The 42,814-nt window shown below is 68.3% G+C and carries 42 protein-coding genes; 28 read left to right on the top strand and 14 right to left on the bottom strand.

Going from position 1 to position 42,814, the window contains the following annotated elements; translation table 11 throughout:
• Positions 1–144: 144 nt before the first annotated feature.
• The 4 genes from IAE56_RS08285 to IAE56_RS08275 all read right to left on the bottom strand — a co-directional run bounded on the left by IAE56_RS08285 (position 145) and on the right by IAE56_RS08275 (position 3,522).
• Complete coding sequence (locus IAE56_RS08285) at positions 145–447, bottom strand: hypothetical protein (RefSeq protein WP_108768092.1); 303 nt, start codon at positions 445–447, stop codon at positions 145–147.
• 362 nt (positions 448–809) lie between these two features.
• Positions 810–944 (bottom strand): hypothetical protein, encoded by a 135-nt coding sequence (locus IAE56_RS21245; RefSeq protein ID WP_267912569.1) that lies wholly within the window; start codon positions 942–944, stop codon positions 810–812.
• A gap of 18 nt (positions 945–962) precedes the next feature.
• Positions 963–1,751, bottom strand: coding sequence for a hypothetical protein (locus IAE56_RS21120; RefSeq protein WP_234455968.1), 789 nt, complete (start codon positions 1,749–1,751; stop codon positions 963–965).
• Between the two features lie 157 nt (positions 1,752–1,908).
• Complete coding sequence (locus IAE56_RS08275) at positions 1,909–3,522, bottom strand: alpha-glucosidase (protein WP_200752191.1); 1,614 nt, start codon at positions 3,520–3,522, stop codon at positions 1,909–1,911.
• 215 nt (positions 3,523–3,737) lie between these two features.
• Between IAE56_RS08275 and IAE56_RS08270 the strand changes: the two genes are divergently transcribed.
• Complete coding sequence (locus IAE56_RS08270) at positions 3,738–4,736, top strand: polyprenyl synthetase family protein (RefSeq protein ID WP_108768090.1); 999 nt, start codon at positions 3,738–3,740, stop codon at positions 4,734–4,736.
• A gap of 80 nt (positions 4,737–4,816) precedes the next feature.
• On the opposite strand, the gene IAE56_RS08265 is transcribed toward IAE56_RS08270, so the two are convergent.
• On the bottom strand, positions 4,817–5,602 hold the full coding sequence (locus tag IAE56_RS08265; RefSeq protein ID WP_200752190.1) for a dienelactone hydrolase family protein: 786 nt from the start codon (positions 5,600–5,602) through the stop codon (positions 4,817–4,819).
• Between the two features lie 128 nt (positions 5,603–5,730).
• Between IAE56_RS08265 and IAE56_RS08260 the strand changes: the two genes are divergently transcribed.
• Positions 5,731–6,315: an SMI1/KNR4 family protein gene (locus tag IAE56_RS08260; RefSeq protein WP_108768088.1), complete on the top strand. Its 585-nt coding sequence runs from the start codon at positions 5,731–5,733 to the stop codon at positions 6,313–6,315.
• 75 nt (positions 6,316–6,390) lie between these two features.
• Here the strand turns inward: IAE56_RS08260 and IAE56_RS08255 are convergent, their stop codons facing one another.
• The 4 genes from IAE56_RS08255 to IAE56_RS08240 all read right to left on the bottom strand — a co-directional run bounded on the left by IAE56_RS08255 (position 6,391) and on the right by IAE56_RS08240 (position 12,460).
• The gene (locus IAE56_RS08255; protein ID WP_200752189.1) at positions 6,391–6,924 is read right to left on the bottom strand and encodes a hypothetical protein; all 534 of its coding nucleotides are present in this window, start codon (positions 6,922–6,924) and stop codon (positions 6,391–6,393) included.
• Between the two features lie 109 nt (positions 6,925–7,033).
• Entirely contained in the window at positions 7,034–8,443 is a 1,410-nt protein-coding gene (gene murD / locus IAE56_RS08250; RefSeq protein ID WP_200752188.1) for a UDP-N-acetylmuramoyl-L-alanine--D-glutamate ligase, read from the bottom strand.
• Entirely contained in the window at positions 8,424–9,776 is a 1,353-nt protein-coding gene (gene murL, locus IAE56_RS08245) for a UDP-N-acetyl-alpha-D-muramoyl-L-alanyl-L-glutamate epimerase (RefSeq protein WP_108768085.1), read from the bottom strand. The genes murD and murL overlap by 20 nt, the downstream gene beginning before the upstream one ends.
• Positions 9,777–9,865: 89 nt before the next feature.
• Positions 9,866–12,460, bottom strand: a complete 2,595-nt coding sequence (locus tag IAE56_RS08240) for a bifunctional aspartate kinase/diaminopimelate decarboxylase (protein WP_200752187.1) — start codon at positions 12,458–12,460, stop codon at positions 9,866–9,868.
• 75 nt (positions 12,461–12,535) lie between these two features.
• Between IAE56_RS08240 and IAE56_RS08235 the strand changes: the two genes are divergently transcribed.
• Entirely contained in the window at positions 12,536–13,411 is an 876-nt protein-coding gene (locus IAE56_RS08235; protein WP_200752186.1) for a PhzF family phenazine biosynthesis protein, read from the top strand.
• 91 nt (positions 13,412–13,502) lie between these two features.
• Positions 13,503–14,381, top strand: a complete 879-nt coding sequence (locus IAE56_RS08230) for a PhzF family phenazine biosynthesis protein (RefSeq protein WP_200752185.1) — start codon at positions 13,503–13,505, stop codon at positions 14,379–14,381.
• A 73-nt stretch (positions 14,382–14,454) separates the two neighbouring features.
• Here the strand turns inward: IAE56_RS08230 and IAE56_RS08225 are convergent, their stop codons facing one another.
• Positions 14,455–14,886: an OsmC family protein gene (locus IAE56_RS08225; protein ID WP_108768081.1), complete on the bottom strand. Its 432-nt coding sequence runs from the start codon at positions 14,884–14,886 to the stop codon at positions 14,455–14,457.
• A 370-nt stretch (positions 14,887–15,256) separates the two neighbouring features.
• On the opposite strand from IAE56_RS08225, the gene IAE56_RS08220 reads away from it, so the two are divergent.
• The 4 genes from IAE56_RS08220 (at position 15,257) to IAE56_RS08205 (ending at position 17,506) form a co-directional block, all read left to right on the top strand.
• Positions 15,257–15,655 carry an HU family DNA-binding protein gene (locus IAE56_RS08220; RefSeq protein ID WP_108768080.1) on the top strand — a complete coding sequence of 133 codons (399 nt, stop codon included), beginning with the start codon at positions 15,257–15,259 and terminating at the stop codon, positions 15,653–15,655.
• 268 nt (positions 15,656–15,923) lie between these two features.
• Positions 15,924–16,232 (top strand): DUF3861 family protein, encoded by a 309-nt coding sequence (locus IAE56_RS08215; protein ID WP_108768079.1) that lies wholly within the window; start codon positions 15,924–15,926, stop codon positions 16,230–16,232.
• A gap of 56 nt (positions 16,233–16,288) precedes the next feature.
• Complete coding sequence (locus IAE56_RS08210; protein ID WP_200752184.1) at positions 16,289–16,831, top strand: hypothetical protein; 543 nt, start codon at positions 16,289–16,291, stop codon at positions 16,829–16,831.
• Positions 16,832–16,909: 78 nt separating this feature from the next.
• A complete protein-coding gene (locus tag IAE56_RS08205; protein WP_200752183.1) occupies positions 16,910–17,506 on the top strand; it encodes a DUF1439 domain-containing protein in 597 nt (198 codons plus the stop codon).
• Between the two features lie 126 nt (positions 17,507–17,632).
• Here IAE56_RS08205 and IAE56_RS08200 read toward each other — a convergent pair whose 3' ends face one another.
• Together IAE56_RS08200 and IAE56_RS08195 are read right to left on the bottom strand one after the other, a co-directional pair.
• The gene (locus IAE56_RS08200; protein ID WP_200752182.1) at positions 17,633–18,175 is read right to left on the bottom strand and encodes a type 1 glutamine amidotransferase domain-containing protein; all 543 of its coding nucleotides are present in this window, start codon (positions 18,173–18,175) and stop codon (positions 17,633–17,635) included.
• A 173-nt stretch (positions 18,176–18,348) separates the two neighbouring features.
• Entirely contained in the window at positions 18,349–18,816 is a 468-nt protein-coding gene (locus IAE56_RS08195) for an SET domain-containing protein-lysine N-methyltransferase (RefSeq protein WP_108770630.1), read from the bottom strand.
• A 219-nt stretch (positions 18,817–19,035) separates the two neighbouring features.
• On the opposite strand from IAE56_RS08195, the gene IAE56_RS08190 reads away from it, so the two are divergent.
• The 6 genes from IAE56_RS08190 (at position 19,036) to IAE56_RS08165 (ending at position 25,162) form a co-directional block, all read left to right on the top strand.
• Complete coding sequence (locus IAE56_RS08190) at positions 19,036–19,491, top strand: SUF system Fe-S cluster assembly regulator (protein WP_164073266.1); 456 nt, start codon at positions 19,036–19,038, stop codon at positions 19,489–19,491.
• Positions 19,492–19,509: 18 nt separating this feature from the next.
• Positions 19,510–20,985: a Fe-S cluster assembly protein SufB gene (sufB, locus tag IAE56_RS08185; protein ID WP_079220956.1), complete on the top strand. Its 1,476-nt coding sequence runs from the start codon at positions 19,510–19,512 to the stop codon at positions 20,983–20,985.
• Between the two features lie 74 nt (positions 20,986–21,059).
• The gene (gene sufC, locus IAE56_RS08180) at positions 21,060–21,824 is read left to right on the top strand and encodes a Fe-S cluster assembly ATPase SufC (protein ID WP_108764333.1); all 765 of its coding nucleotides are present in this window, start codon (positions 21,060–21,062) and stop codon (positions 21,822–21,824) included.
• Positions 21,824–23,086, top strand: coding sequence for a Fe-S cluster assembly protein SufD (sufD, locus tag IAE56_RS08175; protein WP_200752181.1), 1,263 nt, complete (start codon positions 21,824–21,826; stop codon positions 23,084–23,086). Before sufC ends, sufD begins: the two co-directional genes overlap by 1 nt.
• Positions 23,083–24,339 carry a cysteine desulfurase gene (locus tag IAE56_RS08170; protein WP_200752180.1) on the top strand — a complete coding sequence of 419 codons (1,257 nt, stop codon included), beginning with the start codon at positions 23,083–23,085 and terminating at the stop codon, positions 24,337–24,339. The genes sufD and IAE56_RS08170 overlap by 4 nt, the downstream gene beginning before the upstream one ends.
• Positions 24,340–24,511: 172 nt before the next feature.
• On the top strand, positions 24,512–25,162 hold the full coding sequence (locus tag IAE56_RS08165) for a transposase (protein WP_200752179.1): 651 nt from the start codon (positions 24,512–24,514) through the stop codon (positions 25,160–25,162).
• On the opposite strand, the gene IAE56_RS08160 is transcribed toward IAE56_RS08165, so the two are convergent.
• On the bottom strand, positions 25,130–26,137 hold the full coding sequence (locus IAE56_RS08160; protein ID WP_200752178.1) for an AraC family transcriptional regulator: 1,008 nt from the start codon (positions 26,135–26,137) through the stop codon (positions 25,130–25,132). The genes IAE56_RS08165 and IAE56_RS08160 overlap by 33 nt on opposite strands.
• Positions 26,138–26,237: 100 nt before the next feature.
• On the opposite strand from IAE56_RS08160, the gene IAE56_RS08155 reads away from it, so the two are divergent.
• Complete coding sequence (locus IAE56_RS08155; protein ID WP_200752177.1) at positions 26,238–28,334, top strand: TonB-dependent receptor; 2,097 nt, start codon at positions 26,238–26,240, stop codon at positions 28,332–28,334.
• A gap of 2 nt (positions 28,335–28,336) precedes the next feature.
• On the top strand, positions 28,337–29,533 hold the full coding sequence (locus IAE56_RS08150; protein WP_200752176.1) for an FAD-dependent monooxygenase: 1,197 nt from the start codon (positions 28,337–28,339) through the stop codon (positions 29,531–29,533).
• Positions 29,534–29,545: 12 nt separating this feature from the next.
• Here IAE56_RS08150 and IAE56_RS08145 read toward each other — a convergent pair whose 3' ends face one another.
• Entirely contained in the window at positions 29,546–29,872 is a 327-nt protein-coding gene (locus IAE56_RS08145) for a hypothetical protein (protein ID WP_200752175.1), read from the bottom strand.
• Between the two features lie 140 nt (positions 29,873–30,012).
• Here IAE56_RS08145 and IAE56_RS08140 point away from each other — a divergent pair, with 140 nt between their 5' ends.
• From IAE56_RS08140 to IAE56_RS08085, 12 genes are all read left to right on the top strand, one after another.
• Positions 30,013–30,552 (top strand): GNAT family N-acetyltransferase, encoded by a 540-nt coding sequence (locus IAE56_RS08140; protein WP_108768069.1) that lies wholly within the window; start codon positions 30,013–30,015, stop codon positions 30,550–30,552.
• Positions 30,549–30,881 (top strand): non-heme iron oxygenase ferredoxin subunit, encoded by a 333-nt coding sequence (locus tag IAE56_RS08135; protein ID WP_200752174.1) that lies wholly within the window; start codon positions 30,549–30,551, stop codon positions 30,879–30,881. Before IAE56_RS08140 ends, IAE56_RS08135 begins: the two co-directional genes overlap by 4 nt.
• Before the next feature lie 225 nt (positions 30,882–31,106).
• Positions 31,107–31,508 (top strand): hypothetical protein, encoded by a 402-nt coding sequence (locus IAE56_RS08130; protein WP_200752193.1) that lies wholly within the window; start codon positions 31,107–31,109, stop codon positions 31,506–31,508.
• 115 nt (positions 31,509–31,623) lie between these two features.
• Complete coding sequence (locus IAE56_RS08125) at positions 31,624–33,948, top strand: catecholate siderophore receptor Fiu (protein WP_200752173.1); 2,325 nt, start codon at positions 31,624–31,626, stop codon at positions 33,946–33,948.
• Between the two features lie 52 nt (positions 33,949–34,000).
• Entirely contained in the window at positions 34,001–34,678 is a 678-nt protein-coding gene (locus IAE56_RS08120) for a Fe2+-dependent dioxygenase (RefSeq protein WP_200752172.1), read from the top strand.
• A gap of 177 nt (positions 34,679–34,855) precedes the next feature.
• Positions 34,856–35,257, top strand: a complete 402-nt coding sequence (locus tag IAE56_RS08115; protein ID WP_200752171.1) for a hypothetical protein — start codon at positions 34,856–34,858, stop codon at positions 35,255–35,257.
• A gap of 157 nt (positions 35,258–35,414) precedes the next feature.
• Entirely contained in the window at positions 35,415–37,841 is a 2,427-nt protein-coding gene (locus tag IAE56_RS08110) for a TonB-dependent receptor (protein WP_200752170.1), read from the top strand.
• A 121-nt stretch (positions 37,842–37,962) separates the two neighbouring features.
• On the top strand, positions 37,963–38,601 hold the full coding sequence (locus IAE56_RS08105) for a PepSY-associated TM helix domain-containing protein (RefSeq protein ID WP_200752169.1): 639 nt from the start codon (positions 37,963–37,965) through the stop codon (positions 38,599–38,601).
• 29 nt (positions 38,602–38,630) lie between these two features.
• Entirely contained in the window at positions 38,631–39,149 is a 519-nt protein-coding gene (locus tag IAE56_RS08100; protein WP_200752168.1) for a DUF2271 domain-containing protein, read from the top strand.
• 125 nt (positions 39,150–39,274) lie between these two features.
• Positions 39,275–40,078 (top strand): DUF4198 domain-containing protein, encoded by an 804-nt coding sequence (locus IAE56_RS08095; protein ID WP_200752167.1) that lies wholly within the window; start codon positions 39,275–39,277, stop codon positions 40,076–40,078.
• Between the two features lie 52 nt (positions 40,079–40,130).
• On the top strand, positions 40,131–41,102 hold the full coding sequence (locus IAE56_RS08090) for an FAD:protein FMN transferase (RefSeq protein WP_200752166.1): 972 nt from the start codon (positions 40,131–40,133) through the stop codon (positions 41,100–41,102).
• On the top strand, positions 41,099–42,703 hold the full coding sequence (locus tag IAE56_RS08085) for a sulfite reductase subunit alpha (RefSeq protein ID WP_200752165.1): 1,605 nt from the start codon (positions 41,099–41,101) through the stop codon (positions 42,701–42,703). The genes IAE56_RS08090 and IAE56_RS08085 overlap by 4 nt, the downstream gene beginning before the upstream one ends.
• Positions 42,704–42,814: the final 111 nt, after the last annotated feature.

Genomic DNA, 42,814 nt, shown 5'->3' with positions numbered 1-42,814 from the left:
CTTGGGGTGGGCCCGCCGGGGGGCCGCAAACCCACCGGTCGCGCCGGGCCTTGCCCGGCGACACACAAGGGGAGCAGGACCGGAATCCCGCTGCGCAGGCAGCGGGTTTTCTTTTGGCCCGTTCGACATCGCTCGCGCCAGACCTCAGCAGTTGAAGCCCAGGCGACCGTCGCAGTTGCGGAGCGACGGGACGTTCTGCAGCCGTGTCTGCTCTACGTTCCCCTGCCTGCTGCCGTCCGCGCGGACGCAGTCCGCACTGACCTTGCAGAAGTCCGGCGGGAACGAAAACATGTAGTTGAGCGAACAGCTGCGGGAAGCCTCAGACTGATACCACGCGGTCTGACAGGTCTGCTGCTGGCTGTCGGGCGGCGATGTCTGCGCCGTTGCCGTTTCTGCGAAGACGATGCATGCGACGGCTGCTGCTGCAAAAACCGAAGTGAACTTCATCGGGTTCTCCTGTCCATCGATTGAGGAGGCCCGAGTATTTGCTGTCGACCCGCCGCGAGGCCATCGGACTTGTTGCAAATGCGAGGCCGACTGACGAGGACCGCGATGGACTTCACATCGGCAGGATGCACACGGCCGTTCGACGGCATCCAACGCGCCACGCTGCGCCATGCTTGGCGACGTCGATCTTCTGCGCGACATCGCACAGATCAACGGTCCGCCCCCACCACGGCCAACGTCCTCCCGTAGATCCCCGCCATGCGCGGATTCCGTAGATCCACGCCATGCATGGATTCCAGTAGATCCACGCCATGCGTGGATTCCGTGGATCCACGCCATGCATGGATTCACTCAGAAGGAGATCATGAGACCATCAGCGCGCAGCCGATCGCGATGACCAGCATCAGCACCAGCAGGATGCGCCCACTGAATCGACCAAGCGCGTGACCAACATGGTTCAGAGCAAGGGAAGCGATCTCGCCCAGCAGTTCCCACATGGAAGCGGCACCCGTCGCTCAGATCTCGGCAGACGCCAGCTCGATGAAAGGCCGCTGGCGGCTGGCGGTGCCGATGACACAGGTACGATAGACCCGATGCGCCGAGGCCCCCGTAACATAGGCGACGATCTGGACTGACGTCGTTGCGACATACGCCCAGCCGGGCACCCAACCCACCGGCTTTGGCACGAGGCTGAAAGCAGCAGAGCAGTCCATGACGTACTTGGTTGTCTCACCAAGGACGCGGCCCACCTCGGTGTTCATGTTCCAGCCCTGCGCCAGGGTCGGCGACCAGATCGCAGCGGCAACGGCGCGCACGGCCGCCTGGTCTTCTTCGCTGGGAAGATCCACAGCAACTGGCGAATCCCAACCGTCCGGAAAGACCTGCGGCGTATCGCCAACATATTGCCTGGCCCAGGCCCGCAGCGCCCGGTGGTGAGGCTGGGCTGAATTCGAGAAGTAACGCGGAGCACGCTCGCCCGCATTGTAGTAAGCCGCGTCCAGGCTTCCGTCTGGGTGCAGGACCACCACAGCTCCGTAGGAATCGGCGAAGCCCAGCCGCCATCCGGCCAGCAGCAAGTCCCCACTCTTCAGCGACACCGGCACCGCCGACTCATCGAAATTGCGCCGGAACGCCGCGTACTCCGGCCCAAGCAACTGCTTCAGCCCCGGCACCACATCGGAATCCTCGAAGGCGTCCTCCAGCGAAGGACCCACGATCACGATCGGATTCGCGAATACCGGGCAGGCAACGGACAGGACGACCGCCAGCATCAGCAGGCGCATCAGGGAAATGAAAGAACTCATCGGAGGTCCATCATGCAGTGAAGACCATCAGTGTCCACTCCCTGCCCCATCCGGCGCCATTCCAGAAGTCGGAAAGCGATCCCCCCTCGCCAACCCACAAAAAAGGGACGGGGCGCTTCGGCCCCGTCCCCGCAAGTACCGCCACCGGAGAAATCGGTCAGCTGCGTCGTGCGCAATACACCGCGCGCGGCGGCAGCCGCAGTTCATTGCCTTCCACCGTGCCTGCATCCGGGCCCGGCACGTCCAGCTGCTGCCAGGTACCGGCGGGCAGCGGGTGGCTGACCGCCTCGGCCGACAGGTTGAAGGCCAGCAGAAGGGTTTCATCTGCAAGCATACGCTCGAACAGCAGCACTGGCTCGGCACTGTCCAGGAAACGGATGGCGCCGTGCTGCAGAGCCGGCTGGGTCCGCCGCCAGGCCAGGAAGGCCCGGAAGGCCGCCAGGACCGAACCCGGGTCGGCATCCTGCACGGCCACGGCCGCCGCCCGGTGCTCGGCCGGGATCGGCAGCCAGGGCTTGCCGGTGGTGAAGCCGGCCAGCGGGGCGTCGGTCCACGGCAGCGGCGTGCGGCAGCCGTCGCGGCCCTTGAAGTTCGGCCAGAAGGTGATGCCGTAGGGGTCCTGCAGGTCCTCGAAGGCCACCTCGGCCTCGGCCAGGCCCAGTTCCTCGCCCTGGTACAGGCAGACCGAACCGCGCAGGCTGCACAGCATCGCCACCAGCATGCGGGCCAGGCGCGGGTCGGACGGGCGGCCGCCCCAGCGGCTCACGGCCCGCTCCACGTCATGGTTGGACACCGCCCAGCACGGCCAACCCTCGGTCATCACCGCTTCCAGGCGCGAGACCGTATCGCGGATGTAGGCCGCGCTGTAGTCGTCCACCAGCAGCTCGAAGCTGTAGCCCATGTGCAGGCGGCCGTCCTGGGTGTACTCGGCGGTGGTGGCCAGCGAGTCCTCCGAGGAGATCTCGCCCAGGCTAACCGCCCCCGGGTACTCGTCCAGCAGCGCGCGCAGCTGCTCCAGGAACGGCAGGTTTTCCGGCTGGGTGTTGTTGTAGTAGTGGTACTGGTAGGCGTACGGGTTGTCCGGGCTGAAGCCGCGGCCCACGCGCTTGTCCGCCGGCTTGGGCGGGTTGTCGCGCAGCTGCGCGTCGTGGAAGCAGAAGTTGATGGCGTCCAGGCGGAAGCCGTCCACGCCGCGGTCCAGCCAGAACCGCACGTTGTCCAGCGTGGCCTGCTGCACGTCCAGGTTATGGAAGTTCAGGTCCGGCTGGTCGACCAGGAAGTTGTGCAGGTAGTACTGCTCGCGGCGCGGTTCCCACTGCCAGGCGCCGCCACCGAACAGCGACAGCCAGTTGTTGGGCGGGGTGCCGTCCTCGCGCGGGTCGGCCCACACGTACCAGTCGGCCTTGGGGTTGGTGCGGTCCTGGCGGCTCTCGCGGAACCAGGCATGCTCCAGCGAGGTGTGGCTGAGCACCTGGTCGATCATCACCTTCAGGCCCAGGCCATGCGCCTTGGCCAGCAGGCGGTCGAAGTCCTCCAGGCTGCCGAACAGCGGGTCGACATCGCGGTAATCGGCGATGTCATAGCCGAAATCGGCCATCGGCGACTTGAAGAACGGCGAGATCCAGATCGCATCGGCGCCCAGCGCCGCGATGTGGTCCAGGCGCTGGATGATGCCCGGCAGGTCGCCCACCCCGTCGCCGCTGGCGTCGAGGTAGCTGCGCGGGTAGATCTGGTAGATGACGGCTCCGCGCCACCATGGATTGTGCGACATCGACAGCCCCCCTCCGGGCATGCGGGACCCACCGGAAGCGGGCCGAAAACCAACAACCGCAAGCTTAGCGGTGGCTTCCGGAGCATGGCGCTGCCTGCATACGTATTCACGCCGCAAGGCCGGCCAACGGCCTTCGAAATGACCACTCGTGCCGGTTTCCGCCCGATTTCACGGCCAGACCCTATAATTGGCGGTGAGCCTGAAAGCCTGATCGCATGACCATCACCGAAGACACCCGTCCCGCCCTGGGCCTGCCCCAGATCCAGTCGCTTGCTGCGGCCGACATGGCCGCCGTCGATGCCCTGATCCGGGACCGGCTGTCCTCGGACGTCGTACTGATCAACCAGATCGCCGACCACATCATTTCCGCCGGCGGCAAGCGCCTGCGCCCGATGCTGGTCATGCTGGCCGGCCACGCGGTCGGCCAGGCCGGCCCGGAGCACCACCAGCTGGCGGCGATCATCGAGTTCATCCACACCTCGACCCTGCTGCACGACGACGTGGTGGACGAATCCAGCCTGCGGCGCGGCCGCAGCACCGCCAATGCCCTGTGGGGCAACGCGCCGAGCGTGCTGGTGGGTGACTTCCTGTATTCGCGCAGCTTCCAGCTGATGGTGGAACTGGACCGCATGCCGGTCATGCGGATCCTGGCCGACACCACCAACCGCATCGCCGAAGGCGAAGTGCTGCAGCTGCTGCACGTGCACAACCCGGACACCGACGAAGCGGCCTACCTGCGCGTGATCGAGCGCAAGACCGCCGTGCTGTTCGCTGCCGGCACCCGCCTGGGCGCGCTGGCCAGCGGCGTGGACGAAGCGACCCAGCAGGCCCTGTACGACTACGGCATGCACCTGGGCTACGCCTTCCAGATTGCCGATGACGTGCTGGATTACTCGGCCAACGCCGAGGAACTGGGCAAGAACCTGGGCGACGACCTGGCCGAAGGCAAGGCGACCCTGCCGCTGATCCACGCCATGGCCCATTCGGACGATGCCACCCGCGAGCGCCTGCGCAGCATCGTGCAGGACGGCGACGCCTCGGCCATGCCGGAAGTGCTGGCCGCCATCCGCGCCACCGGCGGCCTGGATTACAGCCGCCGCCGTGCCGAGGAATACGCCGAAGCCGCCGAACGCGCGCTCGACGGCCTGGGCGACAACGATGCCGTGGCGGCCCTGCGCGGCCTGGCCCGTTACGCGGTGCAGCGTTCGCATTGACCGGTGAAGGTGTGCCGACCAACGGTCGGCAACCACCCAATGCGATGGTAGGTGCCGACCGTTGGTCGGCACGCCTTTGATTACCGGAACCGCTCCTCGAAGAACTCATCCAGCGCCTTCCACGCGCGCTTGGCCGCCCGTTCGTTGTACTGGCAGCCCGGCGGGCTGTTGGCATCGCGCTCGGCGAAGCAGTGCACCGCGCCGCTGTAGTTGGTGAATTCCCAGTCGACCTTGGCCGCGTCCATTTCCTTCTGGAAGCTGCCGATGTCCTCGGCGGTCACGCTCTTGTCGTCGGCGCCGTTGAGCACCAGCACCGAGGGATGGCTGCCACCGGCCTGCGCCGGCAGCGGCGAGCCCAGCCCGCCGTGCAGGCTGACCACACCGGCCAGCGGCGCACCGGCGCGGGCCAGCTCCAGCACCGTGGTGCCGCCGAAGCAGAAGCCCACCGCGCCGATCCGGCTGGCATCCAGCGGTGCCTTGCCAGCCTGGGCCTTGAGCACGTTCACCGCTTCCAGCGCACGCGCACGCAGCAGCGGCCGGTCGTTGCGCAGCTTGGTCGCCACCGGGCCGGCCTCGGCATCGGTCTTCGGCCGCACGCCCTTGCCGTACACATCGGCCACCAGCACCACGTAGTCATCGCCGGCCAGCTGCTTGGCCTTCTCGATGGCGGACTCGTTCACGCCCTTCCAGTTCGGCACCATCACCAGGCCCGGGCGCTTGTCGTTGTCGCCGTCGTCATAGACCAGCACGCCACTGAAGGTCGTGCCCTCGTGCTTCCATTCCACCGTCTGGGTCTTCATCGCCGCCCAGACCGGCATCGCCGCCAGCCCCAGCACTATCGCCACACCACAACGCCATCGGTTCATGCGCCTGCTCCAATGAAAAGGGGACGGAGGGGATTAAGTCGCAGAACACCCTCCCGGGTCGCATTCTGCATTGGCGACGTGACGCAGGTGTGGTTGGATACGACTTAATCCCCTCCGTCCCCTTCTACATGAACCTTGTTGATCGCTTTCTGTCTGGCCTTGTCCCGCGCCTGCCGGCCGAGGACGCAGCGCAATGGGCACATGTCCAGGGCGCCAGTGCCGAAGATCTGCAGCGCCTACGCGCGCAGTGGCCGCTGGTGCCCGAGAGCCTGCTGGCGTTGCTGTCGCGGGTGGATGGCACGCATTTCCGCGAATATCCCGGTGGCGAGGTCGTGGTCTACATGCTGGGTTCGGATGTCGAGGACGGCGGCTACCCCTACTACCTGCGCTCGGTCGCGCAGATCTTCGAAGACCAGCAGCAGTGGGACGACAGCATCCGGTCCATCTACGAGGAATGGCTGGACGACGAGCCGGAGATCCTTGGCGACGGCATCGACGCCGATCTGCCGATGGACCGCCGCCTGTGCTTCTCGCACTGCATGAACAACGGCGGCACCTCGATGCTCTACCTGGATTTCGACCCGGCACCGGGCGGCACCGTCGGCCAGGTGGTGCGCTACCTGCATGATCCGGACAGCTATGCAGTCATCGCGCCCAGCTTCGATGCGTACCTGCAGCAGCTGATTGATGGTGATTACGCGTTCATCGAGTAGAGCCACGCCACGCGTGGATGGGGGGGCAGAGCCCTTTCCTGCGGAAAGGGATCCGACCCCGCTGGCTTCCCGGGCTCACCCGCGCTCGATCCAATGCAACGTGCCCGGCGCGAGCGCCAGCAGATCCGCTGCATCCAACTGGCCCCGCGACCAATGACGTTCCGGCGGCGCCGGCTGCCGGGCATCCACCGCGCCATCGTAGTCGCGTACCAGCAGGCCAATGCGCGCGGCCCCGGACTGCAGCAGGGCATCGATGCGCTGTAACCACTGCCCGGCGTCGCCCAGCGCTTCATCGCGACGCAGCTGCTGATCCTGCGCATGCCGCGCCAACTGCTCGGCCAGCGCGCGGGCGATCTTCGCTTCGCTCCAGCCCTTCTTCCGCCAGCGCGCGGCATCGCCCTTCCATTCCGGCTTGGCCCGCACCGACGCCAGCGCGGTGCCGCAATCGCAGTGCGCGGCGCTCAGCCACGGCTGCCAGCCGGGCCCGACCGCGGCCTGCAGGCTGGGCGAATCCTGCGCGAACAGGCAACGGCCACTGCGGGTGAAGATCGCGGCGGCTGTTTCGTGGGCCAGCGTGGTGGGCAGGAATAAAGTGATGAAGGTGCACATCGGGCTTCTCGAATCCGTCCGGGAATGCGCCGATGGTAACTCGCCCCCTGCAACTCGCTGGGGTCAGAGCCCTTTCCTGCGGAAAGGGATCCGACCCCGGGCCGGTGGGTCAGCCGATGCCCAGGCCCGGAATCGCGCTGATGCTGTCCGGCTCGAACCCGGCCAGCTCGGCGAAATGGCGGCCGCGGGCCACGTAATCGCGGTAGGCACCGAAACTCGGCGCGCCCGGCGACAGCAGCACCACCCCGCCCTGCGCACCCAGCGCAGCGCGTGCCAGCGCCATCGCCTCGGGCAGGTCGCCGGCCGCGTGCAGGCCGAAGCGGCCGGCATCCGCCAGCGGCTGCAGCATCGCGTGGATGCGCGGGCCGTTGCTGCCCATCGTCACGATCTCCACCGGCGGCACGTCGTGCGCCATGTGCTGCATGAAATCGGTCCAGTCCAGGCCACGGTCGTGCCCGCCCACCAGCAGCGCGATGCGCTGGCCGGCGAAACATTCCAGCGCGGCCAGGCTGGCGTGCGGCGTGGTGCTGATCGAATCGTTGACGTAGGTCAGGCCATCGGCCGCGCCGATGCGCTGCAGGCGATTGGGCAGCGGGCGGAAATCCTGCACCGCCGGTGCCAATGCCACGGCATCCAAGCCCAGCGCTTCCAGCGCCGCCAGCACGGCGCACAGGTTGCCGCGGTTGTGGCGGCCCGGCAGCGGCGTGTTGCGGGTATCGAACACGGGCTGTTCGCCACGGTGCACGATGTCGCCGCGCATGTGCCAGCCCTGCGGCTGGTTGAACCAGACCACGTCGCTGTCCGGCAACGAGAGCGCGGCCAGGTGCGGATCGGCGGCGTTGAGCACGGCGATGCGCGGCGCGGCCTCGGTCACCAGCCGCAGCTTGTCCTCGATGTAGCGCTGCTCGCTGCCGTGCCAGTCCAGGTGTTCGGGGAACAGGTTCAGCACCACCGCCACCTGCGGGCGGGCGCCACTGCGCGCCACTTCGCCGGTCTGGTAGCTGGACAGCTCCACCGCCCAGTACGCGGGCGCGGGCTGCGGGTCCAGCACTTCCAGCAGCGGCAGGCCGATGTTGCCGACCAGGCCGGTGCGGTGGCCGGCGGCGCGCAGCAGGTGCGCGACCAGCGCGGTGGTGGTGCTCTTGCCCTTGGTGCCGGTCACGCACACGGTGTCGTGCACGATGCCATCTTCAGCCGCGTGCTCGGCAAACCACAGGGCGGTGCCGCCGATGAAGGCCGTGCCCTGCCCTGCCGCCGCCAGCGCGATCGGCTGGTAGGGGCTGATGCCGGGCGATTTGATGACCACGTCGAACGCGGCCAGCGCCTCGGCAGTGGGCTCGCCACGCACGTCCAGCTGACCCTGCGCTTCGGTACGCGCCGCCTCGACCTCGGCGGCCGGGCAGAACAGGCTCAGGGCCAGCGCGGGCAGGCGCGCGCGCAGCACGGCAAACGCCGCGCGGCCCTCACGCCCCCAGCCCCACAGCGCAACGCGCTTTCCTTCAAGCTGTGAAATCTTCACGCACACGTTCCCACAGCGCGGTCGGAATGCGGTGCTCGCCCTGCAGCTGCAGCAGCGGCGCCAGTTCCAGTTCAGCGGCACCCAGCTGCGGCTGGATCTCGTTGCAGAAGCGCTTCACCAGCACGTCTTCCTTCCATTCCGGGCGCTGCGCCAGCGTGGCCATCGCCGCACGCGATTCGCGGCCTTCGCCCACGCACTCGAACGGCTTGTGGTCCTGGAATTCCAGCAGCGCATCGAAGCCACCGGCCTGGCCGGCGTCGTCCAGCAGGTTGCGACCGAAGATGCGCACCAGGCGGGTCTTGGGCATGAACGGGGCCAGCGCCAGGAACACGAAGTGGCACTTCGGGCAGACGCCGCACCAGCGGTTCACCGGGCGCTCGCCAAGGATGTGGAAGTTGCGGTTGCAGCTGGAGAAATGCGCGTCGTAGAAATCGCTCTTGGCGAACTGGCGGGCCACCGCCAGCTCCGACATCGGGCGCAGCAGCGAGTAGTACTGCAGATCGGCGGCCACCTGCTTCTGCACGTGGTTGCCGAAGGCCTGCTCGAACGCCCAGCCCTTCGACCACTGGTGGTTCACTTCGCCGGTGCCTGGAATCTGGCTGCCGTAGCTGGCCGAACGCTCGTTGGAGAACACCACCTGGTCCACGCCCTGCAGCAGCGCGGCCAGCACCATGATCGCCGAGTTCACCGCGGTCACCGGGATATGCCCGTTCCACGCGCCCTGGCGGTTCAGCTCGAACAGCTCCGGCGCCAGCGCGCGGCCCAGGTTCAGGGTCGGCAGGCCGGTGCGCTCGGCACAGGCGCGGATCAGCTGCGAACCGCCGATCCAGGTCACCGTCTCGTCCACGCCGGCACGGCGCAGCGCTTCGATGCTGACCAGCGAATCCTTGCCGCCGCCGATGGCCACCAGCGCATGCGGCTGCAGGCCCAGCACCGGCGCCTGCACCGCGTCGCCCTGCACCGGCAGGCGGAAACGCCCGCGCAGGTTCAGGCCGTTGCGGTAGGCGAATTCGCCCAGGCCGTTGAGGTAGACCGTTTCCACCAGCGCTGCGGTCTCGGCATCGATGGCATAGCTGTCGATGCTGACCGTTTCCGGCACGCCCGCCTTGTAGTAACTGACACCGGCGATCAGGTGCAGCAGCTGCAGCGCACGCTGCACCGCGCCCGCGCGCGCCTCGTCCAGCACGAACGGGGCGCCGGGCACGGTGATGGTTTCCACCATCTCCGGGCCGTCGTCGAAGGCGTAGACCAGCTTGGCCACGCCGGTATCCGCGGCGAATTCGCAGCGGACGAAGCGGAAGCGGGAAACCTGGTGTTTATCGAAAGCAGTCATGGTGGATCCAGTTCAAGCGCGGTCAGGCACGCCCCGCGCGAAGGCGCAGGACGTGTCGGTGGGCGGGTGCAGGGTGCGGAGGGCAGCGATCACTCGATCACGTCTTCGCGCGGCATCGCCCGCTGGTTGTAGGTGTTGGCCATCACATAGCCGTAGGCACCGGCGTCGGCGATCAGCATCACGTCGTCCGGCGCCGTGGACACCGGCAGCTTGCGGCGCTTGCCGAACACATCGCTGGACTCGCAGATCGGGCCGACCACATCGAACGCCGCTTCGGCGTAGCCGCCCTGGCGGCTGAGGTTCTCGATATCGTGCCAGGCGTCGTACAGAGCTGGGCGCATCAGCGTGTTCATGCCGGCATCCAGGCCGACGCGGCGCACGCCGTCCTTTTCCACCACCTGCGTGGCATGGGTCAGCAGCACGCCCGATTCGGCCACCAGGTAGCGGCCCGGCTCGATCGCCAGGCGGAACGCCGGGTGCAGCGCCTTGACCTCGGCCAGGCCCTCGGCCCAAGCGTCCAGGTCGAACGGCTCGTCTTCCTCGCTGTACGGAATCGGCAGGCCACCACCGATGTCGATGGTCTGCACGCTGCCGATGCGGCGGGCGAAACCGGCCAGCTCATCGCACATCAGGCGCCAGTGCTGCGCGGTTTCCACGCCGCTGCCCAGGTGCGCGTGCAGGCCGACCACGCGGGTGCCCAGATCGGTGGCGGTGCGCACGAACTCGTCCACGCGCGCCATCGGCAGGCCGAACTTGGAATCCTTGCCGCCGGTGCGGACCTTGGCATGGTGGCCTTCGCCACGGCCCAGGTCCACGCGCAGCCAGATTTCGCGGTTGCGGAACAAGTCCGGCCAGCGCTGCAGCGCTTCCAGGTTGTCCACGGTGACGGTGACGCCGAGCGCGAAGCCGGCTTCGTACTCTTCGCGTGGGCAGAAGCTGGGGGTGAACAGCACGCGCTTGGGCGACAGTTCCGGCAGGTGCTGGAACACGTGCTTCAGCTCGCCGTGCGACACGCATTCCAGGCCGAAGCCTTCGGCTTCCAGCAGCTGCAGGATGGCCGGGTGGCTGTTGGCCTTGATCGCGTAGTAACGCTGGTCGATCGGCTTGATCGCGGCCAGCGCACGGGCGCGGGCACGTACGGTCGGCAGGTGGTAGACGTAGCGCGGCGTGCCGGCGTCGGCCAGCTGCAGCAGGTGCGCACGCTGGCCACGCCACCACGGCGTGCCGCGCGGGCGCACGGTGCCGGCGATCTCGCGCCAGCGCGGGCCGAACACTTCGGTTTCTTCCACCGGCATCGCACCGCTGTCGATCAGCTCGGCATGCAGGATCGGCAGCAGGCCATCGGCATCGGCCTCGTCGATGACGAAGGTCAGGTTCAGGTCGTTGGACGACTGCGAGATCATGTGCACGCGCTCGCGGCCGAAGGTGGCCCACACGTCCGACAGCTTGTGCAGCAGCGAACGCATGCCACGGCCGACCAGGGTGATGGCCGCGCACGGCACGATCACCTTGACCTTGCAGATCTGCGACAGGTCAGCCGACAGCGCGGCCAGCACATCGGTGTTGACCAGATTCTCGGACGGATCCAGCGACACGGTGACGTTGGTTTCGGCCGAACCGATCAGGTCCACCGACAGACCGTGCTTCTTGAACAGGCCGAACACATCGGCCAGGAAGCCGACCTGCTGCCACATGCCGATGCCTTCCATCGACACCAGCACGATGCCGTTGCGGCGGCTGATCGCCTTCACGCCCGGCACCGGTGCGGCGCTGCCGTCGATGCTGGTGCCCGGCAGTTCCGGGCGCTCGGTATCGAGGATGGCCATCGGCACGCCGGCGTCGCGGCACGGCTTGATCGAGCGCGGGTGCAGCACCTTGGCGCCGGTGGTGGCGATTTCCTGCGCTTCGTAATAGTCCAGGCGGGTCAGCAGGCGCGCGTCCGGCACGTCCTTCGGGTTGGCGCTGAACATGCCCGGCACGTCGGTCCAGATTTCCACGCGGCTGGCGCCGAGCAGCGCACCGAAGTACGCCGCCGAGGTGTCCGAGCCGCCGCGGCCGAGGATGGCGGTGCCGCCGTCGGCGTGGCGGGAAATGAAGCCCTGGGTGATCAGCAGGCGGGTCGGCTGCGCGCGGAAGCGCTGCATCCAGTCCGCGTCGGCGCGCCACTGGCAGTTCACCGACAGGCGCTGCGACCACTCACTCTGGTTCGGCTGCGGCGGCATCGCGTCCAGCCACTGGCGGGCATCCATCCAGCCCATGTCCAGGCCCGAGGCATGCAGGTAGGCCGCGCCCAGGGTCGAGGACAGCAGTTCGCCCTGGCCCAGCACTTCGGCCTGCCATTCCAGCGGGCGGGTGGTTGCGCGCGGGTCATCCAGCAGGCCCTGCAGGGCGGCCAGGCGTTCGCCGAGCACCTCGCGGCCCAGGCCGAGCTCGACCAGGAAGCTCTCATGGCGTTCGACCAGGGCGGCCACGCGGTCGCGGCTGTCCGGTGCGCCATCGGCGATCGCGGTCAGTTCGTTGGTGACCCCGGACAGCGCCGAGACCACCACCAGCACGCGCGAGCCGGTCTCTTCCGCGCGTTTTTTCGCCAGCTTCCCGATCGTGTCCCAGCGGTGGCGACGCGACACCGAGGTGCCGCCGAACTTCAGTACGATCCAACGATCGACAAGGGGGGAAGCTGACATGGATAGGCTATGTGTAATGTGGGGGAGCCGCCCGAGGGGGCGGAACCTTCGATTCTAAGCCCAATGGACCCGCCGATGGCCGCCTTCCGCTACCTGCAGCTTGATGTCTTCGCCCACCAGCCCGGCAGCGGCAACCCGCTGGGCGTAGTGCTGGGCGCCGACGGGCTGTCCGCCGGGCGCATGCAGGCGCTGGCGGCCTGGCTGAACCTGTCCGAGACGGTGTTCTTCCTGCAGCCCAGCGCCGCCGGTGCCGACTACCACATCCGCATCTTCACCCCGGGCAGCGAGCTGCCGTTCGCCGGCCACCCCAGTGTCGGTGCGGCCTGGGCGGCGGTCACTTGCGGCCTGGCCACGCCGGGTGACGGCGGCGCCCTGGTCCAGCAATGCGCCGCCGGCCTGCTGCCGGTGCGGGTGAGTGGCCCGGCCGACGCGCCGACCATCGAACTGGCCAGCCCGCCGGCCCGCCACCTGCCCACCGCCCCCGGCCAGGTACCGGAACCGCTGCTGGCCCTGGCCGCCGACGGCCAGGCCCCCGAGCTGTGGGACAACGGCCCGCGCTGGTGGCTGCTGCCGCTGCGCGATGCCGCCGCCGTGCGCGGCCTGGCCCCGGACATGGCCGCCCTGCGCGACTGGACCAATGCCACCGGCGCGACCGGCGTGGCGGTGTTCGCCGATGAACCCGCTGCGGGACACAGCCGCGTGGTGCGCGCGTTCTGCCCGGGCGATGCGGTGAATGTGCCCGAGGACCCGGTGACCGGCAGCGCCAATGCGCTGATCGGCGCCTGGCTGCGCGAACGTGGCGCCCTGCCCGGCGGCGCGGGTGCTTACGTGGCCAGCCAGGGCCGCGAAGTCGGCCGCGACGGCCATGTCCATGTCCGCGTCGATGCCGAAGGCACGGTGTGGATCGGCGGCCAGGTGCAGCCGGTGATCGACGGCCAGATCCGCTGGTAGCGCCGGGCCATGCCCGGCGGCCTTGCCGCGCTGCGCGCTCGCGGGGCATGGCCCCGCGCTACCATTTCCCCATTTCCTGGAGTTTTCCCTGATGTCCGCACGCCGTTTCCTGCAACTGGATGTGTTCTCGCCGCGCGCCGGCGCCGGCAATCCGCTGGCCGTGGTGCTCGATGCCGAGGGCCTGGACGACACTGCCATGCAGGCCATTGCGCGCTGGACCCGGCTGCCGGAAACCACCTTCGTGTTCGCGCCGCAGACCGCTGGCAGCAGCTACCGTCTGCGCATGTTCAGCCCGCAGAAGGAGGTCCCCTTCGCCGGCCATCCCAGCGTCGGCACCGCCCACGCCGTGCTGCAGGCCGGCCTGGCCGCGCCGGTGGAGGGCGTGCTGGTGCAGGATGGCATCGCCGGTCTGCTGCCGCTGCAGGTGATCGGCGAAGGCGCCGCACAGCGCATCGCCATCCGCACCCCGCGCGCGCAGCTGGCCGAAACCTCGCAGGCCGATGATCCGCGCCTGCAGGCCGCGTTGCAGGGCTGGCCGCTGGGTGAGCTGCCGCCGGCACGCATGCAGGGCGGCCGCAGCTGGTGGGTGGTGCAGGTGGCCGACGAGGCCGCGCTGCGTGCGCTGCAGCCGGACTGGGACGCGGTCGCCGCGCTGGCCGAATCCACCGACAGCATGGGCGTGTTCGCCTATGCGTTCAGCGATGGCAGCGAAGGTTTCGACCTGGCCGTGCGCGCCTTCGTCGGCAACGGGCGGCGCTTCGAGGATGCCGCCTCGGGTGCGGCCAATGCCGTGCTGGCCGCGTGGCTGGACCTGCGTGGCGTGCTGCCGCGCGGCCGCGAACCGTATGAAGTCAGCCAAGGACGCGAGGTCGGCCACGATGCACGGCTGACCCTGCGCGTGGATGAGGACGGCGAGGTGTGGTCCGGCGGACAGGTGCAGACGGTGATTGCCGGAACCATCGATTGGTGATTGCGATGGGGCGCCGGGCGATGCCCGGCTCCGTTCCGCTTCGCTCGCCGGGCATGGCCCGGCGCTACCGGCCTCAGCCCAGCTCGGCCTCCAGGCTGATCGGCACGGCGCTCAGTGCCTTGGACACCGGGCAGTTCTGCTTGGCGTCATCGGCGATCGCGCGGAACTGCGCGGCGTCGATGCCCGGCACCACGGCCTTCACCTTCAGCCGGATCTGCGACAGCTGCGGGCCACCTTCCATCGACAGATCGACCTTGGCTTCGGTATCCAGTGAGGTCGGTGTAAACCCGGCGTCACCCAGTTTGGCCGACAGCGCCATGGTGAAGCAGCCGGCGTGCGCGGCGGCGATCAGCTCCTCCGGGTTGGTGCCTTTCTCGTCGCCAAAGCGGCTGTTGAAGCCGTAGCGGGTCTTGTCCAGCAGGCCGCTCTGCGGCGTGTTCAACTGGCCCTTGCCCGACTTCAGGTCCCCTTCCCAGTGCGCGGTGGCGTGTCGCGAGATTCCCATGTGCTGCTCCTGCGTGGCGGTGATGAACGGCCACCCTCGCACGGCGCGCGTTAGCCCTGCGTCGCCCCGCCGCAGGCAATACGGCTGTCCCGGGTCAGCCCGCTGGACACTTCCTCGCCAGCGCGAAACGAATTTCTCCCTTGTTTTCAGCGATTTCGCGCAGTCCCTGCTGTCCGCGCCGCGTATTGCGCAGTGCAGCGCAGGCCCCGTTTTCCTGCATCCGGACATGTACTCAATCGGCCTGGATATGAAAAAACATGCACTTTCCGCGCTCCGGGCTATTGGCGGCGCTCGAGAGTTGCCCTACATTGCGCTTGCCGACGGGGTTCGGCGCCGACCACACAACCAACCGTTCACGGAACAGGAAACCATGGCAAAGACCGCTAAGAAGGCTGCCCCGAAAAAGGCAGTGAAGAAAGTCGCGACGAAGGCTGCCGCCAAGCCGGCCGCTCCGAAGCCGATCAAGGAAGTGCTGACCAAGTCGGGCCTGGTTGCACACATCGCTGAAGCGTCCGGCGTTGTCGCCAAGGACGTGCGCGCGGTGCTGGCCTCGCTTGAAACCGCCGTTGCTTCCTCGGTGCACAAGAAGGGCGCTGGCTCCTTCACCCTGCCGGGCCTGCTGAAGATCTCCACCGTCAGCGTGCCGGCCAAGCCGAAGCGCAAGGGCATCAACCCGTTCACCAAGGAAGAGCAGTGGTTCGCTGCCAAGCCGGCCACCACCAAGCTGAAGGTGCGCCCGCTGAAGAAGCTGAAGGACGCCGCGCTCTAAGCGCGCGCCCAACGGCATCTTCCGACGGGACGGCGCAGGCCGTCCCGTTTTTGTTTGCGCCGGCGCCACGACCCCGCGCAAACCGCAACACAGCGTTTCCGCGCCTGCACCGTCCGCGCCGACAGCCGCACCAGCATTGGCTGTGGCCCGGTTTTTCCCTGTCGGAAACGGACCGGGTGGAACACTGCGTGCAGCCCCGGCCGTCGCCGCCGGTCGCGGCCTTGCCTATGGTGGGCACATCCCTCCAGACCCAGGCGAGCACACCCTCATGGCCAGCCCCTCCACCCGCTACCGGATCTCGGTGACCCCGATCGAAAAGGACGGGCACCAGTGCACCGGGCGCTGCACCATCGAACTGGAACATCGCGCCAGCCGCGACCTGATGCGCCTGCTGGAAAGCGCCCCGCGCACGGCCGGCCTCAGCGGTGACGAACGCGCCACCCTGGTGGTCGCCACCCAGCTGCTGCGCGATATCGTGCAGCGCCACGCCGACACCGACGGCCACGCGCTGGCCGCCGTGGCGGCGCAGGTGCTGCCGGCCCTGGACGCACTGGAACAGCTGCCCACGTCGCGCTGATCCGGACGCTGCCGATACACTGCCCTCCTCCAGGTCGCCTCGGGGAGGAGGCAGACATGCGCAGTGCCCTGTTGTTGATGATGACGGTGACCCTGCTGGGCTGTTCCAGGCAGACACCGTCCGATGAAGCCGCCGCCGTGCCGCCGCCCGCCGAAGCACCGGCGGCCGACGCAGGGCGTCCGGTTGCCTCGCATGAGGCAGACAGCCTCGCGTCGCAGGGCATCGACCCGCTGTATGGCGCGGTCGCCGCGGGTGGCGAAGCGCCTTCCCTGCTGCTCAACCGCTACGTGCGGGACCTGCTCAACCGCAACAAGGCCAGTGTCGATGCGGCCTGGGCCATCGCCCCGCCCGATGCGCGGCGTGCCGACGATGCCGCACTGCGCCTGCTGCCGGACGTGCGCAACCTGCGCCTGGACAGCGACGCCGCCGTGCCCCGCGATGAGCAGCAGCCGCCGCGCCTGCTGGAGGTGCCGGTACGCATCCGCGCCACCACCGGCGAGGGCGTGTTCCGCTACCACGGGTGGTACCGCGTGCAGCCCCGCGCTGATGGCCAGGGCTGGCAGATCCAGTCGGCGCAGCTGCAACCAACGCTGGACTGAACCGTTGCAGCGGCATGCACGCAGGATTCAGCGTGCAAAGCTACTCTGTAGCCCTCATTCATCGCCCCGGTCACCGCCATGCGCCTGCGTTCCCTGATGACCCGCCTTGCCGCGTCCACCGTGCTGATCGCCGCCGCGATCGGTGCGCAGGCGGCCCCCTCGATTTCCGGGCGCGAACTGTCCGTCGGCGCCAGCGACGTGCAGCAGTATCTGGATGGCAGCTTTCCGCGAACCCAGGATGCGCTGGGCGGCCTGATCGCGCTGACCATGAGCCACCCGCAGCTGAGCCTGCCGGCCGGCGAACGCCTCGACCTCGGCATGGACCTGGCCCTGGCCACCGCCGGCGGCACGCCGACCAACCTGGGCAAGGTGAAGCTCAGCAGCGGCCTGCGCTACGACGCGCAGACCCAGGGCTTCCACCTGCAGGACCCGACCGTGGATGACTTCACCCCGGCCAGCCAGGGCGGCCGCCTCGATTCGCGTACTCGCGGCCTGCTCAACGCCGCGCTGAGCGATTACGCCCGCCGCGAGCCGATCTACAAGCTGGACCCGGCCGTGGCCGGCGTGCTGGGCGCGCTGCAGGTGCAGTCGGCACAGGTCAAGAATGGCAAGCTGGTGGTCTCCTTCAACCAGAACCTGGGCAACCTGGTGCCAGCCGGCCTTCTCGGCAAATAAGGTAGCGCCGGGCCGTGCCCGGCAGCTTTTGATGTTCCCGCGCTTCGCGCTCGCCGGGCATGGCCCGGTGCTACCGCATATCGCCCCGGTTGAAGGTAGCGCCGGGCCATGCCCGGCGGCACACCCTCACGCAGCCAGCGCCTTGACCACGGCCTCGCTGAAAGCCGGAATGTCATCCGGCTTGCGGCTGGTGATCAGGTTGCCGTCCACCACCACCTCGGCATCGCGCCAACGCGCGCCGGCATTGGCCAGGTCCTGCTGCAGCGACGGCCACGAGGTCACTTCGCGCCCCTTGGCCAGCCCGCTGTTGATCAGCAGCCACGGGCCATGACAGATTGCCGCGACCGGCTTGCCGGCATCGGCCACGCTGCGGATGAAGCCCAGCGCTGCCTCGTCGGTGCGCAGGGTGTCGGGATTGATGACGCCACCGGGCAGCACCAGGGCATCGAAGCGCCCGGCATCGGCCTCGGCCAGCGCCAGGTCCACCGCCACCACGCCACCCCAGTCCTTGTCCTTCCAGCCCTTGATGCTGGCCTCCTGCGCGGGGGAGACCACGGTGACGATCGCGCCCTGCGCTTCCAGCAGGCGCTTGGGTTCGATCAGTTCGGACTGTTCAAAGCCGTGGGTCGCGAGGATGGCGACCTGCTTGCCGGCGATACGCTGTGCCATGTCGTGTGCTCCAGTGAGGGAGCACACAGGGTCGGCGAACGGCCATTGCACGGCGGTGACCCGGTCGTGCACGGCAGGTGGAGAGGCCCCTGGTAGCGCCGGGCCATGCCCGGCGTCTGGTTCCGTCCGCGCTTCGCGCTCGCCGGGCACGGCCCGGCGCTACCAAACACCGGTCAGCGCTTGGGCTGCAGCATCGTGCCGGTGCACTTGGGCGAACCGCAGCGGCACTCCCAGATCTTCTTCAGCTTGGCGGTGTGGCGCTCGGCCAGCACGATGCCGTAGTTGTAGGTCAGCTCCTCGCCGGCGGTGATGTCGCGCAGCGCTTCGATGAAGACCTTGTCGCCACGGCTGTCGCCGTCCTCGTCTTCCTCGATCACCGCCTCGCAGTTCGGGTCGCAGCTGTGGTTGATCCAGCGTGCGTCGTTGCCCTTGTAGTTGGCGTCGATCACCCAGTCATCGTTGAGGGTGAACAGGAAGGTATGGCCACTTTCCACGTCGCCGCTGTCGTCGGCATCGACGTCGCCGTGGCTGCGCAGCAGGCCCTTGTACTGGATCACGCGCTCGCCCTGCTTGATCGGGGCCACGGCGAACACGCCGTTGCCATGGATGGCGGACTTGCGGGCTTGGATCTTCTTGGGCATCGGCAAGGGAGGTCTGCAGCGAAAGGAACCCCGATTCTCACTCATTCCGGGTGATTGCGAAAACAACCCGCATGCCGCAGCATTACGCCCCGGTGGCCCCCGGTGTCCTGTTCCCGGCCGGCCGACGACCGCCCCCAGCGCCGCCTGAATGGCCGGGTTGGATGCTGGCGAAGAAAAGCGTACAATTTCAGTCCGCTTTAAGAACCACTCGCATCCCCCATGTTGCGCGTCACCAAACTCACCGATTACGCCACCGTCGTGCTGACCGTACTCGCCGCCCGCCCGGGTGAAGTGCTGAGTGCGACCGAGCTGGCCGAATTCACCGGTCTGGAACCGCCCACCGTCAGCAAGGTGCTCAAGCCGCTGGCCCAGGCCGGCCTGGTCGAAGGCCTGCGCGGTGTCCGCGGCGGCTACCGGCTGACCCGCCCGTCCGTCGAGATCTCGCTGTTCGAGGTGGTCGAAGCGATGGAAGGGCCGCTGGCACTGACCGAATGCAGCCACGACCACCACCAGTGCAACATGGCGCCCAAATGCGGTGCGCGCAGCAGCTGGCGGCTGATCAACGACGTGGTTTCCGAGGCCCTGCGCGATGTCACCCTCGCCCAGATCCTGCCCCCCCTTCCCCTTGTCGATGACGAACAGCGCCGCACCATCGCTGTCGACGTCGTCTCCTGATCCGTAGGCAGCCCCCCCATGGCCACCGAAACCATCGAAACCGTCGCCCACGACGACACCCCCAACCGCGAGATCCATGAGCAGCTCGGTCGCAAGTATTCGGCCGGCTTCATCACGGAGATCGAATCGGACTCCCTGCCGCCGGGCCTGGACGAGGACACCATCCGTGCCCTGTCGGCCAAGAAGGAGGAGCCGGAATGGATGACGCAATGGCGCCTGGACGCCTACCGCCACTTCCTGACCATGCCGATGCCGAACTGGGCCAAGCTGCAGATCGCCCCGATCGACCTGCAGGCGCTCAGCTACTACTCCGCGCCGAAGGGCCCGAAGTACGCCTCGCTGGATGACGTGCCGAAGGAACTGCTGGACACCTACGACAAGCTGGGCGTGCCGCTGCACGAGCGTGCCAAGCTGGCCGGCGTGGCGGTGGACGCGGTGTTCGACTCGGTATCCGTCGGTACCACCTTCCGCAAGGAACTGGCCGAGAAGGGCATCATCTTCTGCTCGATGTCCGAGGCCATCAAGGAACACCCGGAGCTGGTGCGCCAGTACCTGGGCACCGTGGTGCCGGTGGGCGACAACTACTTCGCCGCGCTCAACTCGGCGGTGTTCTCCGATGGCAGCTTCGTGTTCATTCCCAAGGGCGTACGTTGCCCGATGGAACTGAGCACCTACTTCCGCATCAACGCCGGCCACACCGGCCAGTTCGAGCGCACCCTCATCGTGTGCGAGGACAAGGCCTACGTCTCCTACCTGGAAGGCTGCACCGCGCCGATGCGCGATGAGAACCAGCTGCACGCCGCGGTGGTCGAGCTGGTCGCGCTGGAAGATGCGGAGATCAAGTACTCCACCGTGCAGAACTGGTACCCGGGCGACGAGAACGGCGTCGGCGGCATCTACAACTTCGTCACCAAGCGTGCCGAATGCCGTGGTGCGCGCAGCAAGGTCACCTGGACCCAGGTCGAGACCGGTTCGGCGATCACCTGGAAGTACCCGTCCTGCGTGCTGCTGGGCGACGATTCGGTGGGCGAGTTCCACTCGGTGGCGCTGACCCACCACCGCCAGCAGGCCGACACCGGCACCAAGATGATCCACGTCGGCAAGCGCACCAAGAGCAAGATCGTCAGCAAGGGCATCAGCGCCGGCCGCGGCCAGAACACCTACCGCGGCCTGGTCAAGGTCGACCGCAACGCCGATGGCGCGCGCAACTACACCCAGTGCGATTCGCTGCTGATCGGCAAGCAGTGCGGTGCCCACACCTTCCCCTACATCGAGGTGAAGAACCCGGGTGCCACCGTCGAGCACGAGGCCACCACCTCGAAGATCTCCGACGACCAGCTGTTCTACTGCCGCGCCCGTGGCATCAGCCAGGAAGACGCGGTGTCGATGATCGTCGACGGCTTCTGCAAGCAGGTGTTCCGCGAACTGCCGATGGAATTCGCGGTGGAAGCCAAGAAGCTGCTGGAAGTCTCGCTGGAAGGTTCGGTGGGCTGACCGCCCGCCCCTGCCCCTCGCAAACGCATTCTCTTTATCGGCGGGCCGCGGCCCGCCCCACGGAAATCCCCACCATGCTGAAGATCGAAAACCTCCACGCCCGCATCGGCGACAAGGAAATCCTCAAGGGCCTGTCGCTGGAAGTGAAGCCCGGCCAGGTGCACGCCATCATGGGCCCCAACGGCGCCGGCAAGTCCACCCTGGGCAATGTCCTGGCCGGCCGTGACGGCTATGAAGTGACCGAAGGCAGCGTGCAGTTCGAAGGCAGCGACCTGCTCGACCAGGACCCGGAAGCGCGCGCCGCCGCCGGCCTGTTCCTGGCCTTCCAGTACCCGGTGGAAATCCCGGGTGTGAACAACACCTACTTCCTGCGCGCGGCCCTGAATGCCCAGCGCAAGGCGCGCGGCCAGGACGAACTGGATTCCATGCAGTTCCTGAAGCTGGTGCGGCAGAAGCTGGCCGTGCTGCACCTGAAGGACGAACTGCTGCACCGTGGCGTCAACGAAGGCTTCTCCGGTGGCGAGAAGAAGCGCAACGAGATCTTCCAGCTGGCCGTGCTCGAGCCGAAGCTGGCGATCCTCGACGAAACCGATTCGGGCCTGGACATCGACGCGCTGAAGAGCGTTGCCGACGGCGTCAACGCACTGCGCGCGGCCGACCGTTCGTTCCTGGTCATCACCCACTACCAGCGCCTGCTGGACTACATCAAGCCGGACGTGGTGCACGTGCTGGCCGATGGCCGCATCGTCAAGACCGGTGGCCCGGAACTGGCGCTGGAACTGGAAGCGCACGGCTATGATTTCCTCAAGGATCGCGTGGTGCGCGAGGCGGCGGTCTGATGAGCGCCCTGCTCGACTCGATGGCCCAGGCCTTCTGCGGCAGCGATGCGCGCCGCGAAGTGCTCGACACGGTGCTGCGCGATGGCCTGCCGGCCGCCCGCAGTGAAGCCTGGAAGTACACCTCGCTGCGCCAACTGGAGCGCCGCGCCTTCGCCGCCGCGCCGCTGTCGCCGCCGGTGCTGGATGCGGCCGTGCTGGAAGACATCCCGGCGCCGCGCCTGGTGTTCGTCAACGGCCGCCTCAGCGACGCGCTCAGCGACACCCACGGCCTGCCGGCCGGCGTGCAGCTGGAACCGCTGTCCTCGGCGCTGGCCGCCGGTGAGGATGCCGCGCGTTTCCTCGGCCGCCGCTACGAGCGCAGCGACGAGGTGTTCGCCCGCCTGAATGCCGCGCTGGCCGATGAAGGCGTGGTGCTGCGCGTGGACGAAGGCGTGCAGGTCGAAGTGCCGCTGCAGCTGGTGTTCGCCAGCGTGGCCGGCGAGACCGACCTGGCGTGGCACCACCGCCACCTGATCGAACTGCGTGCCGGCGCCAGCCTGGGCGTGGTCGAGCACCGCTTCAGCGTGGGCGAGTCGGCGCACCTGGACAACACCGTGCTGCATGCCCACGTCGCCCGCGATGCCGTGCTCAAGCACGCCCGCGTGCAGGCCGGCAGCGCACGCCAGACCAGCTTCCTGCGTACCGATGCGGTGCTGGCACGCGATGCCCAGTACCACCGCGTCGACCTGGAGCTGGGTGCCGCGCTCAGCCGCCACGAACTGAACGTGCGCCTGGAAGGTGACAACGCCCAGCTGACCGCCAACGGCGTGCTGCTTGGCAATGGCCGCCGCCACGTCGATACCCGCCTGGGCATCGACCACATCGCCCGCGACACCAGCAGCGAGCTGCTGTGGCGCGGCGTGGCCGCCAACCGCAGCCGCGTGGTGTTCCATGGTGGCATCCAGATCCGCGAAGGCGCCGACGGCACCGACGCGAACCTGTCCAACAAGAACCTGCTGCTGTCGGCCGACGCCGAGATCGACACCCAGCCGGTGCTGGTGATCGACGCCGACGAGGTGAAGGCCGCCCACGGTGCCACCGTCGGCCAGCTCGATGCCAACGCGCTGTTCTACCTGCGTTCGCGCGGCCTGCCGCAGCCGCAGGCACAGGCACTGCTGAGCGCCGCGTTCTGCCACGAGCCGCTGAAGGTGCTGCCCGAGGCCCTGCGCGAGCAGCTGGCGCGCCGCCTGGACAAGGCCCTGGCCGAGGCAGGTGTGGCATGAACCTGTCCACGCCGCGCCCGATCGAAACCCCTGCCGGCACGCCGGACTGGGACCGCGTCCGCCTCGACTTCCCGCTGCTGATGCGCGAAGTGCACGGCAAGCCGCTGGTGTATTTCGACAACGCCAACACCGGCCAGAAGCCGGTGCAGGTGATCGGCGCGGTGGACGAGTTCTACCGCCGCTACAACGCCAACGTCAGCCGTGCCGTGCACGCGCTGGGCACCGAGGCCACCGACGCCTACGAGGGCGCGCGCAACAAGCTTGCGCGCTTCCTCAACGTGCGCAGCAACGAGCTGGTGCTGTGCAGCGGCACCACCTTCGCCATCAATCTGGTGGCGTACTCGTGGGCGCTGCCGCGGCTGAAGGCCGGTGATGTCATCCTGGTCTCGCGCATGGAGCACCATGCCAACATCGTGCCGTGGCAGCTGGTTGCCCAGCGCACCGGCGCGACCATCCGCGTTGCCGAGATCACCCCCGATGGCGCGCTGGACCTTGACGCGCTGCGCAAGGCGATGACTCCCGAGGTCAAGCTGCTGGCCGTGGCCCACGTCTCCAACGTGCTGGGCACGGTCAACCCCGTGCGCGAGATCTGCCGTGAAGCGCGCAAGCGCGGCATCGTCACCGTCGTCGATGGTTCGCAGGCCGTGCCGCACCGCAAGGTCGACGTGGCTTCGATCGGCTGCGACTTCTACGCCATCACCGGCCACAAGATGTGCGGTCCGACCGGCACCGGTGTGCTGTGGGCACGTCGCGAGCATCTCGACGCGATGCCGCCGTTCCTCGGCGGTGGCGAGATGATCAAGGAAGTCAGCTTCGACGGCACTGTGTTCAACGACGCCCCGCACAAGTTCGAAGCCGGCACCCCGAACATCGCCGGCTTCATCGGCCTGGGCGTGGCCGTGGATTATCTGCAGGGCCTGGGCCTGGAGCACGTGGAAGCGCGCGAGGCCGACCTGCTGGCGCACTTCACTGAAGAACTGCGCAAGGTCGATGGCCTGCGCATCCTCGGCGAAGCGCCTGAGAAGGCCGCCGTGGTGTCCTTCCTGATCGACGGCGCGCACGCCCACGACCTGGCCACCCTGCTCGACCTGGAAGGCGTGGCCGTGCGTTCGGGCCAGCACTGCGCGCACCCGCTGCTGCAGTATTACGGCGTCGCCGCCACCTGCCGTGCCTCGCTGGCGTTCTACAACACGCACGCCGAGATCGAGCGCTTCATGACCGCACTGACCAAGGTGCGCAAGCTGCTGGGCTGAGGCCACGCAGCGGGGTCAGATCCCTTTCGCACCGCGAAAGGGCTCTGACCCCATCTCCCTACCCAACGTCACGTAGTCGACCGACTGTCACGCGTGCCGCGTTGGCGAATGCTCGGGGTCAGATCCCTTCGCGCAGCGAAGGGCTCTGACCCCTTGGCTTCCGGAGACACCCATGCCACGGCCGCGTCGTATTGATGCCCCCGGCTACCCGCAACACATCGTGCAGCGCGGCAACAATCGCCAAGCCGTTTTCTTCAGCACCTGTGACCCCGCGCTTTATCTGGGCCTGCTTCGTGATTGCGCGAACGAACACCGCTGCAGGATTCACGCCTATGTGCTCATGGGCAACCATGTCCATCTGCTGGTGACGCCCGACGCCCCCGGCGGGATCTCGCGGATGATGCAGGCAGTGAACCGCACCTACGTGCGCCATGTAAATGAGCGCGAACGCCGCACGGGCAGCCTCTGGGAAGGACGCTTCCATTCCACGGTGATTGATACGGATCGGTATCTGCTCGCCTGCCAGCGCTACATCGAGCTCAATCCGGTGCGGGCGGGCATGGTTGCGCATCCCGGGGACTATCGCTGGTCGAGCTATCGTGCCAACGCACGAGGCCGGTCGAATGCGTTGCTCGTGCCACATTCTGCGTTCGAGCTCATTGCCGCTGATGTGGAAGCGCGGCGCAGCCGCTATGCGGAATTCATCGAGCAAGGTGTTCCGGCGGGTGACCTGACGGCGATACGGCGGGCGTTGCAGTCGCAGCGTCGGTTGACGGAGACGCTGGTGGGGTCAGAGCCCTTTCGCTTCGCGAAAGGGATCTGACCCCGACTCTGACCCCGGCTCCGGCCCCGCGCCTTCCCCGCGCTGCCACGCGCGCGGGGTACAGCCCATCTGCGTGCGGAACGCCTTGCTGAAATGACTCAGGCTGGAGAACCCCACCGCCAGTGCGGTGTCGGTGACGCTGTGTCCGCCGTGAAGCATCCTGCCCGCGGCCTGCAGCCGCACTTCGCGCAGGTGGCCATGCACCGACGTCCCCACCAGCGCGCGGAAACCCGCCTGCAGGCGCTTCTCGCCCAGCCCGACCTCGCGCGCCAGCCGCTCCAGCGGCCACTCCTCGCCGAAGCGTGCATCCAGCAGCGCGCGCGCCTGCAGCACCCGCTGCCGCTCGCGCGCGGCAATACGTGCAGGCCCCTGGCCCGCGGCCTGCAGCTGGCCCAGCACGATGGCCAGCGCCTCCAGAGCCTTCGCGCGCAGGTACAGCGTGCGCACCACGTCGTCCTCGAAGCGGCAGCCCAGCACATCGGTGGCCACCCGCAGCAGCTCCGGCGGCGCCGGGAAACCGCCCATCAGGCTGTCCGAGCCCGGCACGCTGCAGTCCTGCAGGAAGCCGCCCTGCAGGGCCAGCAACGGTCGTCCGCCGGCACGCTCAAGGCCTTCCAAAGTGAAGCGGATATCGACCAGGCGGATGGCATTGCCGCCACGCATGCCGAAGCTGCCGGATACCGGCCGCTGCGCGGTCTGCACTACGGCGGTCCCGGGTCCGGCCTGCAGTGGCGGACCACCATCGAGCGCCATCCACGCCTGACCTTCCAGGAAGATGCCGATGCAGAACATCACCGGCCCCTGCGCGGTCACTTCCAGGTCGCGCTGCGGCCGCCCCTGCCAGCAGGCCAAGGTGATGTCGCCCAGATCGTCATGCACCTGCAGCAGCCGCGACCAGTCCTCCGGTAGCTGCACCACCGGGGACAGCGGATGGGCGTGCACGGCAGGAAGCGCGGGATCGTGATCGAGTGACATGGTGATTTGTTCCGGAAACCGCGCATCGGGGCGCGCGAACGACAGCAGGAGGACGCTTATTTGGGAATAGTTCCCATTTGCATCCTAGAGACTTCCCCCCATGCCCACAATCCATGCTGCCCGCGCGCCGCTTGCCCTGGCCCTCGGTCTGGCACTCTCCGGCACCGCCCTCGCCGAGACCACCACCCTGGATGCACCGGCCACCGACCTGCCCAGCGTCGTAGTCAGCGCCAGCAAGCGCGAACAATCATTGGCCAGCGTCGATGGCAGCGTCCATGTGGTCGAGCGCAGCCAGCTGCAGGCCGCGCAGGTGCACGACACGCTGGATCTGGCCCGCCTGCTGCCCGGTGTGCAGGCGTCCTCCAGTGGTTCGCTGCTGTTCCCGATCTTCAGCGTGCGCGGCATCACCTCGGCGCAGGACTTCTACAACCCGGCCCTCACCGTCTACGTGGACGGCATCCCGCAGCTGCCGGTGTTCGCCAGCCAGGCGCTGCTTGGTGCCGAGCGCGTGGAGCTGCTGAAGGGCCCGCAGGGCACGCTGTACGGCAAGAGCGCGCAGGGCGGCATCATCAGCGTCATCAGCGCCCCCGCCGATGACACCGCACACCTGCGCCTGCGCGCGGGCGTCTCCAGCCGCGGTGGCGAACTGCTGCAGGTCGATGCCAATGCGCCGTTGAAGGCCGATCTGCTGCAGGCCGACATCGCCCTGCTGCACAACGATGCACCGGGCGACCTGCACAACCCGGTCACCGGCCAGGACCATCAGGGCGGCACCAAGACTGACGCCGGCAAGCTGCGCCTGCGTCTGGCCCCGGGCGGTGCAGCGTGGTCGGCCGACGCCACCTTCGCGCGCGACTGCAGCACCAGCAGCCAGGATGCCTATGTGCCGTTCGATGATCCGGGCGCGCATGACATCTTCCTGTCGCCGGGCACGCCGGCCGCGTACGCTGGCTTCCACCAGCGGCGCTGCGGCAACAGCAGTTCGCTGGGCGTGCGCATGGACATCGGCCAGTGGCAGCTGAGCGCGACCGGCGGCTGGCAGACCATCGACATCGAGCGCTCGTTCGCCTCCGGCCCGTATTTCTCGGTGCAGCCCGAGCAGTGGCGGCAGAACACGCAGGAACTGCGGCTGGCCTCGCAGGGCACCGACCGCGCGTGGGACGGCGTGTTCGGTCTGTACCGGCAGAACAGTACGCAGGCGCGTGATTACCGCAATTTCCTGCCGATGTACGGCGTCGATGCCGTGCAATCGCATTCGGACAACCACAGCGTCGGCCAGGCCGCCTACGCCGATGTGACCTGGCACATGACACCGCGCTGGGACGTGTCCGGCGGCCTGCGCGCCTCGCGCGACCGTGCGCGCACGCAGTTCAACGGCTACGCCCTCGACTTCAGCGCGCTGCAGCCGCTGCCATTTGCCGGCAGCGCGCGCACCCAGGGTGACCACGTGCTCGGCCGCGTGGCCCTCGGCTTCCAGGCCAGCGATGCCTGGCGCCTGTACGCACGCGTCTCGCAGGGCTACAAGCCCGGCGGCTTCAACCTGGCGCCCACCAGCCTGGCCGACGCGGAAGCCTATGGCCGTGAGCGCTCCACCAGCCTGGAGCTGGGCGCGCGCGTGCAGGCCGGCACGGTCAGCGGCAGCGTGGCGCTGTACCAGATCGAGCTGCGCGATGCGCAGCTGTACAGCACCAACGAGGTCGGCTACGGCCACCTGGCCAACGTCGGCGACACCCGCTCGCGTGGCCTGGATGCGGATGTGCAGTGGCAGTTCGTGCCGCAGTGGCGGCTGAGCGCGGCGCTGCAGTTCAACGACGCCACCTTCCGCCGCTACGCCGACCCGATCGGCTGCGGTGACTGCCAGGGCAACGACGTGCCGTTCGCACCGTCGTTCAGCGGTGACCTCGCGCTGGAAGGCACGCTGGACAGCAGCATCGGCCAGTGGCGCCCGCGCCTGGCCGTGCGCCACATGGGCAGCCATTACTTCGATACCGCCAACCTGCTGCACCAGTCGGCCTACAGCGTGGTCGATGCCAGCCTGGCCTGGCAGCCGCGCGCCGGCTGGGAAGTAGCCGTGTACGCGCACAACCTGGGCGACCGCCACTACCGCACCTATGCCTTCAACGGCGGGCCGCTAGGCTATTACGCGCAGCCGGCGCTGGGCCGCACCGTCGGCATGACCCTCGGCCTGGAGTTCTGAGCATGGCCACGCACACCCCACACGCGCTGATCAGCGGCGCCGGTATCGCCGGTCTGGCCGCCGCCTGGTGGCTGCAGCGCATCGGCTGGCAGTGCACGGTGATCGAACAGGCGCCCGGCCTGCGCGATGGCGGCCACATGCTGGGACTGTCCGGCCCCGGCCTCGCTACTGCGCGGCAGATGGACCTGGTCGATGCACTGCAGGCGGTTGCCTTCCCCGACATGGGCCTGCACGTGTACCGCGACCGCAACGACCGCGAGATCCTGCGCATGGATTACCGCACCCTGCTGCGCGACATGCAGTGGATCACCCTGCGCCGCGGCGATCTGGTGCGCACCCTGTACCAGCGCGTAGCCGACATGGTCGAGGTGCGCTTCGGCCAGCGCATCACCGCCGTCGCCCAGGACGCGCATGCCGTGCAGGCCACCCTCGACGACGGCAGCGTGCTGCATGCCGATCTGCTGCTGGCCGCCGATGGCGTGCATTCGTGGCTGCGCCAGCAGCTGTTCGCCGCCGACGCGCAGGCGCTGCAGCCACTGGGCTACCGCTATGCGTCGTACGAGATCGACGACCCGCAGCAGCTGGCCGAGCAGTTCGTCTCCTACCCCGAACCGGCACTGCAGAGCGAGTACTACGCGCTCGGGCACGGCCGGCTGGCCGCGCTGCATGTGTGGCGCAGCGACGACTGCGGCGAAGTGGCCAGCCCTGCGCGCGTGCCTTTGCTGCAGCAGGTCACCGCACGCAGCAACCGCTTCGTGCGCTACGGCCTGCAGCATGCGGCCAGCGACAGCCCGGGGGTCATCGACGATCTCGCCCTGGTCACCCTGCCGCGCTGGCACACCGGGCGCGTGCTGCTGATGGGCGATGCCGCGCACAGCCTGTCGCTGATCTCCGGCCAGGGCGCCGGCATGGCCCTGGCCTCCGCCAGCGTGCTCGCGCAGGAGCTGCAGCGGGTGGCGGAACTGCCGCAGGCCGAAGCCATCGCCGCCGCACTGGAACGGCATGACCAGCGCCTGCGGCCGACGGTCCTGCGCCTGCAGCAGCGCAGCCGGCGCCTGGCCCCGGCCTTCGTGCCGGCCAAGGCCTGGTCGTTCCACCTGCGCAACCTGGCGCTGCGGTCGATGCCCGACGCCATGCTGCGCCGGTTCTTCCTCAACGGCCTGAAATCCGAGGCCGAAGCGATGGCCGCACTGGCCTGAATCCAGCTGGGGTCAGATCCCTTTCGCACCGCGAAAGGGCTCTGACCCCATCACGTGCAGAACCCGGCCGCGCGCAATCGTCTTTCCCTCCCACAGCGAGACATCCGCGCCCACGTTCACCGTGGCAAGCGCCTCCTCCGGGCAGAGAAACGCAACGGGAAGTTCGTAGCTCTCCCCAAGCACGGCTCGTCCTTCCTGCAACAGCAGGCGGCAGTCAAATGCACGGCCCGCCACGAACAGCGGGCAGGCGTATACCTGCCCCACGATGTCACCCCGCCTCCCACCCTCGGCGCTCGACAGAAAGCGAACGGAGACAACAGCGTCGAATCGCATGGTCATGCCCTCAAGATCCTCCCTGGATCCAGGTTCCCATAGTGCCGTCACTTTCGCAGGGATGGGGTCAGATCTCTTTCGCACCGCGAAAGGGCTCTGACCCCGAACCATTTTGCGGGCGCCCCCGCCCCACCTAGAATGGCGGCATGAGCACCCTGACTTTCCGTGCCGCCACGTCGGCCGACATCCCCGCCCTGATCACCCTGGTCACCTCGGCCTACCGTGGCGACGCCAGCCGCGCCGGCTGGACCACCGAGGCCGACCTGCTGGACGGCGCCCGCATCGATGCCGAGGGCATCCAGGGCGACCTGGACCGCCCGCGCTCGACCATCCTGCTGGCTGAACGCGAGGGCCGCCTGGTGGCCTGCGCCCACGTCGCCGATGTCGACGGCAAGGGCTATTTCGGCATGTTCTCGGTCGACCCGGCGCAGCAGGGCGGTGGCGTCGGCAAGCAGCTGATGGACGCGGCCGAAGCCCATGCCGCGCGCGAGTGGAACGTGCCGGTCATGCAGATGACGGTGATCGACGTGCGCGATGAACTGATCGCCTTCTACGAACGCCGCGGCTACCAGCGCACCGGCATCAAGAAGCCGTTCCCCTATGGCGACGAGCGCTTCGGCATCCCCAAGCGCGACGACCTGCGCTTTGAAATCCTGGAAAAGCCGCTGGCCGGGGCCTCGGCATGAGCGAGGCCTGGACCTTCGTCTGCGCCGGTGCCGAGCTGCTGCCCGGCGAAATGAAGAGCGTGTTCGATGAAGTGACCGGCACGCCGATCGTGGTGTTCAACCTCGACGGCGAGCTGTATGCGCTGGAAGACCAGTGCACGCACGAAGAGTTCGAGCTGTCCTCGGGCGAGTTCAACACCACCGAAGGCAGCATCGAGTGCGTGCTGCATGGTGCACGCTTCGACGTGCGTGATGGCCGCGCCCTGTGCGCCCCGGCCTATACCGCGGTGCCCAAGTTCCCGACCAAGCGCGAGCACGACGCGATCTGGACCCGCGACGACCGCGAGTGATCCGAGCGGGGGCACCCATGCCCCCGCCGCCGCGCCCCCCCCTCTGCCGACCGTCATCCACCCAGGGGGTGGATCTACTCCAGATTGGTCACCCGCGCCCTCTGCGCGCCCCCCCAGCGCCCCTGCGCACCGCTTACGAACCCCTGCCAAACGCGCAGATGCGAATCATTATCGTTGATGTTATTCTCCGCCGCGACTTCGTAACGGTTTGTAACGAACCGCACCATGGCTTCGCCTGCAGCCACCGCCACGCTGTGCCAGCTCGCCCGACAGGGGTGGCCACTGCTCGTGGCCGCGCTGCTGACGCTGTGGCTGGGGTGGTCGGCGCTCAATGAGGGGCGCGATGTCCTTACGGACGTCACCCTGCAGCCATCTGCGGCGACGCTGGATGCCAATGCCAGCGAACCGCCACGCGAATCACCGCCACGCGAGCCTGTCGCGCCGCGCATCGAGTCCGGGGCAGAAGGCGGCCACGGCGATGGCACTCCCCTGCTGCATCGCCTGTGCCTGCGCGTTCCAGAGTCGGGCCCGCAGACCCTGCGCGTGCCTGTGCGCAACGTGGCGCCGGTACGCCTTGCGGCACGCCGTCAGCCCCCCTCGCATGCACCACCCGCACTGCTGAGCTGAGCCGCCCGCCGGCCCATCCGTCGCACCCGCGCGTCCGCGCCAACCATCCCCACGCCTTCTGTCCCGTCGACCACCGTGCCGACGGGCTCTTCCCGCATCCGGCAAAGCCCATCCCATGACCTCGATCAAGAGCCGCAAGCACGCCTCCCCGCTTCGTTCCCTGCCCCTGGCCACCGCCAGCCTGGCCGCCGGCCTCGGCCTGGCCGCGCTGCCCGCCGTCGCCATGGCAGACGCCACCGACAACGCACGCACGCTGGACAAGATCGACGTGCATGCCACGCGCGGCTACAAAGCCGACAAGGTCGCCTCGCCGAAGTTCACCCAGCGCCTGCAGGACACGCCGCAGACGATCCAGGTCATCACCAGCGACCTGTTCAACCAGCAGGGCGCCACCACCCTCACCGAAGCGCTGCGCAACAGCCCGGGCGTCGGCACCTTCTATGCGGGTGAGAACGGCAACACCACCACCGGCGATGCGCTGTTCATGCGCGGCTTCGACACCTCCAACAGCCTGTTCGTGGACGGCGTGCGCGATCTGGGCTCGATCTCGCGCGATGTCTTCAACATCGAACAGGTTGAAGTGACCAAGGGCCCGGCCGGCACCGACAACGGCCGCTCGGCACCCACCGGTGCGATCAACCTGGTCAGCAAGCAGGCCAACCTGCAGGATGCGACCTCGGCCAGCGTGTCGCTGGGCAGCGACCAGCAGCGCCGCACCACCGGCGACTGGAACCAGTCCCTGGGGGCGACCAGCGCACTGCGTATCAACGGCATGTGGCAGGACAGCGACCAGCCCGGCCGCGACCACGTGCAGAACAAGCGCTGGGGCATCGCGCCGTCGCTGGCCTTCGGCCTGGGCACCGAGACCCGCTACTACCTCAACCTGCTCTATGTGAAACAGGACAACGTGCCCGATGGCGGCGTGCCGACCCTGGGCCTGCCGGGCTGGACGCCGCAGCCGACGCTGGAAGCGCTGGCCGGCCATCCGGTGGACCCGGAAAACTTCTACGGCACCCGTGCAGACCACGACGACGTGACCGCGAAGATGGCCACGTTCCGCTTCGAGCATGACTTCAACGACAGCGTGCGCCTGACCAACACCGCCCGCTGGGGCCGCACCGAACAGGACTACCTGCTGACCGCGTTCATGGGCACCGGCGTGCGCGGCACTGGTGGACGGCCGACCGGCAACATCACCTATACCAACGCAGCGGATCTTTCGACCTACGCGATCGCGCGCAGCCTGCCGACCTTCAAGGACCAGCGCAACACCATCCTGACCGACCAGGTGAACCTGCGCGCCGACTTCAACACCGGCGCGGTGGGCCACGCCCTGAGTGCAGGTCTGGAATTCACCCGCGAAGAGCTGGACAGCTACGGCCAGGCCGCCACCGGTGGCAGCAGCTGGCCTGCGGCGAACCTGTACGACCCCGACTGGAACGTGGCTGGCCTGACCTGGGCGCACAACGGTGCCGACGCGCACGGCAAGACCACCACGTCCTCGGCCTACGTGTTCGATACGTTGTCGTTTGGCGAGAGCTTCCTGCTGACCGCAGGCGTGCGTGCCGATCACTACAAGACCGAGTACGCCAGCGCCTCGGTGTGTGGCGGCCGTGGCGGCCCGGTCTGCGGCAGCAACCCGACCGGCACCGTGCTGCGCAATCCCACGCTGGAAGCCTCCGATACGCTGCTGAACTGGAAGCTGGGTGCCCTGTACAAGGTCGGTGACACGGTCAGCGTCTACGCCAATTACGCAATTTCGCAGCAGCCTCCGGGCGGTGCCAACTTCCAGCTGAGCAGCTCGGCCAGCAGCGCCGACAACCCGAAGCTGGATCCGCAGAAGGCCAAGACGTTCGAAGTCGGCAGCAAGTGGGGCTTCCTCGATGATGCACTGGCCTTGAACCTGGCCCTGTTCCAGACCGACGTGGACAACGAGATCAACACCACCGTGCTCGACGACGCCGGCAACCCGACGCAGACCGGCAGCAAGCGGGTCAAGGGCGTGGAGCTCTCCGCGGTCGGCCGCCTGACCGACAACTGGTCGATCACCGCCGGCTACAGCCACCTGGATACCGAGGTGAAGGAAGGCGCCAACGTCGCCGCGGACGGCACCACCAACCTCACCTACACGCCGGCCGACACCTTCACCGGCTGGACCAGCTACACCCTGCCGTTCGGCCTGACCCTCGGCGGTGGCGTGCGCTACGCCGGTGGCATGCACCGCGGTACCGACGGTGCCGTCGGCACCCCGGCGTTCACCAAATCGTATGTGGTCTACGACGCGGTGGTGTCCTGGGCGATCAACGAGAACGTGTCGCTGCGCTTGAACGGCTACAACCTGTTCGACAAGCAGTACGTGGCCAGCATCAACAAGAGCGGCTACCGTTACACCCCGGGTGCCCCGCGCACCTTCCTGCTCAGCGCGGACGTCCGTTTCTGATGGCCAAGGCGCGGGAGAGCCGGACTCTCCCGCCCATCAACGAGGAACCTGCATGCTGCTGCACATCCCCAACGTGCTGGTGCCTGAAGAGGTCAGCCTGATCCGCCAGCAGCTGGACGCGGCGCAATGGGCCGACGGGCGCGAAACCGTCGGTGCCCAGGGCGCGCAGGTGAAGCACAACGAACAACTGCCCGATGCCTCGCCCTTGAAGGCCGAGCTCGGCCAGGGCGTGCTCGCCGCGCTGCGGCGCAGCCCGCTGTTCTTTGCGGCCGCGCTGCCGCTGAAGATCCTGCCACCTCGCTTCAACCGCTACAGCGGCGGCGGCACCTACGGCTTCCACGTCGATGGCGCGGTGATGAACCTGGCCCACGGCGAGCAGCTGCGCTCGGACATCTCCTGCACCCTGTTCCTGTCCGCGCCGGAGGAGTACGACGGCGGCGAACTGGTCATCAGCGATACCTACGGCGAGCACGAAGTGAAGCTGCCGGCCGGCGACCTGATCGTGTACCCGTCCAGCAGCCTGCACCAGGTCAACCCGGTCACCCGTGGTGCCCGCGTAGCCTCGTTCTTCTGGGTGCAGAGCATGGTCCGCGACGACGTGCAGCGGCGCCTGCTGTGGGAGATGGACACCTCCATCGAACGCCTGCGGCAGACCGGCGGCGATGCCGGCGCGGTGCTGCAGCTGACCGGCGTGTACCACAACCTGCTGCGGCGCTGGAGCGAGGTCTGAGGCCAGCGCCGCGGCCCTGCGACATTTTGGCAATCATTCTCATTTGCAACCGCTAACAGCTCTCATTACAATCACGCCCCGTTGACGTCGGATGGCCCGGCGCACACCCAGGGGTTGCCTGCCTTGCGTCGCCCGTTCCGCCCTCGCCCGCTTCGCCTCGTGCAGTTCGGTACCGCCATGCGCGGTCATCGCCCTGCGCTGGCCAGCCTGTTGGCGTGGGTGGCGATGCTGGCGTTGCTGCTGGGCACCCTGCCGCTGCTGCCGCACGGACAGGCTGACGCCGCCGCCCAGGCCTGGCAGCAGCCGATGGAAGGCCGCGGCGGTGAAGTGCCGGTGGAAGAAGAGGCGCCGGCCAAGCTGCGCCGCTGTGTCTGCACGCCGACCAAGGCGGCCGACAAGGCTCCACCACCGCCGCTGCTGCTGGCCAGCCAGTGGCTGCGCAGCGAACTCGATCTGGTTCCCCTCGCCCCGGCCGACGCCGGGGTGCGTCCGCATTGGCCGCTGGCCGCACCGGACATGCCCTGGGCCGACGCGCCCGGGCGCCGCCAGCAACGCGGCCAGGCGCCGCCGCTGGCCTGATCTCCGGCCCCGCGTGACCGCGCCTGCGGTCGCGCCTGCGCGCCGCTGCCTGCTCCATCCCCTGCTGCATCCCTGCTGCCCCTGACCGGGGCTCCCCGTGCATGTCGCGCGTTCCGCGCCGGCATCGCACCACCCTGCATCCTTCGAGGTTACTGCCATGGCCCAGCGCCATCGTGTCCGTTCGTCCCTGTCCCGCCACCTGCTGACCAGCGCCGTGCTGGCCGCCTTCGCCAGCCCCGCCTTCGCCAACGGTGCCGCCGCAGGCGCACCGCAGACCCTGGATACCGTAGTGGTCACCGCTTCGGGCTTCGAACAGAAGATCACCGATGCCCCTGCCAGCATTTCCGTCATCACCCAGGAAGAGCTGACCACCCGCCCCTACATGACCCTGCTGGACGCGGTGCGCGATCTGGAAGGCGTGGACGTGGGCGAAACCCGCGACAAGACCGGCCAAGGCACCATCTCCATGCGTGGCATGGGTTCGGATTACACGCTGATCCTGGTCAATGGCCGCCGCCAGAACAACCACGGCGACATCTACCCAAACAACTTCGGCGGCAACCAGTTCAACCACATCCCGCCGCTGGATGCGATCGAGCGCATCGAAGTGATCCGCGGCCCGGCCTCCACTCTGTATGGCGCCGACGCGATGGGCGGCGTCATCAACATCATCACCAAGCGTTCGCTGGATCGCTGGAGCGGTTCGGCCACGCTGGGCGGCACCTTCGAAACCGACGACCAGTTCGGCGACGACCGCACCGCTGATGTGTACGTGACCGGCCCGCTGGTGCCCAACGTGCTGAACCTTTCGGCGCGCGCCAGCTGGTACGACCGCGATGCCTCCAACCCGGTGTACAGCCCGGTACTCGATCCCAGCGGTGTGGCTCACGACCGCTCGCTGGGCTTCGGTGGCGGCGGCAAGACCGTGGACAACACCAACAAGGCCGGCGGCATCAGCCTGGACTGGAACATCAGCGATGCCCAGCGCCTGACCCTGGACTACGACACCTCGCGCCAGGAGTACGACAACGCGATCAAGATCAACGATGCCGGCGAAGAGGAATACCCGGTCGGCACCGTGGACAGCATCAGCAGCATCTGGCGCAGCAGCAACTTCTGCAGTGGTGCCAGCGGCGCCAATGCCAACGCCTGCCGCAGCAACGGCGGCACGTGGTCGCGCCGCGCCGATCCGCGCGTGGGCTACAGCCCCAGCCAGGAATTCACCCGCGACGCCTGGGCGGTCACCCACGAAGGCCGCTGGGGCTTCGGCAACAGCCTGGTTTCCCTTTCGCACGTGGCTACCAACAACGACGGGCGCACCATGCCCTTCACCGTGGCCGAGCGCGTGCAGCTGCTGCAGATGATCGATGCCACCGGCCCCTACGCCGGGCTGCCGCTGGCCGAACGCCGCGCACTGGCCGAGTCCACGTTCCTGCCGCGCCCGGCGCGCACGCTGGAAAGCGAGCAGTACACGCTGGATGCCAAGCTGGACATCCCGTTCCAGGCGGCAGGCCAGCACGTCGCCGTGGTGGGCGCACAGGTGATCCGCGGTGAACTGACCGACGGTGTGTTCGGTACCGAACGTGGTACGCCGGGCCTGAGCCAGGATCACAACATGTACTCGCTGTTCGCCGAGGACACCTGGACCGTGCTGGCACCGCTGGCGATCACCTACGGCCTGCGCTACGACGACCATGAAGTGTTCGGCGACCAGCTCAGCCCGCGCCTGTACGGCGTGTACACCGTCAACGAGGCCTGGACGGTGAAGGGCGGCGTCAGCACCGGCTTCAAGACGCCCAAGACCACGCAGCTGTACGACGGCGTGATCGGTTTCGGTGGCCAGGGCACCTCACCCATGTTCGGCAACCCGGACCTGAAGCCGGAAACCAGCACCAGCACGGAACTGGCCGTGTACTGGCAGCACCCCGCCGGGCACAGCTTCAATGCCACCGCCTTCCACAACCGCTTCGACGACAAGATCGCCTCGCAGCCCTGCGGCGCCGCGCTGACCCTGTCGTGCAGTTCCACCGGTGAATATGCCGATCTGGGCTACGCCAGCAGCACCCGCACGGTGAACATCGACGAGGTGGTGATCCAGGGTGCGGAAGTGGCCGGGCGCTGGAGCATCAGCGATCAGTTCAGCCTGCGCGCCAACTACACCTTCACCGACAGCGAGCAGAAGAGCGGCGCCGAAAAGGGCCGGCCATTGGGCAACAGCGCGCGGCACATGGCCAATGCCACCTTCGATTGGCGCGCCAGCGACCGCTTCAACGTGTTCCTGACCGCCGAAGCGCGTTCCAAGCGCTACGGTGGCATCAGCACGGTGACCGGCCAGGAGCGCTACTACAAGGATTACACCGTGCTGCACCTGGGCGCCTCGTTCGAAGCCACCGAGTGGCTGACCGTGAATGCCCGCATCAACAACCTGCTGGACCGCGACTTCACCACCTACCAGACCTACTTCACCGATCTGGACGGCGACGGCATCTACACCGATGACACCAATGAAGTGCTGTTCGAGGACGACTACAACAACAAGGACAAGGCCCGCAGCGTCTGGGTCAGCCTTAACTTCCGCTTCTGACGCGTGTGACGGCCGCAGCCCGCCCCGCGCGGGCCTGCGGCCGGATACAAAGAGACATCTAATTGCGAGCCATTCTCATTAATGCTGTAATGGGTAGTCTTCACCCGTCCCGAAAAACGCCGTGAGCCGTCCCGCCTCTTCCGCCGTGCAGCAGCAACAAAGCCGTGGCTTCTGGCTGCGTACGCTGCACCAGTGGCACTGGATCAGCTCGGCGGTGTGCCTGATCGGCATGCTGCTGTTCGCGGCCACCGGCCTGACCCTGAACCACGCGGCGAAGATCGAAGCCAAGCCGCAGGTGCAGAACCAGAAGCTGGAACTGCCGGCCGAGCTGCTGGGCGCGCTGGGTGACCGCGAAGACGGCAACGCGCCCATTCCGCTGCCCGCCCGGCAATGGCTGGATGCGCAGCTGGACATCGGCATCGGCGGGCGCCCCGCCGAATGGTCGCCGGAAGAGATCTACCTGTCGCTGCCGCGCCCCGGCGGCGACGCCTGGCTGAGCATCGACCGCGAAAGCGGTGCGGTGGAATTCGAATCGACCTCGCGCGGCGTGGTGTCCTACCTCAACGACCTGCACAAGGGCCGCAATGCCGGCCCGGCGTGGGGCTGGTTCCTGGACCTGTTCGCGGTGGCCTGCCTGGTGTTCTGCATCACCGGCCTGTTCCTGCTGCACCTGCATGCGCGGCAGCGGCGCATGACCTGGCCGCTGGTCGGCCTGGGCCTGATGATCCCGCTGCTGATCGCCCTGTTGCTGATCCACTGACTTCCATCCGTTCCCTCCGGAGCCGCCCCATGCGCGTCACCCTCACCATCGCCCTCAGCGGCCTGCTGGCCACCTCGCCGGCCTACGCCGCCACCCTCGACATCAACGTCGAAGTGCCCAAGCTCAACGTCGCCGAATACCACCGCCCGTATGTGGCCGTGTGGCTGGAAGGCGCCGACCAGAAGGTCGCCGCCAACCTGTCGGTCTGGTACCAGCAGACCGGCAACAGCGAAGGCCATGGCAGCAAGTGGCTGCCCGACCTGCGCCAGTGGTGGCGCAAGAGCGGCCGCACCCTGCAGGTGCCGGTGGACGGCGTGACCGGTCCGACCCGCCCGGCTGGCAAGCACGCGCTGTCCTTCAGCGACCAGCAGCCGGCGCTGAAGCAGCTGGCCCCGGGCAGCTACACCCTGGTGGTGGAAGCGGTGCGCGAAGTCGGCGGCCGCGAACTGCTGAAGATCCCCTTCACCTGGCCGGCCACCGCCGCACAGACTGGCAAGGCGCAGGGCGCCACCGAGCTGGGCCAGGTCACCCTGGCCGTCAAGCCGTAACTGCATGACCCGGGGGTCAGAGCCCTTTCCGCCGGAAAGGGATCCGACCCCACCCGCAGCATCCCGGGGTCGGATCCCTTCCGCAGGAAGGGCTCTGACCCCACCACCACCCTGGAGTCTTCCGCATGAAGCGCACGCTCGTCCTAGCCGCCGCCCTGGCCGCTGCCCTTCCGTTCTCCGCCCTGGCCCACAAGGCCTGGCTGCTGCCCTCGCAGACCGTCATCGCCGGCAACGCGCCGTGGATCACCGTTGACGGCGCCGTCTCCAACGACCTGTTCTATTTCAACCACGTGCCGCTGCGCCTGGAATCGCTGGTCATCACCGCGCCGGACGGCAGCAGCGTGCAGCCCCAGAACGCGGCCACCGGCAAGTACCGCAGCGTGTTCGACCTCGAACTGAAGCAGCAGGGGACCTACCGCATCGCCTCGGTCAATGACGGCCTGTTCGCCACCTACGAACAGAACGGCGAGCGCAAGCGCTGGCGCGGCAGCGCCGCCACCTTCGGCGAACTGCCCAAGGACGCGAAGAAGCTGGAAGTGAGCCAGTCGGTGGGCCGCGTGGAAACCTTCGTCACCAACGGCGCACCGAACGACACCGCGCTGAAGCCGACCAACCGCGGCATCGAACTGGTGGCCGTGGGCCATCCGAATGATCTGTTCGCCGGCGAGGAAGCGACCTTCCGCGTGCTGGTGGATGGCAAGCCGACCGCCGGCCTCGAGTTCGAGATCGTGCGTGGCGCCACCCGCTACCGCAACGCGCAGGACGAGCTGAAGCTGACCAGCGACGCCAAGGGCGAGATCAAGGTGACCTGGCCGGAAGCCGGCATGTACTGGCTGGAAACCGGCACCGAAGACAACAAGACCTCGGTGAAGCAGGCCGCCAAGCGCCGCCTGAGCTACGTCGCCACCCTGGAAGTGCTGCCGCAGTAACGTGGACCGCGGTGCCGGGCCCGTCCCGGCATCGCGCCTGCAACGCCCCGCCATGACCGATTCCCTGCTCGACATCGCCCGCCTCGGCGGCACCACCATGGGCACCACCTGGAGTGTGTCGCTGGTGGCGCCACGCCAGCGCGACCTGCACCCGCTGCACGCCGGCATCGAGGCGCGCCTGGATGAGGTGGTCGCGCAGATGAGCACCTGGGAAGCCGGTTCGGACCTGGGCCGCTACAACCGCGCCGACGCCGGCCAGTGGTGCCCGCTGCCGGCCGAAACCCGCTATGTGCTGGCCGCCGCGCAGTCGATTGCCGCTGCCAGCGAGGGCGCCTTCGATCCCACCCTGGGCCCGCTGGTCGCGCTGTGGGGCTTCGGTGCACAGGCCGGCCCACGCCGCGTGCCCGACGCCGCCACCCTGCAGGCCACCCGCGCCCGCTGCGGCTGGCAGCACCTGCAGTGGCGCGATGATGCGCTGCTGCAACCCGGTGGCCTGGAACTGGATCTCTCTGCGATTGCAAAAGGCTTCGGTGTCGACCACGTCGCCGCCTGGCTGCGCGCGCAGAGCATCACCGCTGCGCTGATCGAAGTGGGCGGCGAACTGGCCGGCTACGGCCGCAAGCCCGATGGGCAACCGTGGCGCGTGCTGGTGGAATCGGCGCCGGAAGAAGACGCGCACACCGACACGCCGCCGCGCGTGCTGGCACTGGATGGCAAGGCCGTGGCCACCTCGGGCGACCGCTGGCACCAGTACCAGGCCGATGGCCAGGCCTACAGCCACAGCCTGGACCCGCGCAGCGGCATGCCGGTGCGCCAGGTCGCCGCCGCCGTGACCGTGGTTGCCGACGATGCGATGCACGCCGATGCCTGGGCCACCGCGCTGACCGTCCTCGGCCGCGAACAGGGCCTGGCCCTGGCCGAGCGCGAAGGTCTGGCCGCGCGCTACCTGGAACGGGCCATCGACGGCCCGCGCGAAACCCTCAGCAGCGCCTTCCAGCGCCTGCTCGACGAGCAGGCCGCATGAGCGGCCGACCGTCGCGTGCCGTACTCGGCAACCTGATCGTGATGGTGCTGCTGGCCGTGGCCGGCTACGCACTGCTGCGCCTGCACCTGGGCGAAACCTGGTGGCAGGGCACGCCACCCGCGCGGCATTGGCAGGGCGCGCTGCTGGCGACGGCGCTGTACGCGCTGGCCTGCACCGCACTGTGGTGGCGCGGCCGCCCACGCGATGACGCCGCCAGCGGTGATGTCGCACCGCTGCTGCTGGTGTGGTCCAGCCAGACCGGCTTCGCCCGCGAACTGGCCGAACGCAGCGCCGAGGCCCTGCGCGCCGCCAGCCTGCCGGTGCGCGTGCGCGGCCTGCACGAAGTCGACGCCGCACTGATGGCGCAGAGCCAGCGTGCACTGTTCATCGCCAGCACCACCGGCGAAGGCGATGCCCCTGACCACGCCCTGCCCTTCCTGCGCCGGGTGATGAGCACCTCGCCCACGCTGGGCCACCTGCAGTTCGGCGTGCTTGCGCTGGGCGACCGCAGCTACGGCCACTTCTGCGCGTTCGGCCACCAGCTCGATGACTGGCTGCGCCAGCACGGCGCGCACCCGATGTTCGATGCGATCGACGTCGACAACGCCGATCCCGCCGCGCTGCGCCACTGGCAGCAGCTGCTCGGGCAGATCGGCGGCGGCGCCAGCGAACTGCCCGACTGGAGCCCGGCCGACTACCAGCCGTGGCCGCTGCTGCAGCGCGAACACCTCAACCCCGGCAGCCTCGGCGGGCCGGTGTACTGGCTGCGCCTGCAGCCACCGGCCGGCAGTGATGCGCAGTGGCAGGCCGGCGATATTGCCGAGATCGGCCCGCAGCACGCCGCGTCCAGCACGCGCGACTGGCTGCGCGAACGCGACTTCAATCCGGAGCTGCCGCTGGACGATGGCCGCACCCTGCTGGATCACGTGGTGCGCGCGCACCTGCCCAGCCTGGTGGCGCCCGGCGACCTGCCCGGGCTGCTGGCGGCACTGCAGCCGCTGCCGCACCGCGAGTATTCGATTGCCTCGGTGATGGCCGATGGCGCGCTGGAACTGCTGCTGCGCCGCCAGCTGCGCGCCGACGGCACGCCCGGCATCGGCAGTGGCTGGCTGTGCGACCACGCGGTGCTGCACGAACCGGTGCAGCTGCGCCTGCGCCGCAACCAGAATTTCCACGGCGTTGCTGCCGAGGTGCCGCTGCTGCTGATCGGCAACGGTACTGGCATCGCCGGCCTGCGCGCGCACCTGCACGAACGCGCCCGCACCGGCGCGCGCCGCAGCTGGCTGCTGTTCGGCGAACGCTCGGCCGCACACGATTTCCATTTCGGCGAGGAACTGCAGGCGATGCTGGCCGACGGTACGCTGGCACGACTGGATGCGGTGTTCAGCCGCGATGGCGGCGCGCATCGTTACGTGCAGGACCGGCTTCTGGCCGAAGCCACGACGCTGCGGCAGTGGGTGGAGGAAGGCGCCACCATCCTGGTCTGTGGCAGCCTGCAGGGCATGGCCCCGGCGGTGGACGCAGTGATCGAGCAGGTGCTCGGTGCCGACGGCAAGGAAGCGCTGCTGCTGGCCGGTCGTTACCGGCGCGACGTCTATTGACCACCGATCGGGGTCGGATCCCTTTCCGCAGGAAAGGGCTCTGACCCCAACCGCATCCACGACGCCCCATCACGCCGGGCATGGCCCGGCGCTACCCGGCGGTCGTTACCC

Source organism: Stenotrophomonas sp. S41 (genome assembly GCF_016624625.1).
Classification (GTDB): domain Bacteria; phylum Pseudomonadota; class Gammaproteobacteria; order Xanthomonadales; family Xanthomonadaceae; genus Stenotrophomonas.
Note: the sequence above shows the minus strand (reverse complement) of the source record. Positions and strands in the feature narration are given on the sequence as shown.

Excerpts from the sequence above, each read along its gene's own strand:
- IAE56_RS08260 (WP_108768088.1), top strand. The coding sequence starts at position 5,731 with ATGAACCTTGTTGATCGCTTTCTGTCTGGCCTTGTCCCGCGCCTGCCG.
- IAE56_RS08220 (WP_108768080.1), top strand. The coding sequence starts at position 15,257 with ATGGCAAAGACCGCTAAGAAGGCTGCCCCGAAAAAGGCAGTGAAGAAA.
- IAE56_RS08215 (WP_108768079.1), top strand. The coding sequence starts at position 15,924 with ATGGCCAGCCCCTCCACCCGCTACCGGATCTCGGTGACCCCGATCGAA.
- IAE56_RS08130 (WP_200752193.1), top strand. The coding sequence starts at position 31,107 with ATGGCTTCGCCTGCAGCCACCGCCACGCTGTGCCAGCTCGCCCGACAG.
- IAE56_RS08275 (WP_200752191.1), bottom strand. The coding sequence starts at position 3,522 with ATGTCGCACAATCCATGGTGGCGCGGAGCCGTCATCTACCAGATCTAC.
- IAE56_RS08100 (WP_200752168.1), top strand. The coding sequence starts at position 38,631 with ATGCGCGTCACCCTCACCATCGCCCTCAGCGGCCTGCTGGCCACCTCG.
- IAE56_RS21245 (WP_267912569.1), bottom strand. The coding sequence starts at position 944 with ATGTGGGAACTGCTGGGCGAGATCGCTTCCCTTGCTCTGAACCATGTT.
- IAE56_RS08110 (WP_200752170.1), top strand. The coding sequence starts at position 35,415 with ATGGCCCAGCGCCATCGTGTCCGTTCGTCCCTGTCCCGCCACCTGCTG.
- IAE56_RS08120 (WP_200752172.1), top strand. The coding sequence starts at position 34,001 with ATGCTGCTGCACATCCCCAACGTGCTGGTGCCTGAAGAGGTCAGCCTG.
- IAE56_RS08150 (WP_200752176.1), top strand. The coding sequence starts at position 28,337 with ATGGCCACGCACACCCCACACGCGCTGATCAGCGGCGCCGGTATCGCC.
- IAE56_RS08190 (WP_164073266.1), top strand. The coding sequence starts at position 19,036 with ATGTTGCGCGTCACCAAACTCACCGATTACGCCACCGTCGTGCTGACC.
- IAE56_RS08195 (WP_108770630.1), bottom strand. The coding sequence starts at position 18,816 with ATGCCCAAGAAGATCCAAGCCCGCAAGTCCGCCATCCATGGCAACGGC.
- IAE56_RS08165 (WP_200752179.1), top strand. The coding sequence starts at position 24,512 with ATGCCACGGCCGCGTCGTATTGATGCCCCCGGCTACCCGCAACACATC.
- IAE56_RS08255 (WP_200752189.1), bottom strand. The coding sequence starts at position 6,924 with ATGTGCACCTTCATCACTTTATTCCTGCCCACCACGCTGGCCCACGAA.
- IAE56_RS08095 (WP_200752167.1), top strand. The coding sequence starts at position 39,275 with ATGAAGCGCACGCTCGTCCTAGCCGCCGCCCTGGCCGCTGCCCTTCCG.
- IAE56_RS08270 (WP_108768090.1), top strand. The coding sequence starts at position 3,738 with ATGACCATCACCGAAGACACCCGTCCCGCCCTGGGCCTGCCCCAGATC.
- sufB (WP_079220956.1), top strand. The coding sequence starts at position 19,510 with ATGGCCACCGAAACCATCGAAACCGTCGCCCACGACGACACCCCCAAC.
- IAE56_RS08225 (WP_108768081.1), bottom strand. The coding sequence starts at position 14,886 with ATGGGAATCTCGCGACACGCCACCGCGCACTGGGAAGGGGACCTGAAG.
- IAE56_RS08230 (WP_200752185.1), top strand. The coding sequence starts at position 13,503 with ATGTCCGCACGCCGTTTCCTGCAACTGGATGTGTTCTCGCCGCGCGCC.
- IAE56_RS08115 (WP_200752171.1), top strand. The coding sequence starts at position 34,856 with ATGCGCGGTCATCGCCCTGCGCTGGCCAGCCTGTTGGCGTGGGTGGCG.
- IAE56_RS08235 (WP_200752186.1), top strand. The coding sequence starts at position 12,536 with ATGGCCGCCTTCCGCTACCTGCAGCTTGATGTCTTCGCCCACCAGCCC.
- IAE56_RS08125 (WP_200752173.1), top strand. The coding sequence starts at position 31,624 with ATGACCTCGATCAAGAGCCGCAAGCACGCCTCCCCGCTTCGTTCCCTG.
- IAE56_RS08160 (WP_200752178.1), bottom strand. The coding sequence starts at position 26,137 with ATGTCACTCGATCACGATCCCGCGCTTCCTGCCGTGCACGCCCATCCG.
- IAE56_RS08205 (WP_200752183.1), top strand. The coding sequence starts at position 16,910 with ATGCGCCTGCGTTCCCTGATGACCCGCCTTGCCGCGTCCACCGTGCTG.
- murL (WP_108768085.1), bottom strand. The coding sequence starts at position 9,776 with ATGACTGCTTTCGATAAACACCAGGTTTCCCGCTTCCGCTTCGTCCGC.
- IAE56_RS21120 (WP_234455968.1), bottom strand. The coding sequence starts at position 1,751 with ATGAGTTCTTTCATTTCCCTGATGCGCCTGCTGATGCTGGCGGTCGTC.
- IAE56_RS08090 (WP_200752166.1), top strand. The coding sequence starts at position 40,131 with ATGACCGATTCCCTGCTCGACATCGCCCGCCTCGGCGGCACCACCATG.
- IAE56_RS08285 (WP_108768092.1), bottom strand. The coding sequence starts at position 447 with ATGAAGTTCACTTCGGTTTTTGCAGCAGCAGCCGTCGCATGCATCGTC.
- IAE56_RS08240 (WP_200752187.1), bottom strand. The coding sequence starts at position 12,460 with ATGTCAGCTTCCCCCCTTGTCGATCGTTGGATCGTACTGAAGTTCGGC.
- IAE56_RS08145 (WP_200752175.1), bottom strand. The coding sequence starts at position 29,872 with ATGACCATGCGATTCGACGCTGTTGTCTCCGTTCGCTTTCTGTCGAGC.
- IAE56_RS08210 (WP_200752184.1), top strand. The coding sequence starts at position 16,289 with ATGCGCAGTGCCCTGTTGTTGATGATGACGGTGACCCTGCTGGGCTGT.
- IAE56_RS08200 (WP_200752182.1), bottom strand. The coding sequence starts at position 18,175 with ATGGCACAGCGTATCGCCGGCAAGCAGGTCGCCATCCTCGCGACCCAC.
- IAE56_RS08135 (WP_200752174.1), top strand. The coding sequence starts at position 30,549 with ATGAGCGAGGCCTGGACCTTCGTCTGCGCCGGTGCCGAGCTGCTGCCC.
- IAE56_RS08085 (WP_200752165.1), top strand. The coding sequence starts at position 41,099 with ATGAGCGGCCGACCGTCGCGTGCCGTACTCGGCAACCTGATCGTGATG.
- IAE56_RS08170 (WP_200752180.1), top strand. The coding sequence starts at position 23,083 with ATGAACCTGTCCACGCCGCGCCCGATCGAAACCCCTGCCGGCACGCCG.
- IAE56_RS08265 (WP_200752190.1), bottom strand. The coding sequence starts at position 5,602 with ATGAACCGATGGCGTTGTGGTGTGGCGATAGTGCTGGGGCTGGCGGCG.
- IAE56_RS08140 (WP_108768069.1), top strand. The coding sequence starts at position 30,013 with ATGAGCACCCTGACTTTCCGTGCCGCCACGTCGGCCGACATCCCCGCC.
- IAE56_RS08155 (WP_200752177.1), top strand. The coding sequence starts at position 26,238 with ATGCCCACAATCCATGCTGCCCGCGCGCCGCTTGCCCTGGCCCTCGGT.
- sufC (WP_108764333.1), top strand. The coding sequence starts at position 21,060 with ATGCTGAAGATCGAAAACCTCCACGCCCGCATCGGCGACAAGGAAATC.
- sufD (WP_200752181.1), top strand. The coding sequence starts at position 21,824 with ATGAGCGCCCTGCTCGACTCGATGGCCCAGGCCTTCTGCGGCAGCGAT.